This is a genomic window from Klebsiella sp. GG_Kp173 (assembly GCF_040062415.1).
In the GTDB taxonomy this organism is placed as follows: domain Bacteria; phylum Pseudomonadota; class Gammaproteobacteria; order Enterobacterales; family Enterobacteriaceae; genus Klebsiella; species Klebsiella quasipneumoniae.
The window spans coordinates 56292-108389 of sequence record NZ_JBEAFZ010000084.1; the positions used below are offsets into that span (position 1 = coordinate 56292).

51 protein-coding genes and 2 pseudogenes are annotated in these 52098 nt (G+C 59.4%); 34 read left to right on the top strand and 19 right to left on the bottom strand.

Annotated features, from left to right (window positions below; all coding sequences use genetic code 11):
* Nucleotides 1–124 precede the first annotated feature (124 nt).
* Together ABLU50_RS20025 and ABLU50_RS20030 are read left to right on the top strand one after the other, a co-directional pair.
* Nucleotides 125–1246 carry an FAD-dependent oxidoreductase gene (locus ABLU50_RS20025; RefSeq protein WP_106479224.1) on the top strand — a complete coding sequence of 374 codons (1122 nt, stop codon included), beginning with the start codon at nucleotides 125–127 and terminating at the stop codon, nucleotides 1244–1246.
* A gap of 198 nt (nucleotides 1247–1444) precedes the next feature.
* Nucleotides 1445–2068 carry a hypothetical protein gene (locus tag ABLU50_RS20030; protein WP_043521359.1) on the top strand — a complete coding sequence of 208 codons (624 nt, stop codon included), beginning with the start codon at nucleotides 1445–1447 and terminating at the stop codon, nucleotides 2066–2068.
* A gap of 195 nt (nucleotides 2069–2263) precedes the next feature.
* On the opposite strand, the gene ABLU50_RS20035 is transcribed toward ABLU50_RS20030, so the two are convergent.
* Nucleotides 2264–3175, bottom strand: a complete 912-nt coding sequence (locus tag ABLU50_RS20035; protein ID WP_004205760.1) for a LysR family transcriptional regulator — start codon at nucleotides 3173–3175, stop codon at nucleotides 2264–2266.
* A gap of 115 nt (nucleotides 3176–3290) precedes the next feature.
* Between ABLU50_RS20035 and speB the strand changes: the two genes are divergently transcribed.
* The 9 genes from speB (at nucleotide 3291) to ABLU50_RS20080 (ending at nucleotide 11851) form a co-directional block, all read left to right on the top strand.
* Nucleotides 3291–4241 carry an agmatinase gene (gene speB, locus ABLU50_RS20040; RefSeq protein WP_004145693.1) on the top strand — a complete coding sequence of 317 codons (951 nt, stop codon included), beginning with the start codon at nucleotides 3291–3293 and terminating at the stop codon, nucleotides 4239–4241.
* 10 nt (nucleotides 4242–4251) lie between these two features.
* On the top strand, nucleotides 4252–5115 hold the full coding sequence (locus ABLU50_RS20045; protein ID WP_087832476.1) for a TIM barrel protein: 864 nt from the start codon (nucleotides 4252–4254) through the stop codon (nucleotides 5113–5115).
* Nucleotides 5112–6179: a 2-oxoglutarate and iron-dependent oxygenase domain-containing protein gene (locus ABLU50_RS20050; RefSeq protein WP_023318953.1), complete on the top strand. Its 1068-nt coding sequence runs from the start codon at nucleotides 5112–5114 to the stop codon at nucleotides 6177–6179. The genes ABLU50_RS20045 and ABLU50_RS20050 overlap by 4 nt, the downstream gene beginning before the upstream one ends.
* A 19-nt stretch (nucleotides 6180–6198) precedes the next feature.
* Nucleotides 6199–7002, top strand: a complete 804-nt coding sequence (locus ABLU50_RS20055; RefSeq protein WP_023318954.1) for an ABC transporter substrate-binding protein — start codon at nucleotides 6199–6201, stop codon at nucleotides 7000–7002.
* A 30-nt stretch (nucleotides 7003–7032) separates the two neighbouring features.
* The gene (locus tag ABLU50_RS20060) at nucleotides 7033–8553 is read left to right on the top strand and encodes an amino acid ABC transporter permease/ATP-binding protein (RefSeq protein WP_087832477.1); all 1521 of its coding nucleotides are present in this window, start codon (nucleotides 7033–7035) and stop codon (nucleotides 8551–8553) included.
* Nucleotides 8554–9282: a class II aldolase/adducin family protein gene (locus ABLU50_RS20065; RefSeq protein ID WP_087832478.1), complete on the top strand. Its 729-nt coding sequence runs from the start codon at nucleotides 8554–8556 to the stop codon at nucleotides 9280–9282.
* Between the two features lie 5 nt (nucleotides 9283–9287).
* Nucleotides 9288–10220 (top strand): glyoxylate/hydroxypyruvate reductase A, encoded by a 933-nt coding sequence (locus ABLU50_RS20070; protein WP_043521346.1) that lies wholly within the window; start codon nucleotides 9288–9290, stop codon nucleotides 10218–10220.
* Nucleotides 10221–10280: 60 nt separating this feature from the next.
* Nucleotides 10281–11075, top strand: a complete 795-nt coding sequence (locus tag ABLU50_RS20075) for an SDR family NAD(P)-dependent oxidoreductase (protein WP_043521343.1) — start codon at nucleotides 10281–10283, stop codon at nucleotides 11073–11075.
* A gap of 155 nt (nucleotides 11076–11230) precedes the next feature.
* Nucleotides 11231–11851 (top strand): transporter, encoded by a 621-nt coding sequence (locus tag ABLU50_RS20080; protein WP_106479225.1) that lies wholly within the window; start codon nucleotides 11231–11233, stop codon nucleotides 11849–11851.
* A gap of 54 nt (nucleotides 11852–11905) precedes the next feature.
* On the opposite strand, the pseudogene ABLU50_RS20085 reads toward ABLU50_RS20080, so the two are convergent.
* Nucleotides 11906–12758, bottom strand: a pseudogene (locus ABLU50_RS20085) (transporter substrate-binding domain-containing protein).
* A 459-nt stretch (nucleotides 12759–13217) separates the two neighbouring features.
* Here ABLU50_RS20085 and ABLU50_RS20090 point away from each other — a divergent pair.
* Complete coding sequence (locus ABLU50_RS20090) at nucleotides 13218–13769, top strand: fimbrial protein (protein ID WP_087832479.1); 552 nt, start codon at nucleotides 13218–13220, stop codon at nucleotides 13767–13769.
* A 42-nt stretch (nucleotides 13770–13811) separates the two neighbouring features.
* A complete protein-coding gene (locus ABLU50_RS20095) occupies nucleotides 13812–14501 on the top strand; it encodes a molecular chaperone (protein WP_087832480.1) in 690 nt (229 codons plus the stop codon).
* On the opposite strand, the gene ABLU50_RS20100 is transcribed toward ABLU50_RS20095, so the two are convergent.
* From ABLU50_RS20100 to ABLU50_RS20120, 5 genes are all read right to left on the bottom strand, one after another.
* Nucleotides 14498–15592 carry a fimbrial protein gene (locus ABLU50_RS20100; protein ID WP_043521336.1) on the bottom strand — a complete coding sequence of 365 codons (1095 nt, stop codon included), beginning with the start codon at nucleotides 15590–15592 and terminating at the stop codon, nucleotides 14498–14500. The genes ABLU50_RS20095 and ABLU50_RS20100 overlap by 4 nt on opposite strands.
* A gap of 7 nt (nucleotides 15593–15599) precedes the next feature.
* Nucleotides 15600–18155, bottom strand: coding sequence for a fimbria/pilus outer membrane usher protein (locus tag ABLU50_RS20105; protein WP_087832492.1), 2556 nt, complete (start codon nucleotides 18153–18155; stop codon nucleotides 15600–15602).
* 36 nt (nucleotides 18156–18191) lie between these two features.
* Complete coding sequence (locus tag ABLU50_RS20110) at nucleotides 18192–18854, bottom strand: molecular chaperone (RefSeq protein WP_023318964.1); 663 nt, start codon at nucleotides 18852–18854, stop codon at nucleotides 18192–18194.
* Between the two features lie 194 nt (nucleotides 18855–19048).
* A complete protein-coding gene (locus ABLU50_RS20115; protein WP_004205729.1) occupies nucleotides 19049–19633 on the bottom strand; it encodes a fimbrial protein in 585 nt (194 codons plus the stop codon).
* A 700-nt stretch (nucleotides 19634–20333) separates the two neighbouring features.
* A complete protein-coding gene (locus ABLU50_RS20120) occupies nucleotides 20334–21854 on the bottom strand; it encodes an aldehyde dehydrogenase family protein (protein WP_004205728.1) in 1521 nt (506 codons plus the stop codon).
* A gap of 263 nt (nucleotides 21855–22117) precedes the next feature.
* Between ABLU50_RS20120 and ABLU50_RS20125 the strand changes: the two genes are divergently transcribed.
* On the top strand, nucleotides 22118–23905 hold the full coding sequence (locus ABLU50_RS20125; RefSeq protein WP_087832481.1) for a sigma-54-dependent Fis family transcriptional regulator: 1788 nt from the start codon (nucleotides 22118–22120) through the stop codon (nucleotides 23903–23905).
* Between the two features lie 2 nt (nucleotides 23906–23907).
* Here the strand turns inward: ABLU50_RS20125 and ABLU50_RS20130 are convergent, their stop codons facing one another.
* On the bottom strand, nucleotides 23908–24504 hold the full coding sequence (locus ABLU50_RS20130; RefSeq protein ID WP_087832482.1) for an undecaprenyl-diphosphatase: 597 nt from the start codon (nucleotides 24502–24504) through the stop codon (nucleotides 23908–23910).
* A gap of 59 nt (nucleotides 24505–24563) precedes the next feature.
* Complete coding sequence (locus ABLU50_RS20135; RefSeq protein ID WP_087832483.1) at nucleotides 24564–25481, bottom strand: LysR family transcriptional regulator; 918 nt, start codon at nucleotides 25479–25481, stop codon at nucleotides 24564–24566.
* Nucleotides 25482–25584: 103 nt separating this feature from the next.
* Between ABLU50_RS20135 and ABLU50_RS20140 the strand changes: the two genes are divergently transcribed.
* The 3 genes and pseudogenes from ABLU50_RS20140 to ABLU50_RS20150 all read left to right on the top strand — a co-directional run bounded on the left by ABLU50_RS20140 (nucleotide 25585) and on the right by ABLU50_RS20150 (nucleotide 27120).
* Complete coding sequence (locus ABLU50_RS20140) at nucleotides 25585–26190, top strand: NAD(P)H-dependent oxidoreductase (RefSeq protein ID WP_069602552.1); 606 nt, start codon at nucleotides 25585–25587, stop codon at nucleotides 26188–26190.
* A gap of 76 nt (nucleotides 26191–26266) precedes the next feature.
* Nucleotides 26267–26566 carry a metalloregulator ArsR/SmtB family transcription factor gene (locus ABLU50_RS20145; protein WP_002914277.1) on the top strand — a complete coding sequence of 100 codons (300 nt, stop codon included), beginning with the start codon at nucleotides 26267–26269 and terminating at the stop codon, nucleotides 26564–26566.
* 7 nt (nucleotides 26567–26573) lie between these two features.
* Nucleotides 26574–27120, top strand: a pseudogene (locus ABLU50_RS20150) (rhodanese family protein).
* Here the strand turns inward: ABLU50_RS20150 and lpxO are convergent.
* Nucleotides 27101–28003 (bottom strand): lipid A hydroxylase LpxO, encoded by a 903-nt coding sequence (gene lpxO / locus ABLU50_RS20155; RefSeq protein ID WP_004205722.1) that lies wholly within the window; start codon nucleotides 28001–28003, stop codon nucleotides 27101–27103. The pseudogene ABLU50_RS20150 and the gene lpxO overlap by 20 nt on opposite strands.
* Nucleotides 28004–28208: 205 nt before the next feature.
* Between lpxO and ABLU50_RS20160 the strand changes: the two genes are divergently transcribed.
* Nucleotides 28209–28388: a hypothetical protein gene (locus ABLU50_RS20160; RefSeq protein WP_004205721.1), complete on the top strand. Its 180-nt coding sequence runs from the start codon at nucleotides 28209–28211 to the stop codon at nucleotides 28386–28388.
* Nucleotides 28389–28465: 77 nt separating this feature from the next.
* On the opposite strand, the gene stpA is transcribed toward ABLU50_RS20160, so the two are convergent.
* Nucleotides 28466–28867: a DNA-binding protein StpA gene (gene stpA / locus ABLU50_RS20165; RefSeq protein ID WP_023290746.1), complete on the bottom strand. Its 402-nt coding sequence runs from the start codon at nucleotides 28865–28867 to the stop codon at nucleotides 28466–28468.
* A gap of 728 nt (nucleotides 28868–29595) precedes the next feature.
* Between stpA and alaE the strand changes: the two genes are divergently transcribed.
* Nucleotides 29596–30045 (top strand): L-alanine exporter AlaE, encoded by a 450-nt coding sequence (gene alaE, locus ABLU50_RS20170; RefSeq protein ID WP_004205719.1) that lies wholly within the window; start codon nucleotides 29596–29598, stop codon nucleotides 30043–30045.
* 78 nt (nucleotides 30046–30123) lie between these two features.
* On the opposite strand, the gene ABLU50_RS20175 is transcribed toward alaE, so the two are convergent.
* Nucleotides 30124–30486, bottom strand: a complete 363-nt coding sequence (locus ABLU50_RS20175) for a DUF2002 family protein (protein WP_004205718.1) — start codon at nucleotides 30484–30486, stop codon at nucleotides 30124–30126.
* Nucleotides 30487–30635: 149 nt separating this feature from the next.
* Here ABLU50_RS20175 and ABLU50_RS20180 point away from each other — a divergent pair, with 149 nt between their 5' ends.
* Nucleotides 30636–30983 carry a DUF883 family protein gene (locus ABLU50_RS20180; protein ID WP_004205716.1) on the top strand — a complete coding sequence of 116 codons (348 nt, stop codon included), beginning with the start codon at nucleotides 30636–30638 and terminating at the stop codon, nucleotides 30981–30983.
* A gap of 119 nt (nucleotides 30984–31102) precedes the next feature.
* Here the strand turns inward: ABLU50_RS20180 and ABLU50_RS20185 are convergent, their stop codons facing one another.
* Entirely contained in the window at nucleotides 31103–32476 is a 1374-nt protein-coding gene (locus ABLU50_RS20185) for a PLP-dependent aminotransferase family protein (RefSeq protein WP_087832485.1), read from the bottom strand.
* 88 nt (nucleotides 32477–32564) lie between these two features.
* On the opposite strand from ABLU50_RS20185, the gene ABLU50_RS20190 reads away from it, so the two are divergent.
* The 14 genes from ABLU50_RS20190 to leuA all read left to right on the top strand — a co-directional run bounded on the left by ABLU50_RS20190 (nucleotide 32565) and on the right by leuA (nucleotide 47155).
* Complete coding sequence (locus ABLU50_RS20190; protein WP_004205714.1) at nucleotides 32565–32996, top strand: carboxymuconolactone decarboxylase family protein; 432 nt, start codon at nucleotides 32565–32567, stop codon at nucleotides 32994–32996.
* Nucleotides 32997–33179: 183 nt separating this feature from the next.
* On the top strand, nucleotides 33180–33425 hold the full coding sequence (gene nrdH, locus ABLU50_RS20195) for a glutaredoxin-like protein NrdH (protein WP_004205709.1): 246 nt from the start codon (nucleotides 33180–33182) through the stop codon (nucleotides 33423–33425).
* Entirely contained in the window at nucleotides 33422–33832 is a 411-nt protein-coding gene (gene nrdI, locus ABLU50_RS20200; RefSeq protein ID WP_087832486.1) for a class Ib ribonucleoside-diphosphate reductase assembly flavoprotein NrdI, read from the top strand. The genes nrdH and nrdI overlap by 4 nt, the downstream gene beginning before the upstream one ends.
* Entirely contained in the window at nucleotides 33805–35946 is a 2142-nt protein-coding gene (gene nrdE, locus ABLU50_RS20205; protein ID WP_087832487.1) for a class 1b ribonucleoside-diphosphate reductase subunit alpha, read from the top strand. The genes nrdI and nrdE overlap by 28 nt, the downstream gene beginning before the upstream one ends.
* 10 nt (nucleotides 35947–35956) lie before the next feature.
* Nucleotides 35957–36919 carry a class 1b ribonucleoside-diphosphate reductase subunit beta gene (gene nrdF / locus ABLU50_RS20210; protein WP_004205704.1) on the top strand — a complete coding sequence of 321 codons (963 nt, stop codon included), beginning with the start codon at nucleotides 35957–35959 and terminating at the stop codon, nucleotides 36917–36919.
* A gap of 357 nt (nucleotides 36920–37276) precedes the next feature.
* The gene (gene proV, locus ABLU50_RS20215; protein ID WP_002914328.1) at nucleotides 37277–38479 is read left to right on the top strand and encodes a glycine betaine/L-proline ABC transporter ATP-binding protein ProV; all 1203 of its coding nucleotides are present in this window, start codon (nucleotides 37277–37279) and stop codon (nucleotides 38477–38479) included.
* Nucleotides 38472–39539, top strand: coding sequence for a glycine betaine/L-proline ABC transporter permease ProW (proW, locus tag ABLU50_RS20220; RefSeq protein ID WP_087832488.1), 1068 nt, complete (start codon nucleotides 38472–38474; stop codon nucleotides 39537–39539). Before proV ends, proW begins: the two co-directional genes overlap by 8 nt.
* Nucleotides 39540–39617: 78 nt before the next feature.
* Nucleotides 39618–40616 (top strand): glycine betaine/L-proline ABC transporter substrate-binding protein ProX, encoded by a 999-nt coding sequence (proX, locus tag ABLU50_RS20225; protein ID WP_023290755.1) that lies wholly within the window; start codon nucleotides 39618–39620, stop codon nucleotides 40614–40616.
* A 181-nt stretch (nucleotides 40617–40797) separates the two neighbouring features.
* Nucleotides 40798–41544 carry an AzlC family ABC transporter permease gene (locus ABLU50_RS20230; protein ID WP_004205700.1) on the top strand — a complete coding sequence of 249 codons (747 nt, stop codon included), beginning with the start codon at nucleotides 40798–40800 and terminating at the stop codon, nucleotides 41542–41544.
* On the top strand, nucleotides 41534–41869 hold the full coding sequence (gene ygaH, locus ABLU50_RS20235) for an L-valine transporter subunit YgaH (protein ID WP_004205699.1): 336 nt from the start codon (nucleotides 41534–41536) through the stop codon (nucleotides 41867–41869). Before ABLU50_RS20230 ends, ygaH begins: the two co-directional genes overlap by 11 nt.
* A gap of 90 nt (nucleotides 41870–41959) precedes the next feature.
* The gene (gene mprA, locus ABLU50_RS20240; protein WP_002914337.1) at nucleotides 41960–42490 is read left to right on the top strand and encodes a transcriptional repressor MprA; all 531 of its coding nucleotides are present in this window, start codon (nucleotides 41960–41962) and stop codon (nucleotides 42488–42490) included.
* A gap of 125 nt (nucleotides 42491–42615) precedes the next feature.
* On the top strand, nucleotides 42616–43788 hold the full coding sequence (emrA, locus tag ABLU50_RS20245; RefSeq protein ID WP_004205697.1) for a multidrug efflux MFS transporter periplasmic adaptor subunit EmrA: 1173 nt from the start codon (nucleotides 42616–42618) through the stop codon (nucleotides 43786–43788).
* Between the two features lie 15 nt (nucleotides 43789–43803).
* Nucleotides 43804–45342, top strand: a complete 1539-nt coding sequence (gene emrB / locus ABLU50_RS20250; protein WP_002914342.1) for a multidrug efflux MFS transporter permease subunit EmrB — start codon at nucleotides 43804–43806, stop codon at nucleotides 45340–45342.
* 136 nt (nucleotides 45343–45478) lie between these two features.
* Nucleotides 45479–47155, top strand: coding sequence for a 2-isopropylmalate synthase (gene leuA, locus ABLU50_RS20255; protein WP_087832489.1), 1677 nt, complete (start codon nucleotides 45479–45481; stop codon nucleotides 47153–47155).
* Here leuA and ABLU50_RS20260 read toward each other — a convergent pair.
* From ABLU50_RS20260 to ABLU50_RS20285, 6 genes are all read right to left on the bottom strand, one after another.
* Nucleotides 47134–47901, bottom strand: a complete 768-nt coding sequence (locus ABLU50_RS20260; protein WP_060656665.1) for a helix-turn-helix transcriptional regulator — start codon at nucleotides 47899–47901, stop codon at nucleotides 47134–47136. The two genes, leuA and ABLU50_RS20260, sit on opposite strands and share 22 nt — an antisense overlap.
* 52 nt (nucleotides 47902–47953) lie before the next feature.
* Nucleotides 47954–48469: an S-ribosylhomocysteine lyase gene (gene luxS / locus ABLU50_RS20265; protein WP_004205694.1), complete on the bottom strand. Its 516-nt coding sequence runs from the start codon at nucleotides 48467–48469 to the stop codon at nucleotides 47954–47956.
* Between the two features lie 165 nt (nucleotides 48470–48634).
* Nucleotides 48635–50191: a glutamate--cysteine ligase gene (gene gshA / locus ABLU50_RS20270; RefSeq protein WP_004205693.1), complete on the bottom strand. Its 1557-nt coding sequence runs from the start codon at nucleotides 50189–50191 to the stop codon at nucleotides 48635–48637.
* 66 nt (nucleotides 50192–50257) lie between these two features.
* Nucleotides 50258–50686 (bottom strand): YqaA family protein, encoded by a 429-nt coding sequence (locus ABLU50_RS20275; protein WP_023318976.1) that lies wholly within the window; start codon nucleotides 50684–50686, stop codon nucleotides 50258–50260.
* Nucleotides 50683–51249 carry a fructose-1-phosphate/6-phosphogluconate phosphatase gene (yqaB, locus tag ABLU50_RS20280; protein WP_004205690.1) on the bottom strand — a complete coding sequence of 189 codons (567 nt, stop codon included), beginning with the start codon at nucleotides 51247–51249 and terminating at the stop codon, nucleotides 50683–50685. The genes ABLU50_RS20275 and yqaB overlap by 4 nt, the downstream gene beginning before the upstream one ends.
* Nucleotides 51250–51374: 125 nt before the next feature.
* On the bottom strand, nucleotides 51375–51689 hold the full coding sequence (locus ABLU50_RS20285) for a BON domain-containing protein (RefSeq protein WP_004205689.1): 315 nt from the start codon (nucleotides 51687–51689) through the stop codon (nucleotides 51375–51377).
* Nucleotides 51690–52098 lie beyond the last annotated feature (409 nt).

Below are 52098 nucleotides of genomic sequence, written 5' to 3' on the forward strand. Positions count from 1 at the left end.
TTTGTTTTCAATTTCCACGGCGATATCGTTTTTTGCGATAGCGATCATTCTTTATCGCGATTAGTCAGCGCGCCGCTGGCCTGGTTAACGTCCTCTACTCTGTACCCTGGAGAAAACAGCTACGATGAACATCAATAACGTATTAATCGTTGGCGGCGGCATCGGCGGTCTGTGTACCGCCATCGCCCTCCGCCAGGCCGGCGTCGCCGTCGATGTCGTAGAGATCCAACCGCAGTGGCGGGTCTACGGCGTCGGTATCATTCAGCAGAACAATGTCGTGCGCGAAATGCAGCGGCTTGGGGTGCTGGAACGCTATCTGGACGCCGCCTGGCCGTTTGACAGCGTCTCAGTGCACACCATGAGCGGCCAGCAGCTAGCCAGCTTTCCCGGCCAGCGGCTGGCCGGTGAACAGTTCCCGGCCAACGTCGGCATCTCCCGCCTGGCCCTGCACAACGTACTCTGTTCCACCGCCCGGGAGCTGGGGGTCCGACTGACCACCGGCGAGAGCATTGACGCCTTCCGTCAGGTTGACGATGCGGTTGAGGTGAGCTTCAGCCGTGGCGGTCAGGGGCGCTACGATCTGCTGGTGGGTGCCGATGGGATCTACTCCCGGGTGCGTGGCATGCTGTACGGCGAGCGCTATCGCCCCCGCTTTACCGGTCAGGGCGTATGGCGCTACAACTTTCCGCGACCGCCGGAGGTGGACCATCTGATGTGCTTTATGGGCGAGAGCTGCAACTGCGGGCTGGTGCCGCTGGGGGACGATCTGATGTATCTGTTTATCACCTCCCACGAAGCGGATAACCCCCGCTACGCCCGCGATCAGCTGGCGGCGGAGATGCGCCGCCGTCTGCCGCCCGGCGCGGGGTTGCCGGGCAGCCTGCACGAGCATATCGTTAACAACGACGAGGTCGTCTATAAGCCGCTGGAAGAGCTGTTCGTCGACGATCCCTGGTATCAGGGACGCATCGTGCTGGTGGGCGACGCGGTTCACGCTACCACTCCGCATCTCGGTCAGGGGGCGGGCATGGCGATTGAGGATGCCATCGTGCTGCGCGAAGCGCTGCAGCAGACCGACAGCGTCGCGGCCGCGCTGGCGCACTTTGACGCCCGCCGCCGGCCGCGCTGTCAGCAGATCTGGGCCGCCTCGCTGCAGGTGGGCGAGAGCGAGATCCACCGCGATCGCCATTTTGACCGCCAGCGGGCGATCGGCGATATGATGACCCTGACGGCGAAGCCGATATAAGCCCTGCCCGGCGCCCTCCGCCGGCCACGCTGGCGGATTATTCCCCTGTTCATTGGCCGGCACTCCCCTTTCACCCGCCGCTAATCCCTTGTCAACGACGATATTCTTCTCGCGCAGTATCATATTTGACACCCCTGCGCTCCCATGGCTAAGGTATATTTCAGCGCTCCCCTTCATCATGGAAAGGAATATACGGATATGAATATTCTCTCGGCAGAGTTTTTCAAATACGCGATCGCGATCATCACGTTGATTATTCAGATTGTCGCCGTGCGTTCAGGTTGGGTATTTCCCAAAGATAAGATATTTACCTCGCGCAAAAATATCAGTGAATTCGCCGCCGCGCTGTACAAAAATAGTAACGACCCCGAGCTGCAACGGATCGCATACGAATATGGTATCGCCGCGCTGACCAAAGATAAAAACCTGACCATGGCGCAAAGAAAGATATTATTGAAATGCAAAAATCCGGTCAGCGATATTGATAACTACAGCAAATGCCAGCATCTGATTTCGGTCAACGATGAGAAACGCATATTCAAATGGAAGAAATGGGGTTACCGCTTCTGGTTATACCGTAAGGCTGTCGAAGTCTTCAGTCTGGTGTTCTATTTTATTGGCGGCTTCTTAACAGCCCTGCCTTTCCTGTATGAAGGTCTCGCCAGCCCGGCGGTGATTGACAGAATCAATCATTTATCCCGTCTGCAAAAATTGAGTATGGCGAGTTATCTGTTTGCCTGCGGGATTTGTCTGGCGCTGATCTGCCTGCACAAAGTCTCCACCATCGCGATCGCGGAAAAAACCATTAAAGCGAATCGCTAACGACCGCGCCGCCAGGCGACCTGTCCACACCTGCGGCGCCTAACCCTGTGGATAACCTGGAGGCAGTTGCCTGGCAGCCGCAGCCCGGGCGGGCTACCGGCTGCCGTTCGTTTTTTGAACAGGGAAACCGCCCCCGCCGGGCAGCGCGCTTAGGGCGAAAACCGCCACCACGGCGGAGGGAAGCGCCCGCCCCGCTTAATAATTCCACTTCGGCCGCGCCACCGTGTTCTTCTTCAGCAGATCGCGGAACGCTTTCAGGTAGGGCTCATTGCTGCGCCCGCGCTTACAGATAGCCGAGAACGGCGACTGAAAGCCAAACTCGTTGGGCAGCAGCACCCGCAGGCGGTTCTCTTTGATCCACGGCCAGGCGTAATGCTCCGGCAGATAGCCAATATATTTTCCCGAGAGGATCAGCAGCAGCTGGGCGTCGACGGTCTCAACGGTGGCGCTGCCTTTGCTGAAGCCCCGGCGGCGGAGATCGCTGGTGTTCCAGTAGCTGCGGGTCACCAGCGGGCACTGGCTGATCTGCTCTTTATCGAGCTGGCGGCTGAAGAACATCGGGTGCAGATCGCTGCAGTAGAGCCAGTGCTGCTCGCGGTACAGCGGCTCGCTGATGATGTTATGCACCTGCGAGTTGTAGCTGCCGATGGCCAGGTCGATATGGTTGTTCAGCACCCCGTTCAGTTGCTCCGCCGGGGTGCGAATAATCAGTTTGATATGCACATGGGGAAATTTGTCGCTGAAGCTGCGCAGAACCACCGGCAGCGAGAGCGCCGTTTCGGTCTCGATGGAGTCGAGCGTCGAGATGCACAGGGTGCCGCTGTGCTCCCCTTTAAGCAGGGCCGACTGCCGCTCCAGCTCATTGAGTTCGCTCAGCACGCGGATCGCCTGCTGTAAAAACTGCTGACCTTTTTCCGTTAAGGAAAAGCCGCCGCGCCCGCGCTGACAGAGGGTGAAGCCGAGCTGTCCCTCCAGTTGCGACATCGCATTGCTGATGGCGGAGACCGAAATGCCCAGCTCCTGCTGGGCCCGGCTGTAGCTCTCCAGGCGCGCCACCGCCTCGAAAACCTGCAGCTGGCGAATATTGAGGCTGGCGTCATTATGCATCGTATTTAGTTCACCAATAAATGAACTGAGTATTTACGCCAGACGATGTAAAGTCCAGCGCGGGTTGCGCACTATCTCTCCTGTTACGTTTCATCCGTCAGATTCAGGAGCAGACATGGATAACCTCTTTCACCAACCGCAGGGTGGCAATGAGATGCCACGCTTCGCCGGCCGCGCCACGATGATGCGCCTGCCGTTTATCGAAGATTTACAGGGACTTGATGCGGCGTTTGTCGGCATTCCGCTGGATATCGGCACCTCGCAGCGCTCAGGTACGCGCTACGGACCACGCTATATTCGCGCCGAATCGGTGATGATCCGTCCGTACAATATGGCGACCGGCGCCGCGCCGTTCGACTCGCTGTCGGTGGCCGACATCGGCGATGTGCCGATCAATACCTACAGTTTGCTCAAATCGGTGCAAATTATCGAAGATTACTACACCGGTTTGAATAGTTATCCGCTGATCCCCCTCACCCTCGGCGGGGACCATACCATTACCCTGCCGATCCTGCGGGCGCTGACCAAAAAACATGGGCCGGTGGGGCTCATCCATGTCGACGCCCATACCGACACCAATGATGAGATGTTCGGTGAGAAAATCGCCCACGGCACCACCTTCCGCCGCGCCGTTGAGGAGGGACTGCTCGACCTCAAACGGGTGGTGCAGATTGGCCAGCGCGCCCAGGGCTACGCCGCCGGCGACTTCCAGTGGGGCGTTGACCAGGGCTTTCGCCTGGTGCAGGCGGAGCAGTGCTGGCATACCTCGCTGGCGCCGCTGATGGCCGAAGTCCGCCAGCAGATGGGCGACGGGCCGGTGTATCTCAGCTTTGATATCGACAGCCTCGATCCTATCTGGGCTCCGGGAACCGGGACGCCGGAAGTTGGCGGTCTGACCTCCATTCAGGCGCTGGAGATCGTCCGCGGCTGCCGCGGCCTGAACCTGATCGGCGCCGATCTGGTGGAGGTCTCGCCCCCCTACGACGTGAGCGGTAATACCTCCCAGCTGGCGGCCAACCTGCTGTACGAGATGCTCTGCGTCCTGCCCGGCGTGAAGTACGCCTGAGGAAGCCGCCATGGAGCTGAAATGCTTTCGCACCCTCTGGGGAGTGACGACCCCCTGGCCGCAAACGCTGGATGAACTGCAGCGCGTCGGCTGCTGCGGTATCGAAGCCCGCGTGCCGTTAACGGTGGCCGAACGGCGCCAGCTCGCCGACCGCCTGCAGGCGTCGGGGCTGGAGTATATCGCCATTCTTTTCAGCGGCGGCGGAGTGCTCCCCGCCCAGCATGAAACGCCGGAACAGCATCTGGCGCGCCTGCAGACCCGCTTAGCCGAGGCCAGCAGCCTCAACCCGCGTTTTGTCAACCTGCTGGCGGGCAACGATCGCTGGCCGCTGGCGCAGCAGGTCGATTTTCTCGGCAAGGCGCACGAGCTGGCCGCCGGGTTTGGGTTGACCTGCAGCTTTGAAACCCATCGCGCCACCTCGCTGTACAGCCCGTGGCTCACCCTGGAGATCGTTCAGCAACTTCCCCAGCTGCGCTTTACCGCCGACATCAGCCACTGGGTGGTGGTTAGCGAGCGCCTGCTGGATGACCCCTGCGATGACTTCAGCGCCTTTATCGACCGCGTGCATCACGTGCAGGCCCGGGTGGGCTACGACCAGGGGCCGCAGGTGCCGCACCCGGCGGCGCCGGAGTATCAGCCGGCGCTGGCCTTTGCCGAGCGCTTCTGGGAGCAAATCTGGCATTCACAGCGCCGGCGCGGCTATCAGCAAACTACCCTGACGCCGGAGTTTGGCGCCGACGGCTATCTGCACCACCTGCCGTTCACCAACGTTCCGGTGGCCGATCTCTGGTCGCTCAACGCCTGGATGGCCGCGCGCCAGCAGGCCCACTTTCAGCAGTTTTTAACGCTCACTGAACAGGAACCGCAGCCATGACCGCCGTGAAGCACGCTTTTACTGAACTCCCGACCATCGATATCCGCGATCTGGCCGGCGACGATCTCGCCAGGCGCCAGGCGGTGGCCGACGCCATCGGCCGCGCGGCGCGCGAGGTGGGCTTTTTCTACATCACCGGCCACGGCATCGACCCGGCGCTGATCGCCGGCGTCCGCGCGGCGGCGAAGCAGATCTTCGCCCTGCCGATGGAGGAGAAGATGAACTACTACATCGGCCGCTCCAAAAGCCATAAGGGCTACGTCCCGGAAGGAGAAGAGATCTACGGCGCCGGCAAGCCGGACCATAAAGAGGCGTTCGATATCGGCTTCCAGGCGGCGGACGACCATCCGCTGGTGCTCGCCGGTACACCGCTGATCGGCGCCAACGAGTGGCCCGATCTGCCGGATTTCCGCGCGCGGGTGCTGGCCTACTACGATGCGGTCTTCGCCCTCGGCCACCGCCTGTTCGACGCTTTCGCCCTCGCGCTCGGCCTGCCGGAAGGGTATTTCAAACCGATGGTGACCTGCCCGCCGGCTAAGCTGCGGCTAATCCATTACCCGTTCGACGCCAGCGTCGAAGATGTTCCCGGAATTGGTGCACACACCGACTATGAGTGCTTCACCCTGCTGCTCGCCGACCAGCCCGGGCTTGAAGTCCTCAATGAAGAAAGCGTGTGGATCGACGCGCCTCCCGTCACGAACGCCGCCGGAGAAGAGGCGTTCGTGATCAATATCGGCGACATGCTGGAAGTGCTCAGCGCTGGCACATTTGTTGCTACAGCCCACCGGGTGCGCAAAGTGCCGCAGGAGCGGTACTCCTTCCCGCTGTTTTTCGCCTGCGATTACCACACGCTGATCCGCCCGCTACCGACCTTTCTGGCCGCCGGCGAAGCCAGCGAATATCAGGAGCTGAGCATCGGAGAGCATATGTGGAGCCAGGCGCTGCAAACCTATCGCTATCTGCGCGAGAAGGTCAATCGCGGCGAGCTCCAGCTGCCGGAGCGCGCGCGCGGCACCAATACCTTTGGCCATTTGAAAAAACAGGCACAGCAAAAAAACCCCTAACCCCCCGTGAGGAACCATGATGACTAGCACCCTGAAAAAAATCTCGCGCCGCGTCGCACTTACCCTCGCCGTCAGCGCCTGTTTCTCCTCTGTCACCCAGGCGGCGGAACTGCTGACCGAGGGCGTCTTTAAGGTGGGGATGGAGGTTACCTACCCGCCGTTTGAGTCCTATGACAGCAATAACAACATCGTCGGTCTCGACCCGGAGTTCGCGACGCTGATCGCCGAGCATCTGCAGGCCAAACCGCAGCTGATCGACACCAAGTTCACCAGCCTGATCCTCGGCATCGGCAAGAAATATGACGCGGTGATCTCCGGGATGTACGTGACGCCGGAACGCCAGAAGCAGGCCGACGCCATCCCTTACGCCCTCTCCGGCGCGTCGATCATCGCCCTGAAGGGCGGCGCGGTGCAGCCGAAAACCGAAGATGAGCTGTGCGGCGTGAAGGTCGGTCTGCAGGCAGGCACCACCTGGGTGACCAGCCTGAAAAAACACTCCGATGAGTGGTGCCTGAAAAACGGTAAACCGGCCATCACCATTCAGGAGTTCCCGACGGCGCCGGAAGCCTCCCAGGCGCTGCTGTCGAAGAATATCGACGCCCAGCTCGAGATCGCCCCGGCGGCGCAGATTATCGTCGACAAGAGCCGCGGTCGCCTGGCGATAAGCTCGACGCGCCTGGTCTACCCGCTGCCGCTGGGGATCTACGTCGCCAAAGGCAACACTGAGCTGGCGGAGGCGATTAAGGCCACCCTCGCCACGCTGAAAGCCAACGGCAAATATGCCGCGCTGATCAAAAAATACAACTTAGAAAGCATCGATTAAGACAATAAGCACTGCGCAACAGGAGTCGGTATGGCGTTCGATTGGGGATACTTTTTTTCATTGTTTAGCATTGGGGCATTCTGGCAGGCGTGCGTGACCGTGATCGTGGTCAGCACCTTGTCCTGGGGGATCGGCCTGGTGGTCGGTTTTCTACTAGCCTGCGCGAAGCTCTCGGCGCCGCGCTGGATCAAGATCCCCGTCGAACTCTATATTTGGTTTTTCCGCAGCGTGCCGCTGATGGTGCTGCTGGTGTTTGTCTACAACCTGCCGCAGCTGTTTCCGGTGACCCAGCCGCTGCTCGGGGTGCCGTTTATCGCCGGGCTGGTGTCGATGACCGTCACCGAAGCGGCCTATATGGCGGAGATCCACCGCGGCGGGCTGTTGTCGGTGGCCAAAGGGCAAAGCGAGGCGGGCCATGCGCTGAGCTTCAGCTTTATCGGCATCCAGCGGCTAATTATTATTCCTCAGGCGTTTCGCATCTCGCTGCCGACGCTGATCAATGAATACATCACCATCATTAAGCTGAGCTCGATTCTGTCGGTGGTCTCCTTACCCGAGCTGCTGCTCACCGGCCAGCGCTTGTACGCGCAAAATTTCCTCGTGATGGAGACGCTGCTGGCGGTGGCGGTGTACTACGTCATGGTGGTTACCGTCTTCACCTGGCTGTTCCGGGGGCTGGAGAATAGCCTCGATATTCAGCGCAAGCGTCCGCAAACCCTCAGCGAGGCGGAATGCCAGGCGCTGCGCCAGAGCCTGCCGGCGCTGACGGAGGAGCTCAAAACTCCGGCCGTCAACGGCGCGCCGCCAGCGCTCGATCTGCGGGGCATCCGCAAATCCTGGGGTCAGCATGAGGTGCTGAAAGGCATCGATCTGCAGGTGGAGAACGGGGAGGTGATCAGCATCATCGGCCCGTCCGGCTCCGGCAAAACCACCCTGATCCGCACCATCAACGCCCTCGAAAGCCTTGATGGCGGGGAGATCATTCTCTACGGCGAGGACTATCTGAAAGGCGGAGCCATCGTCGATAAACGCCAGATGCGCGCCGGGGTGCGGCGCATCGGCATGGTCTTCCAGAGCTTCAACCTGTTCCCCCACCGCACGGTGCTCGACAACGTGATGCTGGCCCCGCGCTATCACCAGCTGCTGGATCAGCCGGTCGCCCGCGAGCAGGCCCTGGCGCTGCTCGACCGCGTCGGCCTGCTGGCCCATGCCCACAAATACCCCTGGCAGCTCTCCGGCGGCCAGCAGCAGCGCGTGGCGATCGCCCGGGCGCTGGCGCTGAAGCCGGACATTATGCTGTTTGACGAGCCAACCTCGGCGCTGGATCCGGAGCTGGTAGGCGAAGTGCTGAAGGTCATTCAGTCACTGGCCCGCGAAGGCATGACCATGCTGATTGTCACCCACGAGATGGATTTTGCCCTGTCGATTTCCGACCGCGTGGTGCTGATGGAGAACGGCGTGGTGCAGGCCGACATCGCCCCGCAGGTGATCCGCAGCCCGCTGGAGGCCCCTTCTCTGCAACGAATCCGTGAATTTATGGGAGTACACTAAATGGCAACTGAGCAACACCTGCGCCAGCAGCTGGCGGCCGCCTACCGTCTGGCGGCGCTGTTCGGCTGGGAGGATACCCTCTACACCCACTTCTCCGTGCGCCTGCCCGGCGACGGCGAGCCACGTTTTTTAATTAACCCCTTCGGCATGATGTTTGACGAAGTCACCGCCAGCAACCTGATCGTGGTGGATATGCAGGGCAAAGTCGTTGAGGGCGACTCGCCGGCTAACTCGGCGGGCTTCACCATCCACAGCGCGGTGCATATGGCCCGGGAAGACGCCCACTGCGTGATCCACACCCACACCCTGCCGGGGATGGCGGTGGCCGCCTGCGAGGACGGCCTGCTGCAGCTCAATCAGATTAGCACCGAGTTTTACCAGCGCGTCGGCTACCACCCCTATGAAGGGGTGGCCTTTGACCTTGACGAACGGGCGCGCATTCAGCGCTCGCTGGGGAATAATATCGCCATGATCCTGCAGAGCCATGGCCTGCTGTCGGTGGGCCGCACCGTGGCTGACGCCTTTTACATCATGTACTACCTCAACCGCGCCTGCGAGATCCAGATGGCCGCCGCCCAGCTGGCGGCCCTCAGCCCGATCCACACCATCGCCCCGCATCTCAGCCAGCACGCCTGCGAGCAGCTGATGGGCGTGGAGCATGAACGTCAACAGGTCTGGCAGGCGTGGTTGCGCCGTCTTGACCGTCTCGATACCTCTTACCAAGACTAACGCCTATGTCTGATATCACTATCGTGGTGGATTGTAACGACGCGGATTTCGCCCGCGATATCTGCGCCGCCCTGCAGCAGTTTCCCGACGTCACCGCGCTCCTGCCCCATCACCAGGCGGCGCGCGATGCCCAGTACGCCAGCTGCTGGTTCCCGAACCCGCAGCTGTTGACCCGCTCGCCGGGGCTGAAGCTGATCCAGGCCGCCTCCGCCGGGGTCGATCATCTGCCGCCCGCGCTGTTCGCCAGCGATATCCCGCTGTGCCGGGTGATCGATGAGGACTTTCGTCACGGCATGTTCGAATATGCCCTGTGGAGCGTCCTGTGGTTTCAGCGCCATTTCGACCGGGCTCTGGCCCACCAGCGGACCCAAACCTGGAAGCTCTATCCCCAGCGCGCCGCCGCCGACTTCCATATCGGCATTATGGGCCTCGGCGAAATTGGCGGCTATATCGCCGACCAGCTGGCCCGCCTTGGCTATCGGGTCTCCGGCTGGTCGCGCAGTGAAAAGCAGCTGGCTGGCGTCACCTGCTATCGCGGCGCGGAGGCGCTCGACAGCTTCCTCGGGTCGCTTGACGGACTGATTAACCTCCTGCCGCTAACCGCGCAGACCCGGGGTATTCTCGCCGCGCCGCTGTTCAGCCGGCTTCCCGCCGGAGCGGTATTAATCAACTGCGGGCGCGGAGAGCATATGGTCAATGAGGATGTGCTGGCGGCGCTGGAGAGCGGCCAGCTCGCCGGCGCGGTGCTCGACGTCTTCCCGCAGGAGCCACTGCCGGCTGACGATCCGCTGTGGCGCCATCCGCAGGTGGTGATCACCCCGCATATGGCCTCTGCGGCCCCTGCCGAGGTGATCGCCCGCCAGCTGCTGGAGAACATTCAGCGCCAGCGTCGCGGGCTGCCGCTCAAAAACCTGGTCAATAAGCACGCCGGTTACTGATCCCCACCGATACCGTCGCTGCTACGCTTAATGGGTGATTCACAACCAGAAGGCAGGAACATGAAGATTGATTTATCGGGGAAAGTCGCGCTGGTCACCGCCTCCACGGCGGGTATTGGCTTTGCTATCGCCAAAGGCCTGGCGGAGAGCGGCGCAGAGATCATCATTAACGGGCGCAGCGAGCAGAGCGTGAACGCCGCCATCGCTCGTCTGCAAAATGAGGTGTCGGGCGCGAAGGTGCGACCCGCCATCGCCGACCTCAGCGGCGCCGACGGCGCAGCCCAGCTGCTGCGGGCGGTGACCGGCGTCGATATCCTGGTCAATAACGCCGGGATCTATGGCCCGCAGGATTTCTACGCCACCGACGACGCGACATGGGACAACTACTGGCAGACCAACGTCATGTCCGGCGTACGCCTGTCGCGGGGGCTGCTGCCGGCGATGGTCAGCAAAGGCTGGGGACGGGTGGTGTTTATCTCCTCGGAATCGGCGCGCAATATCCCGGCGGATATGATCCACTATGGCGTCACCAAGACCGCCCAGTTGTCGCTGGCCCGCGGCCTGGCGAAATATGTCGCCGGCAGTGGAGTGACCGTTAACAGCGTTCTGCCGGGGCCGACGATTTCCGACGGCTTTGCCGAAATGCTGAAAGACGAAGTGGCGAGAACCGGCCAGTCGCTGGAGGAACTGGCGAAAGCGTTTGTCATGACCCACCGTCCGAGTTCGGTGATCCAGCGGGCGGCCTCGGTGGAAGAGGTCGCCAATATGGTGGTCTACGTCTGCTCGCCGCAGGCGTCGGCCACCTCCGGCGCCGCGCTGCGCGTCGACGGCGGCGTGGTGGATGATATTCTCTGACGCCTCTCATTCAGGGGAGTCCCCCTCCCCTGTCGCCTTTCCCGGCGCTAAAAAGCGCAAAATGTTAAAAAACAGCCGCAAAGTCGCACAAAGTGAACAGGAACATGCATTCCCAAAACTTATGATATTTGTTTTAACTATAAGTTGTGGTGTTAATGTCTCTGTTACGAAGCTTGCTTTTCTTTCTCGGCGCGGCGGTCGCAGCCGCTCTCGCGGTACTCTGCCTGTGGGTGGATATTCGGGTATTTGGCAACGACATCCCGGAGGTGTCGCTGACTGAAGTGGTGCAGGAGAGCGTGCTGGCCGTCATCGTACTGGTTCACTTCCTGCTGGCGCGCAACTATTCCCACTTACGCTACAGCAATATCCTCATCGGCGGCTTCTTCCTCGCCATGCTGATCCGTGAGCTGGATGGCCTGTTTGATTTACTTTCCCATGGCAGCTGGGTGTGGTTTGCCCTGCTGGCCACCGCGGGGTCGCTGCTGGCGCCGCTGCGACATCTGCGTCAGACCCTGTCGCAGCTGGCGGCTTATACCCGCACGCCCTATTACGGCATGATGATCAGCGGCCTGCTGGCGATTCTGGTCTTCTCGCGGCTGTTCGGCATGCACGGCCTGTGGTACGCCGTACTGAATGAGAACTTCGCCCGGGTGGTGAAAAATACGGTGGAGGAAGGCAGCGAGTCGTTTGGCTATATGCTGTGCCTGACCGCCACCCTCGGCTACGCCTGCTACTTCCGCGGTCTGGCGCGACAGGCGCTGTCGCCGCAGGGCTGACTGCGGCCGATAACCACCGCCGGACGCGCCCGCCGGCGGTGACGCGCCGCCGCGTTAACCGCGAATTTTCCACTTCCGTTTGAGAACCTCTTTGTCCTGGCTATCCAGCCACTGGTTCACTTTCTCCAGCAGCGCCGGATTATCTTTACTCATCATATACACCTTATCGCTGGCGGTGCCGGCGAACGGCGTCTCGTTGGCGACGCAGAACACACCGGGTTCTTTGCTCTGGTAATAGTCGCCTTCGATCAGATCGGTCACCATCATATCGGCCGTTTTCTGCCGCAGCGCCTCCAGATTATCGACGTTGTTCTGTACGCGAATAATCTGCGCCTGCTTAATATGCTCATCGACAAAGCTCTGGTTTGTGCCGCCAGGGTTGACGACCACCTTCACCTCCGGACGGTCAATCTTCTCCAGCGCTCCAAGCCGTGGCGCAGCCTGACAGTTGGCTAAGGCGATTTTACCGTTCGCCACCACCGGGTGGCTGAGGGCGAAGTCCTTCGCCCGCGCCGGCGTCTGCGTCACGCCGCCCATCGCAATATCGTATTTGTCCGCCTGCAGATCGGCGGCGAGCGCGGGCCAGCTGGTGTAGACGAAGCTCACCTTCAGCCCCAGCGTGCGCCCGAGATCGCGGGCCATGTCGACGTCATAGCCCTGCAGCTCGCCGGCGGCATTGCGAAACGCCAGCGGGGCGTAGTCGCCCGGCACGCCGACCTTCAGTTCACCGCTGCGCTCGATGGTTTGCATATCGCGCGCCTGGGCGCCGCAGGTCATTATCGCCAGCGTCAGCGCCAGCCCCACCGTCAGTTTCATCTCGCCATCCTTATTGTTATCGGGTTTGCGCGCCGGGGTGGTCGGCCGCTTCTCAGTCAGCACCCTCCGCCGCGCGTAACAGGGAATTCATCCTATTTTTAAATTCCGGGACATACAACCCGGCGTGGCGGTTGCCGATCGCAAATCTGACAACGAAACAGGGCTATCGCCCGGTGAATGATTTCTCATCCGCCGGGCGTAGCCTTACGCCAGCGATCGTATTTTCCAGCCTGACGTGATGTCGAAATTAGGTTCAAAAACAGCAGCAGGAAAAATCTAACTCATTGTATTAAAATAACAAAACATTTTATCTCGCGATATTACCCCTTCCACTCTGGTCATTGTCCGTCTTATTTACTCCGCTATTTCCCCACGCTAATATCCCGGTAAAGCGATAATAAATAACATGCGCAGATTATTTCCAGACGTAAATAAATTGGTAAGTTAAATAAATTAATTAAAAACATATCCAGTGCAAATAATTCCCCCCTGACGCGGCAGAATTCATGCTCTGGCGATCTGTTTTATCGGCAATACAGAAGGAAAGAAAATGAAATTAATCTCGCTGTGTCTGGCGACATTGGTTGCCGGACTGGTTGCCGGCCCGGTTGGCGCGGCAGACGGCACGCTGAACTTTATCGGTAAGGTTGTGAACGGGGCATGCAAGCTTGAGGGAGCGGGCGACAACGGGGTCATCAACGTCAGCATGGGCGACATACCGCTGTCGCGGCTGAAAAACAGTCAGTCTGGCACCGGGCCGGCGATAGGTGTCGATATTCGCGTCAAAGATTGCGAGAAAGGCACCTACTATATTGTGGTGGATGGCCCCACCCCCATCGGCATGCCTGAACATCGCGTACTGGCCCTCGACGGCCGCGGCAAGCCGGCCGGCAACGTAGGAATTCTGCTCACCGACCGTACAGGCACTCCGCTCAGCCTCGATGAACGCATCGATCCGCAACACGATCCCCGCATTGAGATCCCGGTGGACGGCGGCTCCGGCACCTTCAGGCTGAAAGCCTTCTACTACACCTGGGATAAAGCCCACATGGATCCTGGCGACGGCAACGCGACGGCCCGGTTTACCATTATGCAGGAATAGCTTTCCGGTCAGGGATGAAACGTCGACGTAAAGGAAGCGATCATGAAAACTCAGGTGGCTGTTTTGCTCAGCGCATTGGCCTTTCAGGCCTGCGCCGGGATAACCATTAATGCCTCACGGGTGATCTATTCAGGAAAAGACAAAGTCGCCAGCCTGAATATCAATAACCGCAGCAGCACCCCCTATAAAGTGCAGATCTGGCTGGACGCCGGGCTCAATGCCTCGCGCGTCGGCCTGCCGATGGTGGCGACGCCGCCGCTGGTCTATTTATCACCGCAGCAATTCGCCCAACTGCGCTTTATCTATCTCGGCAGCGGGCTGCCCGACGATCGGGAAAGCCTGTTCTGGGTCAATATCCAGGAGACGCCGCCGACCGCCGGCGGCAATCATACGCTGCAATTTGTCGTCCGCACCCGTCTGAAGCTGTTTTATCGTCCACCCACCATCGCCACCACCCTCGTCAAAGAGGTGCAAAAGCTGCAGTGGCAGCAGAGCGGCAATAACCTGCGCTTGACGAACTCAGGCCCACTGCATATCACCCTGGTCAACGGGGCGCTGATCGATAATAAAGGCCACCTCTCGCCGATGAGAAACGTGATGCTCCGGCCCTACAGCAGCCACACCGTAATGACCACCGACAACGCTCGCCTGTACCAGTTGAACTATATCGACGACTACGGCGCGGTAGTGCCGATCCCGCTGCAGGGCAGTCTGCCCACGGGGCCAGGCTAGTTATACTCCAGGGCGAAGGTCACCATGCTGTTGGCCGTGCCCGCCGCCACGGTGGCGTCGGTTTGCACATACTGCGCGTTAAAATTGATAGCCTCGGCGGTCCCGGCGCTGGCGCCGGTTACCCTTTTCAGGATCGGCAGATTGCTGGCCTCATTGATCTTAACGCTGGTGCCGTCGGGCACCGCCGCGCCGGGGTTATTGCCGTAGGTCAGCTTCACGCCGACGCCGCTGGCGCTGTTGCTGACCTGGCTCAGCGCCAGGGTATCGCTCTCCACGCTCACGCCGAAAAAGCCGATGCGCACGTCGGTCGGCGTCGGACAGAACACCGGGATCGAAAAGCGCTTCGCCTGGCCGCCGGTGCTCCCTTTACCGTGAAACTCCGCCCGGTTTACCGTGCCCAGAGAGACCTGGATCGACGACGTCGTCACCTGACAGCTACCGCTGCTGCCGATGTCCACGTTCAGGGCAGCCATATCGATACTGACCGGCGCGCTGGCGACATAGCTGGCGCTGCCGCTGGCCTGCTGCTCAATGGTCATCTCCCCCACCTGTGGCAGCGACGGCGAGTTGGTATGCGTCCCGTCCGCCAGCTGCACCGTCCCGGTTTTATAGAAGGTCACCGCGATCCTGACCGTGGTTTGCTGCTGCGTCATCAGCGCCGGGAGCATCGCGCTGTCGCACACCACCACCGACTCGCCGCCCGCGGAGTGGCTGCCGTCGATAGCGCGCATCGGGCCGCCGGCGCACTGAAAGCTGAGCGAATATCCGATGCCGTCGATGGCGCTGGGGTAGACGTGCTGTCCATTAATCACCACCGGCGCGCCGCCGGTTTTCAGCTGCTTATAGACGATGCGTTTGGCGCTCGCCGTCGGCAGCTGCAGGTCGCAGGAAAAGGGGATCCCGCTGCCGTTATCCGCCATCGCGCTGGTCATCTGGGTATTGACCGGCAGCGTGGGTAAATACTTGATATTGGGAATATTGACCGTGGTCTGGCCGATATTCGCGCGGCAGGTTTCCGCCCGCACGCCGGGAAGATAACCGCTCAGCGTCAGCAGAAAGAGGAAAGGAAGTAGACGAAAAACAGATTTCATAGCCGCCTCAGCGTGTCTGGCACAGTCCGGAGACGGTTTTCACCGTGTTCAGACTCTGCTGTGGGTTATCCGGAAGATGAAAATGCAGCCTGCAGCTCTGCGACTGGTTGTTCACGACCCAGCTCACCGCCAGGGTCCCCTCCTGCGGTACACCGCTGAGGTACACCTGGCCGCCGTCAGCCACCATGCCGCCCGGCGCATTGCCGCTCTCCTCCGCCGTGACCAATTGCGCGCTGGCGCCAAACGGTAACGGCCCCTGGGCATTGCGCAGGGTAAACAGCACCCGGTTGCCAATGTGGGTCCGGTAGTTGGCCATCACCACCGCGCCGCCGCTGGGGATCACCGTCTGCCCCTGCTGGTCGACGTCGGTATCATCCGCCATCGACTCCGTGTCGAGGGTAATGACATTTTTCCGATAGGCGGTGAGGGACGGCACCACGGCATAGCCGCGCCAGTCGGTGTGCACATTGTTGCCGTTTTGTACCGCCACCCCGGCGGCCCCCGGCGCGCGAACGATGGCGAAGCTCTCGCCCACCGTCTGGCCGAAAGTGACCCCGTGCGGATGCGCGACCACCGAGCCGGCGCCTCCCCAGGTCAGCTGGTTGCTGGCGGCGTCATGGCGATAGCCAAGCTGGGCGTTGCCGAAGCCGCCGTGGTAGTCGAGAGCAGCGCTGCTATTGCTGCCTCGTCCCTGATTGCCATAGCCCTGCTGAACCGAGTAGAACAGGTTCGGCCGCGACGGCACCGCGCCATACAGCGACACCTGCTGCGAGGTATAGCCATTGCTGTCCGAGGTGGTGTTGTAGCTCACCGCGCTGTCGGACAGCGGACCACCCAGCGGAATATTGATATTGAAAGACCAGGAGCGATCATTTTTTTGCTGACCGCTGGCGCGGGTGTAGTAATAGCCCACACCCCAGGAGATCCCTTTCCAGGCGCTGTAGAACCCGAGATGTACCGTCTCATCCCGGCTCTGCCGGTGCCAGTATTCCTGCGACCAGGCGGAAACCGCCAGACTCCCCAGATCGCCAAGGCTTTGTGACACCGAGATCTCTTCCCGTCGGCGCCGGTTGTCCACCTGCCCCTGCGCGCTTTCCAGGGCGCTGGCTTCGGCAAAATCGTAATAGCCGCTGGAGGAGTAGCGATAGCTGGCGAGGCTGAATGCGGTGCCCGAGCTGACAAAATTTTTCTGATACTGAGCGCGCAGCGAATGGCCCGCATAGCGCTTACCCGACGGGGTACGGGTGACGGCCTGGGTGACGTCGCCACCCAGCGATCCGAATTCGCCGAAGCCGCGGCCCAGGCCCAGCGCCCATGACTGATAGTCCTGGGCCAGCTGCGTGCCGCCGTAGAGGGTAAATCCTGCCGACAAACCATAGAACAGGGTGCCCTGCAGGAATTCCGGCGAGCGCACCGAATCCGCCCCGGAGTGGTAGCGGCCGGCGCTGAGGCTGAATTTGCCTCGCCCTTCGCGCAGCATATACGGCACGGCGGAATAGGGTTGGGTAAAGGTGCGCACCGAACCATTACTCTCGGTCACCTTCACCTCCAGATCGCCGCTCTGCGAGGTGGGATAAAGATCGCTGATGGCGAACGCCCCCGGCGATACAAAGGTTTCGTAAATCACATATCCGTGCTGGGAGACGGTCACTTTGGCATTGCTGTGCGCCACGCCGCGAATGGTGGGGGCAAAGCCACGCTGGCTGTCCGGGAGCATCTCATCGTCAGACATCAGCTGTACGCCGCGAAACGGGATGCTGTCAAACACGTCGCCGGTGGTGTAAGTATCGCCGATCCGCAGCAGACTCTTCAGCGAGCGGACGTCGCGCTGCAGCCAGGTACTCTGTGAATCCCAGTGTCGGCGCTGCTGGTCGTACTGCATTGAGGAGACGTTGCGCAGCCGCCAGGCGCCCAGGTTAACGCCGCTGCGTAAATTGAGATAGTTTGAGCGGCTGCTCTCCCCGTCATCGGCGTTCTTGATTTGCGCGCCGGAAAAGTAGTAATCGACAAACGCGGCCGGCACGCCATCGTCCCAACGCGAGGGATCGACATAGCCGCGGCTTTGCACGTTCATCGCCGCCTGGGGAATACTCAGCGTCAGGCGCTGGTTAGCGAAGGTGAAGCGGCTGCTGGCGTCGGGAATAAACTTCTCGATCCGGGTGAAGGTCTCACCCTCATGCAGCGTTTGAAAAGCCGGAAACGCGCTAACGTTAACCCCATACTCCGCCAGCTGCCCGGGCGTCAGCACCGGCTGCAGCTTCCCGCCATCGTCAACAAACGTAATATCGGCCTGGCCCAGCTCCTGGTCGTTAACCACCACGGTGACAGGGTAAGTCCCCGGCTGCTGTCCGCCGGGTTTGGCAAAGTAGTGCAGATCGGAGGTTTGCTGCTGCGGGTCGGCAAACTCCAGCGCCGCCGGGTCAAAATAGTCGTCAGCCAGCGCCCGGCACAGCGGGCTGAGACAACAGATCATCGTCGGCAGCGTCGCCAGCGCCAGCGCCCGTCCGGCGGTGACGGGCAACGCGGCATACTCCCGCACCCTGGCTGTTGTTATTCTTTTCATGCTGGCGCCGTCCGGTAAGCTCATTACAAAGGGGAATTACTGCTGGGCGAAATCGCTGACGCCGCCGTAGTCGTTAATCGCCCGCCATTTGACGGTGCCGTGCCCGCTCACCGACCACGTTTTCTGACCGAAGGGGGCCACCATGCCAGGGTCGTCGATTGACTGCCCGCCCACCGCGACGGAATAAAAAGAGACAAAATAGGGAGTGGGGTTTGCCACCGTCAGATGACCGCCGGACTGGCTAAACTTCAGCTGCTGCCAGGCTTTCGCCGGGTCGCCAGCCAGGCCGTTGGGGCGATAGAAGATTTTGAATTTCGACTTAATATTGACCTGCAGCTTGTTCACCTCGCCCTGGGGCGTCGGGGCGATACTTTTGACGTTCAGCCAGTAGACCGATTCACGGTCGCTGGGTAACGAGGCGCCAATAAAGTTAATGCGCAGGACGTTATTTTGCTCCGGATCGAGACGGAACAAGGGCGGTGTGACAATGAAGGGCACCCTGGCCTTATCGTTTTCCGCGTAATTTTCCACCCATGACTGCACCAGATAGGGCGTATGGGTATCGGCATTAGTGACTGAAATAGCAGCTTCACGCTTCCCTTCCTGATAAATCACACGGGTTCCACCCATGACAATACCGGCCTGCGCTGCCGTGGAGCACAGCAGAAAGGCCGCAACGGCAATTATTTTCTTCATCATGACTTACCATCAGGCAAAGGTTGAACAGACAATAAAATAAAGCAGTAAATAACAGAGCCAGTACCCGTCGGGATAATTAGCAAAAACAACTATACCGTCACGAATATATTTCATGACTTCATGACAATTATCTCTTTAGCTATCTGCAATTAATCAGGACGCAATGAACTGACTCTGAATAACGTGCAGTATGATTAGTTATAAATCATATTGAAATTAGCCGTACCGTCGGCTTTACCTGCCGTCACGGTCGCCGCGGTGGAGACATAGTCGGCGTAAAACTCGAGGTCGGCAGTGCCGGTGCCGCCGCTGGAACCCGGAGTGACCGTCTGTTTTGCGGTCGTTTTACCGAGGCTGACCGCCGTCGTCTGATCGTGCTCATACAGCTTAATGGCTACGCCTTTGGCGCCGCCGCCGTTGATGGCCAGCAGGGAGGTATCCGTCTGTTCACGCGCGCCGTCAAACAGCACGGCGACGGTAGTCACGCTGGCCGGGCAATCTTTCACTTTGATATGGAAAGGAGTTTTCGTGGTTTCGGCGCCGGTGCCGGTAAAATAGTTGCTGGCCCATTTGCCCAGATCCACAGGCTGGCCGGAAGAATTACTATCAACGTTGCAAGAGCTGTCGGTGATCGACCCATTGAAGGTGATCTGCCCGCCGGCGCCTTGCGCGCTGGTGCCCGAGTTTGGATTAATGGTATTGGCCGCAGTAGCCTGGAAGGCGACGCCAGAAAGCAGCGCCCCTATGAGAATGGTGATAAAGCGAGGTTGTTTTTTCATTATTTATCTCATCGTTAACGAATATATTTTCCATCATCGCCAATAGCTCCATAGCTATCGCGAAACGGCTCGTCAGCTCCTCCCTGTAAATGTTCATTGCGTTCCTTCCGCAGGATAGTAGGCACACGTTCTCTCCACTCTGCTTTATTTCGCCAACAGATGGCCATGAATGACAAGCAGAAGAAAAAAGAGTTATTTTGATGTGCGAAATAAATATATTACCCGAAGTATCAAAAGGCAACCTGAGTAAATGTTAATTGTAGGTTAACAACTGTATTCGCCATAAACTTAATTTTTGAAATGGCTTTTCAATGTTAATTTACATATCTATACAAAAGAAATTAAAATACCTTTAAACAACAACAGATCAATTCCATTAACAAATTTAAAGATAAGTGTTCAAAAAGTCGTCTTGTTTTATTGTGCGCTTGCCGGGCAGCACCAAAAAATTAGGAATTTTCCTGGTATTAATATTCATCATTTCTACACAAACGACGCAAAGACAGTCAGCCCCCATCCGATAATTTCTTGTTCTGGAAGTGTTTTTATTTTCAAGTGAAAGTAGTTATATCAGTGATGTGAATATATTGCCGTTGCCGCCGATACAAACCCATCGTTTGCATGGGGTTATTTTGAAGTAAAAAAAATCCGCAACCCGAATGGATTGCGGACTGGGGATCAATCAGAAATGAGATGGAGTTCAGAACAGGCCCAGCGGCGCGGTGCCGTAGCTCACCAGCAGGTTTTTGGTTTGCTGGTAGGCATCCAGCGCCATCTTGTGCGTTTCCCGGCCGACGCCGGACTGTTTATAGCCGCCGAACGCCGCGTGCGCCGGATAGACATGATAGCAGTTGGTCCATACGCGACCCGCTTTTATGCCGCGGCCCATGCGATAGGCGAGGTTGGTATCGCGCGTCCACACCCCAGCGCCGAGGCCAAACTGGGTCTCATTGGCGATAGCCAGCGCTTCCGCTTCGTCCTTAAAGGTGGTCACCCCGATCACCGGCCCAAAGATCTCCTCCTGGAAGGAGCGCATATCGTTGCGGCCTTTAATTAGCGTGGGCTGAATATAAAAACCATTATCCAGCGCCGGCGCGATAGCCGCCCGCTCGCCGCCTGTCAGGATTTGGCCGCCCTCTTCCCGGGCAATCTGAATATAGGAGAGGATCTTGTCGAACTGCTGGCGGGAAGCCTGGGCGCCGATCATGGTGTCGGTATCTAACGGATCGCCGCGGCGGATCTGCGCCACCTTCTCCATGACCCGCGCCATAAAGGGCTCATAGATGGATTCATGGATCAGCGCCCGCGACGGGCAGGTACAAACCTCACCCTGGTTGAAGAAGCCGAGCACCAGCCCCTCCACCGCCTTCTCAATAAACTCCTCTTCTCCCTCCATCACATCGGCGAAGTAGATATTGGGCGATTTGCCCCCCAGCTCGACGGTGCAGGGGATAATATTCTCCGCCGCGCAGGCGAGAATATGCCGCCCGACCGGCGTGGAGCCAGTAAATGCCAGCTTGGCGATACGTTTGCTGGTGGCCAGCGCCTCGCCCGCCTCTTTGCCGAAACCCTGCACCACGTTCAGCACCCCGGCCGGGAACAGATCGCCGATCAGCTCCAGCAGCAGAGTAATACTCAGCGGCGTCTGTTCCGCCGGCTTGAGCACCACGCAGTTACCCGCCGCCAGGGCCGGGGCCAGCTTCCACGCGGCCATCAGCAGCGGGAAGTTCCACGGGATAATCTGACCGACAACCCCCAGCGGTTCATGGAAATGGTAAGCTACCGTGGTTTCATCAATCTCGGCGGTACTCCCCTCCTGGGCGCGCAGGCAGCCGGCGAAGTAGCGAAAATGATCCACCGCCAGCGGCAGGTCGGCGTTCAGTGTTTCGCGGATCGGTTTCCCGTTGTCCCAGCTCTCCGCCACCGCCAGATATTCCAGATGCTGTTCAATACGATCGGCGACCTGCAGCAGCAGCCTGGAGCGCTGCTGCACTGAGGTTTTGCCCCACGCCGGCGCCGCACGGTGGGCGGCGTCGAGGGCGAAGTCAATGTCTCTGGCATCCGACCGGGGAAACTGCGCAATGTTGCTGCCGTCTACCGGGGAGGTATTCATAAAGAATTCACCGCTCAGCGGCTCGACAAATTTACCGTCAATAAAGTTGCCGTAAGCGGATTTAAATGAAACCAGGGCGCCGGGCTGGCCAGGGTGTGCATAACGCATCGCAAATCTCCTTCTGTAGGGTTGAGACGCAGCGGCATATTGATTTTTTAAACTTGCCGCCGAACGCTTCTCACTTTGCAGGGGTTATGCCAGTTTTTTATTTACTTTAAATCTTTTTATTTATTAATAGGTTGCCTTCACTAACTGGGCAGATGGTCAGCCACTGTTGCACGGGTTTCCACTTATGTGTTGCAAATCGCAACACCAAATAAACCAAATAGCTACAATATTGCAACACAGCAACATCGACCCAGAGGTGCCCTGTGCCAGGCAATCCCTTTCTTCTCGCACCAGAGGTTAACGCCAATCCCCTGCTGAGCGATTCATGGTCTCGCTGCCAGCGCTACGGTCTGGATCCCGCTACCGAGGATTTTCCCCGCCTCGACGCCGGCGAGCTGGCGGATCGACTCGCCAGCCACCGCAGCCTGCAGCAGTTGGCGCAGCCGGTGGTGGAAGCCCTGTCGCGCCAGGTGGCGGACCTGCAGTCGGTGGTGGTCCTCTCCGACCCCGGCGGTCTGGTGCTGCACACCGTCGGCGATACCCAGGCGATGCAAAAGGCGCAGCGCGTGGCGCTGGCGCCCGGCAATCTGTGGAGCGAAAGCGGGCGTGGGACCAACGCCATCGGCACCGCGCTGGCGATTGACGACGGCTGCGAAATCGATGGCCGTCAGCACTTTCTCACCCGCAACCAGAATCTGTACTGCGCGGCGATGCCGCTCCAGCGGCCGGACGGAAGTATCGCCGGCGTGCTGGATATCTCCGGCCCGGCGGATTTTCCCCACCAGCATACCTTTGGCTGGGTGAAAGCAGCGGCAAAGCAGATTGAGTATCTGTGGGTGAAGCAGAGCCTGCATCCTGAGCAGTGGCTGATGAGCCTGCACCGGCAGGTGGACAAGCTCGACAGCGTCGAGGAGCTGCTGCTGGTCTTTTCCGATAACGTCCTCACCGCCGGCAACCGGCTGGCGATGCGCGAGTTCGGCCTGAGCGCGGCGCAGTTTGGCCAGCTCACCTTTGCGTCGCTTTTTCCGACGCTGACGCAAACGGCGGTCAGCGTTCCTCTGCCGCTGACCACCCCGCAGGGTCGCTATCACTATCGCCTGCGCGAGCCCACCCGCCGCCGGGTGGCGGTGAGCGCCCCGCCGGCCATGCAGCTCCCCTTCACCAGCCCGCGGGAAGGCGAAAAGCTGCTCCGGCTGCTTAACGCCGGCATCGCGCTCTGTATTGAGGGGGAAACCGGCAGCGGCAAAGAGTATGTCAGCCGTACGCTGCACCAGCACAGCTGCTGGCGCAGCGGTAAATTCGTCGCCATTAACTGCGCCGCCATCCCGGAATCGCTGATCGAGTCCGAGCTTTTCGGCTACCAGCCGGGGGCGTTTACCGGCGCCAGTAAAAATGGCTATATCGGCAAAATCCGCGAAGCCGAGGGCGGGGTGCTGTTTCTTGATGAGATCGGCGATATGCCGCTGGCGCTGCAGACCCGCCTTCTGCGGGTACTGCAGGAGAAAGAGGTGGCGCCGCTGGGCGCCAGCCGCAGCGTGCCGGTGAACTTCGCCTTGATCTGCGCCACGCACCGCAACCTGACCCAGCGGGTCAGCGCCGGTGAATTCCGCGAAGATCTACTGTGGCGCCTGCGGGAGTATGCCCTGGCGCTGCCTCCGCTGCGCGAGTGGCCAGCGCTGGAAACCTTTATCGCCACCCTGTGGCGCGACCTGGGCGGCGCTTCGCGCCGGGTGACGCTGTCCACCGCGCTGCTGACCCACCTCAGCCAGCTGCCGTGGCCGGGAAACGTACGCCAGCTGCAGAGCGTCCTGAAGGTGATGCTGGCCCTCGCCGATGAGGGCGACACATTAACGCCCGATGCGCTGCCGGAGACATATCGCACCGCGCCTGCGCCGCTGCCGCGCGGGGGATTGCAGGCCCATGACGAGCAGTTGATTGTCGATACCCTCGCCAGAGTCAACGGCAACGTCAGCCGGGCGGCGCAGATGTTGGGCATCGCCCGCAGCACGTTATACCGTCGCGCCGCCCGTGCCGGACGGCCACGCCGCTGAGACTATGGCGTAAAGCGCGCCGGCAGCCAGGAGAACATCCGCCGGCTGACGGCCTCGCACAGCAGAACCAGTCGTGGGCCGACCGCCTGCCAGACTCGCTTCGCCACGATGACCCCACCGACGGCGACCAGGGCCGCGCCCACCATATCCAGCGGAAAATGCACCCCAAGATAGATCCGCGACCAGGCCACCGGCAGCGCGGCCAGCAGCATCAGCAGGCCAAGCGCCCGCAGGCGCAGCGACAGCAGCGCAAACGCAGCACTGAACATCACCGTACCGTGATCGCTGGGAAAGCTGTTATCCGCCGGATGGCTTATCCAGGTATGGCCGAGGGGGAGCATAAACGGCCGCGGATGGAACCAGAGCGTCCCGCACACCATCCCCAGCCCGAGGGAAATGATCACGGCCAGGGTCATAAACAGCGCCTGACGATGTCCCTCACGGCCACCGAGAAACCACAGGCCGAGCGCGATCGTCGGCATCATAAACACAATGCCATTGGCGCAAAAACTGGCCAGCGACAGCAGGCCATCCGCGGCGCCAGGCTGCGCGTTAAGCGCGAAAAAAACAGATTGATTCAGGGTTTCCAGGGCGTTCATGGCGATAGCTCTCAGTCGTCATCTTTCTGTCATTATCGCCCGGACGCCTTAAGATACCCTTAACCGCTGGGCGGTGTGCTTTTAGCAAGGCGCAGCCCTGCCCGCAGGGCATCGATCGCCACCCGCGTTTTTTGCGGCAGCCACGGCCCTTCCGGCCACACCGCGTGGATAGCGAAACGCACACGGTCGCTGGGCGCCAGAACCTGCTGCAGCGTCCCGTCGGCGAGCGCCTGCGCCACCAGCCAGTCCGGCAGCCAGGCGATGCCCATCCCCTGCTGCGCCGCGGCGGCGATGGCGGCAAAGTCATCCTGCACCAGCCACGCCTCCGGGGTGAAGCGCACTTCGCCCTGCTGCGGGTCGTAAAGTTGCCATTTTTGCAGCTGACCGTTATGCAGATAGCCGAGGGTGCGGTGCTCGCTCAGCCCGGCGATGGTCTGCGGCGCCGGCTGGCGGCGCAGGTACTCCGCCGCCGCGCACAGCACCATGCCATGCTCCCCCAGCGCCCGCGCCCGTAGCGACCCGGTATCGGCCAGGCTCCCGATACGCACCGCGAGATCAAACCCCTCTTCCAGCAAATTGACCTGCCGGTCGCTGTAGTGGAGCTCGAGCTTCAGCAGCGGATAGCGCTGACTCAGGCGGAACAGCAGCGGCGCCACGCAGCGCTGGCCAAACAGCACCGGCAGCGAAATCCGCAGCCGTCCCTGCACCTCGCCTTTGCCGCGCTGCAGCGCTTCTTCGGCCTCGCGGATGCGACCCAGCGCCTCCCGACACTGGTGATAAAATTGCTCTCCCTCTTCCGTCAGCAGTTGCCTGCGGGTGGTGCGCTGGAATAGCGCCACGCCGAGACGCGCCTCCAGCCGGGCAATGGTTTTCCCTACCGCCGATCGCGTGACGTGGAGGATCGTCGCCGCGCTGGCAAAGTTACCGCTCTCGACCACCGTGACAAACACCGGGATCGCGTTCAGATCGTCGCGCACAGATTGGTTCCTTATGGGATACAATAGCGGAAAATAATGTCACTCCAGAGAGAAAAAAGACAGTGTTAGTCTCTGCCTCTACCCTTTACCTGAGGCACTTATCATGGCTAACGTTCTGGTATTAAAATCCAGCATTAATGGCGAAACGTCCCTGACCAATCAGCTGATTAACGAATTTCTCGCGGCACGCCAGGCGGCGGGTCACCCCGATCGGATCCGCGAACACGATCTCAGCGCCATGGCGCTGCCGACGCTGGATGGCGCGCTGTTCGCCGCCCTGCGCGGGGCGGCGGATCCGCAGCCGGCCATCCGCGCGGCGGTTGCGCTCTCCGACCAGCTTATCGCCGAGTTAAAAGCCAGCGACCTGCTGGTGATCGGCGCCCCGATGTATAACCTCAACGTCCCGACCGATCTGAAGAAATGGTTCGACCTCGTGGCGCGGGCGCGGGAAACCTTTCGCTACACCGACAGCTGGCCGCAGGGGCTGGTCGAGGGCGTCCGGGCGGTGGTCGTCAGCAGCCGCGGCGGTATTCACCAGGGAGAAACCACCGACGCCGTCACCCCCTATCTGCGCGCGGTGCTGGGGCTGATGGGGATCCATGAGGTGGAATTTATCTATGCCGAAGGGCTGGATAACCGCCCGCACGGTCGCGACGCCGGGATCGCCAGCGCCCGGGCGCAGATAGCCGATCTCGCCGTTCCGGCCTGAGTCGCGGGGAAAAATGTGCTGGCGCTGGCGGCCTTTTTATTTTAGAGTTATCTAAATTTAGAAAAAGCTAAAATACATGACCACACCCGAAGATCTGCAGGCCCGCGCCGGAGAAGCCGCCGCGCTAATGAAAGCGATGAGCAATCCTCACCGATTGCTGATCCTGTGCATGCTGTGCGACGCGCCGCGGGCCAGCGCCGGTGAACTCGCCCGCGCCACCGGCCTGAGCCCTTCCGCCACCTCGCAGCATCTCGCGCGGATGCGTGACGAGGGGCTGATCGACAGCGAACGCGACGCTCAGCGTATCCACTATTTCATCACCCATCCTGCAGTACAGCAGGTGATCAACACGCTGAAAACGCTCTATTGCCCGTGAGGAGCCTATGACCATCGCCACCTTAACCCCTGCCGAAGCCCGGGCGCAGATTGCCCAGGGCGCGAGACTGATAGATATCCGCGATGCGGATGAATACGCGCGCGAACATATTCCCGATGCCGAGCTGGTGCCGCTCGCCACCCTGAACGGCGGCGCGACCCTAAACGCCCGGGCCGGCGAGCGCGTGATCTTCCACTGCCAGGCCGGCTCCCGGACGCAGAATAACGCCATTCGTCTGGCCGCCGCCGCCGCGCCGGCGCAGGTCAGCCTGCTGGCGGGTGGGATTCAGGCGTGGAAAGCCGCGGGGCTCCCGGTTGAGGAAGATAAATCGCAACCGCTGCCGCTGATGCGCCAGGTGCAAATTGCCGCTGGCGTTCTGATTTTACTGGGGGTGCTGCTGGGCTATACCGTGAACGGCGGCTTTTTCCTGCTCAGCGGCGCGGTCGGCGCCGGGCTCACTTTCGCCGGGGTGACCGGCTTTTGCGGCATGGCGCGCCTGCTGGCGATCATGCCGTGGAACCGGCGCCAGGGGAGTTAAAACGCACTCCAGATAAGCCAGGCAATGCCGCCGAAAAGCAGCCATTTGACGATGTAATAGACCGTCTTATTCCATTTTTTCAGCCGCTTGCCGACAATACGGATCTGGTAGATATAGCGAAATGCCCGGTTAATTCCGCCGGTGCGATCGCTGGCGTCGTTGGGCGCCGAGGCGGCGCTCATCAGATAGCGCCCCAGCCAGTGGTTGACCTTCTGCGCCCAGCGGTAGCGCATCGGCCGTTCAATATCGCAGAACAGAATCAGTCGATTCTCACCGCTGGTATTTTCTGCATAGTGGATATAGGTCTCGTCAAACAGCACGCCTTCCCCGTCGCGCCAGCTGTAGCGCTGACCATCCACCTCGATAAAGCAGCGGTCATCGTTCGGCGTCGCCAGGCCAAGATGAAAGCGCAGGGAACCGGCGTAGGGGTCGCGATGGCGCGGCAGACGGCTGCCGTCCGGCAGGGTGGCAAACATAGCCGCTTTTACCGACGGGATATCCCGCAGCAGCGCGGTAGTTTGCGGACAAAGCTGGCTGGCGGAAGGATGGGCATCCTCATACCATTTCAGATAAAAGCGTTTCCAGCCGGTTTTAAAAAATGAGTTAAATCCGGCGTCATTATATTTATCGGCCGCTTTAATCTGCTCCAGTTGCTGGAGGCGGATCCCTTCTTCGCGAATAACCAGCCAGTTCTGCTGCAATATCGCCAGCTCGGGAAACATCTCCGGGCGCAGATAAGGCGTATTCGGTACGCGGGAAAATAAATACATAAATCCATTCAGCGGCGCGGTAAATGTGGAATGGTCGGAGAGCTGTCGCCAGAAACGATAGCGCACCCGTCCGCGGTAATGGACATACAGTACAGCAATAACAATGATCAACAGAATGATATACTTCATGGTGTCTTTCCTGACCTGATTGGTGGTAACCCTACCCTCGCCGTCCCCCCTTCTCAGCAGCGGTATGGCGCCAGCAAAACATTAACAACTCTAATACATATACCTCCAAATTGTTTTAACAAAAAACAGCACACCCGGTGTTCAGTGAACGGGCGTTGAGCTATGGTTTAGGTTCATACGTAGTATTAACAGTGAGGAGTGAATGATGTTTTCTGTCGGCGATCTGGTGCAACCGCGTGCGGGCGGGCCAAAACTGAAAGTGATCGAAGTGCAGGGCGAGGATCTGGTGGTGGTTCAGGCCGCTCAGGAGCAGGGAGAACGCTATACGCTGAAGTCAGACGAGGTGACGCGATATCAGGAAGAGGGAGACTTCGGCGTCTGCTGAAGCTCCCTCGCTGCAGGTCATAAGGCCAGGCCGGGCGGTGGGTCTTCCCCGCCGTCGTGGCGCTGGCCGAATCGGTTTTAAATTAAAAAGCTGTCCAGCGATTTCCCCTCGGCGACCGCCTGGGCAATCGGCTTCGGCATTCTTCCCTGGCCGGTCCAGGTTTTCTCGGCGCCGGTATGATCGGTATAACGATATTTCGCCGGGCGCGGTTTCCGCTTTTTACCGCCCGCCATCGGCGGCTGAATATCGGCCACCAGCTCGTCAGGAGAAATACCGTCGGCGCGCATCAGCTCAAGCCAGGTATTCACTTTTTCCTGATATTCCGCTTGCTGCTGTGCCGCCAGCTGCTGTTGCGTACGTATTTCTTCAGTGACGATCCTGAGCTTTTCCAGCATCTCTTCAAGCACGTCAATGGAGAATTCACGGGACAGCGCGCGCAGTGAACGGATATTATTCAGTTTGTGTAACATTGAAGACATAAAATTAAAAAATTCCAAATAGCAAATTAAAAGACACAACGCGGCAAGTGTAATAGAAACGTTTATTTATTTCCAGCCTGCGGTTGTCCAGATAAATATATTATGCAGAGAGTAAATCTCTTCCGCCTGCCCTATATCGGAAAATCCCCGATTCTTTTTCGCCAGCGCGGGCCAACGAGACCATGAATAAATAAAAGCGGCGGATGGTGAGATAGGAAAATATATTCAGCAGGCGATATTACCTTTATGGTCAGCGGCTTATCCTCTTATCGTCGGCGGATGCGCAGGCCCTCTCCACACGGCCTAATGAATAGTTACCCAGCCAGGAAGAATAAAACGCCACACGTCACTTTAGAATTTTTCACCACAAAAACCGGCATAATGGCATAAAAACATCTAAATGAGACCCTCATCACAGGCTAACGCGATTTTGCGCCACGGCGAGTGCTCAGACGCCGCCTCCCTGGTCAAACACCATGGCAAAACATCACATAACCACCTGAAAATAAACACATTTAATGAAAGCAGCAATAAAAGTAGCGTAACGGGCAGAAAACCAACCTTCGCAGAGTATTTTATCGACAAAAAGGCAATAAATAAAAATTTATAGCTAGTTGCCACTTTTAATGCAGAGATATACTCTACGCACATCAAAACAGGCAGCCCAAAAACGCTATACCAACGCGCATTTTTCGGCGTTATTGACTTCATTTTCGAGGAGCACTCCGATGTTCTCTGCGCACTCCCGCTTGCGGCATGCGGTTGCAGACACCTTTGCGATGGTGGTTTACTGCACCGTCGTCAACATGATGATCGAAATTTTTCTCTCTGGTATGACGTTTGAGCAGTCGTTATCGTCGCGCCTGGTGGCGATCCCGGTCAACATTATTATTGCTGTTCCTTACGGGATTTATCGCGATTTCGCCATGCGTCAGGCCCGGCGCATCACTCCGGCCGGCTGGATGAAAAATATGGCCGACGTGCTGGCCTACGTGACCTTTCAGTCGCCGGTATATGTCGCCATTCTGTGGAGCGTGGGTGCGGACTGGCACCAGATTGTCGCTGCGGTGAGCTCGAACCTGGCGGTATCGATGATGATGGGCGCCGCTTACGGCTACTTCCTCGACTATTGCCGCCGCCTGTTCCGCGTGGCTCCCTACCAGCAGGCAAAAGCCTGACCGACACGTTAACAGCGACTGGCTCTGCCAGTCGCTTCCTCCCGCCAGCCGACTTCGCCCGGGCCTTTATCCAGCGAATTAATTCGTCGACATGGCCGGCTTAGCTTCGCCAAATAGCCCATTCAGAAAACGCTCAAGCGCCATGCGTGAGCTAAATCCGTGCGGAATTCCATAATGCTGCTGCGCATCCCCGGCTAAATACAGCGGAAACTGTTCATAATGGTCGCAGGTTTTGATATCTGAAGCCGGTTCAGCCAGCATATTGCTGCGCTCTTTTAACGCCGGATGAATAACTAACGCTGTTCGCCCCATGCGCGCTTCGCGGTTCACATAAACATAATTATCGCCGCGGCGATAGCCGTACGCTTTTTGCGTCACAACATCCATGGTGAAGCCGGCTTTTTCAAGAACACGCGCCACCTCATCGGGTCTTAAATACATACTGATTCCTCGTTATCTTTTACCGCACATTGACCTTACCTTATTCATTAAGGGCAGTGCTTTCGGAATATTCCAGAAACCACAGCAGTAAGCATAATTCAAAATCTTGTCCTACACTTACTCACTCGATGGAATTAAGGGAGATAACGATGGCTAACCATGTGAACCGCAACAATTTTGACGATAACGCCGAAGATATTCATAACGATGTCAGCCAATTAGCGGACACGCTGGAAGAGGTGCTGAAATCGTGGGGCAGTGACGCGAAAGAGGAAGCGGAAGCGGCGCGTGCCAAAGCGCAGTCGCTGTTAAAAGAGACCCGCGCCCGCATTAATGGCCACAACCGGGTGCAGCAGGCGGCGCTGGATGCGCGCCAGGCAGCATGTGATGCGCTGGGCTGCGCCGATACCTACGTGCGCAATAAACCGTGGCACAGCGTGGGCGCCGCCGCCGCCGTCGGGGTATTTATTGGCGTATTGCTCAATTTACGTCGATAATAGCTATAGCGTTTGCTGCCGCCGCGCGATCAGCGTGCGGAAGCCCGCCTGCTTCACGGAAAGCAATGAAGATAACAAATACGCGTCAGCCCCTGCGCGCCTCTGGCCGCAGGGGTTTTTTACGCACCATCGGGTGTGACGCCGACGCTGATCGCCTCCCCCAGCCGCCGGGCCAGCGCGCCAGCCATTGCCGGCGAGCGAATATTGGTAAAACTCATCAGTAATCCCCCCTCGCCGGTATGGCGCATCCGCCAGTCGCTCAACGCCTGTACCGCCAGCCCGGCCGCCACCGCCCGTTGGGCCAACAGGCGATCGTCGCCGCTAACCGGCATGACCAGCTGAATCCCCCCTTGCTGCGGCGTAACCTGAAAGCCCTGCGCCTGCAGAGCAGACTCCAGCCACTGCCTGCGCTGACTGTAGCTGGCGCGCATTTTTTTTAGATGACGCCAGAAATAGCCCTGCTGGATAAAATCCGCCAGCGTCTGCTGCCACAGGGTGGGAACCGTACAGGGCTGGCGCTCCACGGTCTGCTGAAAGCGCGCCGCCAGCGCGCTCGGCACCACCAGCCAGGCGGTGCGCAGCGCCGGAAACATCGACTTGCTGAAGGTGCCCGCGTAGATGACCCGCTGGGGCGCATCAAGGCTTTTCAGCGGCGGCAGCGGTTTGCCGCGATAGCGAAACTCGCTATCGTAATCGTCCTCAATGATCCATGCGTCACGCTCCGCGGCCCATGCCAACAGCTGGCGACGCCGGGGCAGCGACAGCGCCACGCCCAGCGGACTCTGATGCGCCGGGGTGAGCAGGGCAAACCGCGCCTGCGGATGATGGCGCTGGCCCCAGGCGATATCCATCCCCTCGTCGTCCACCGGGATCGCATCCACCACCAGTTGCCCGGCCTCGACCACCGGGCGGATAAAGGGATATCCCGGATCTTCCATCCACATATGCTGCCCCGGCTGTGCCAGAGTACGCAGGATCAGGTTCATAGCGGTGGCATAGTTGCCGGCGATCAGCACCTGCTCCGGCTGACAGTCGATACTGCGCGACAGGCGCAGATAGTCGACGATCGCCTGACGCAGAAGCGGGTCGCCGCCGGGATCGCCGGGCGCCAGATCGAACCGCGACTGCGTGCGCAGCCGGCGCCCCATCACCCGCGCCCACAGCCCGCGCGGAAAGAGATCCAGCGCCGGGAGCCCCATCTGAAACGGCAACGGCTCCGCCGGCGCGGCAGGTTGCGCTGGCATTACCGGCGCCAGCTGGCGCGGACTGAGCCGTTCGCTGACAAAGGTTCCCGCCTGCCCGCGTCGCTCGAGCCAGCCCTGAGCGACCAGTTCGCCCCAGGCGTTTTCGATGGTCGCCCGGGAGACGCCCTGCTCCTGGGCAAACACCCGGCTGGCGGGCAGACGGCTGCCAGGAGCCAGTTCGCCCCGTTCAATGGCGGATTTCAGCTGGCGGGCAATACGCTGATAGAGAGGGAGGTGGCTGGCTTCCATTATGGTCTGCTTTTTTCATCACAATATGGCTATCTTTTGCAGTCCATTATAGTGCTATTTTGGCTGCCGTCTTAGAGAGGAGAACACCATGAGCCAATTACGTCAGCCATTCAGTGAACTAAGCCCGGAAGTCTATAAAGGGCTGGTGCAGGCCAGCCTCGCGCTGGAGAAAAGCGAGCTGGGCAGCGCCCTGGTGGAGCTGGTCTATTTACGCGTGTCGCAGATCAACGGCTGCGCCTTCTGCCTTGAGAAGCACAGCCAGGCGCTGCGCAAGGGCGGCATGGCGCAGAGCAAGCTGGATGCCCTGGCCGGCTGGCGGGTGAGCGACCATTTTACCCCTGCCGAACGCGCGGCACTGGCGTGGGCCGAGTCGGTCACCGACATCGCCGCCAGCCATGCGGAAGATGAGGTTTACCTGCCGCTGCGCGAACATTTTACCCCGCGTCAGATAAGCGATCTCACCTTCGCTATCAGCCTGATGAACGCCTTTAACCGCCTCGCCGTCGCCATGCGTCTGTAGTTTCGCGCAACCTTCCCCCTCCTCCGCCTGGCCATCCCGGCGGGGGAATTCTTTGCTAAAAACGCTATATATTGAGTGGTTGAAGTTTTAAATAACTACATCTAGTATTTCCTTATCGAATGGCCCACAACGTTCGACGCTACGTTTAGCGCCGTGCTGTTATCTTAAATGGAAATACGAATCATGCGCATTATTATTTACACTCGAAATGACTGCGTGCAGTGCCATGCCACCCGGCGAGCCATGGAGAGCCGGGGACTGGCCTTTGAAATGGTCAACGTCGACCAACAGCCGGATGCCGCCGACATCCTGCGCGAGCAGGGATTTCGCCAGCTGCCGGTGGTGATCGCCGGCGACCTGCGCTGGAGCGGCTTCCGCCCGGATATGATCAATCGCCTGCGTCCCTCCGTCGCGGCGGCCAGCGCATGAGCCTCATCGTCTACTTCTCCAGCCGTTCGGAGAACACCCATCGCTTTGTGCAGCGCCTGGGGCTGCCGGCGGTGCGCATCCCGCTAAACGAGCGTGAACATCTGCAGGTAGACGAGCCCTACATTCTCATCGTTCCCAGTTATGGCGGCGGCGGCAACGCCGGCGCCGTGCCGCGTCAGGCGATCCGCTTTTTAAACGACGTACATAACCGTCGACTGATCCGCGGGGTGATTGCCGCCGGCAATCGCAACTTTGGCGACGCCTGGGGGCGCGCCGGGGATGTCATCGCGCAGAAGTGCGCCGTGCCCTATCTCTACCGCTTCGAGCTGATGGGAACCCCCGACGATATCGATAACGTACGCAAAGGAGTCAGCGAATTTTGGCAACGACAACCGCAGAACGTATAACCGCCGCCGTGGATTTTCACGCCCTCAATGCGATGCTGAACTTATACGACAGCGAGGGCCGCATCCCGTTTGAGAAAGATCGCCAGGCGGTTGAGGCCTTTATGGCGACCCAGGTTCAGCCCAACACCCTCGCCTTTGCCAGCCAGGAGGATAAACTCAGCTGGCTCGTCCGCGAGGGCTATTACGATCCGCAAGTGCTGGCCGGCTATGACCGCGGGTTTGTGTTGGCGTTGTTCGACCATGCCCGGCGCGCCGCGTTTCGCTTCCAGACCTTCCTCGGGGCCTGGAAGTTCTACACCAGCTACGCGCTGAAGAGCTTTGATGGCAAACATTACCTCGAGGATTTCGCCGAACGCAGCGTAATGGTGGCCCTAACGCTGGCCCGGGGCGATGAACAGCAGGCGCGGCAGCTGACGGAGGAGATACTCAGCGGCCGCTTCCAGCCGGCTACCCCCACCTTCCTCAACGCCGGTAAACAGCAGCGCGGGGAGCTGATCTCCTGCTTCCTGCTGCGCATTGAGGATAATATGGAGTCCATCGGCCGGGCGGTGAACTCGGCGCTGCAGCTGTCGAAGCGCGGCGGCGGCGTGGCCTTTTTACTCTCTAACCTGCGCGAGGCCGGGGCGCCGATCAAGCGCATCGAAAACCAGTCCTCCGGCGTGGTGCCGGTGATGAAGATGCTGGAGGATGCCTTCTCCTATGCCAACCAGCTCGGTGCCCGCCAGGGGGCGGGGGCGGTCTGGCTGCACGCGCACCATCCGGATATTTTGCGCTTCCTTGATACCCGGCGTGAAAATGCCGATGAGAAAATCCGCATCAAAACCTTGTCGCTGGGGGTGGTGATCCCTGATATCACTTTCCAGCTGGCGAAAGAAGACGCGCAGATGGCGCTGTTCTCGCCGTATGATGTCGAACGGCTCTACGGCAAACCCTTCGCCGACTGCGCCATCGGCGACCTCTATCCGCAGCTGGTGGCCGACGAGCGGGTGGGCAAACGCTGGATCCGCGCCCGCGACCTGTTCCAGCGCCTGGCGGAGATCCAGTTTGAATCCGGCTACCCGTACATCATGTTTGAAGACACCGTGAACCGCGCCAGTCCAGTGGCCGGGCGGGTCACCATGAGCAATCTGTGTTCCGAGATCCTGCAGGTCAGTACGCCGTCCGCCTATAATGAAGACCTCAGCTATGCCCATATCGGGGATGATATCTCCTGCAACCTCGGCTCGCTGAATATCGCCCATACCATGGACTCGCCGGATTTCGGCCGCACAATCGCCACCGCGGTGCGCGCCCTGACCGCCGTGTCCGACATGAGCCACATTCAGTCGGTCCCTTCCGTGGCGGCCGGCAACGCGGCCTCCCACGCCATCGGCCTGGGGCAGATGAATCTGCACGGTTACCTGGCGCGGGAAGGCATTGCCTACGGCAGCCCGGAGGGGCTGGACTTCACCAATATCTACTTTTACACCGTGACCTGGCACGCGCTGCACACCTCGATGCTGTTGGCTCGCGAGCGCGGTCAGCGCTTCGCCGGCTTCGAGCAGTCGCGCTACGCCAGCGGGGAGTACTTCGACAAATATCTACATGAGGAGTGGCAGCCGAAAACCGCACGGGTCCGCGCGCTGTTCGCCCGCGCCGGCATCTCCCTGCCCGACCGGGAAAGCTGGCGCCAGCTGCGCGACGACGTCATGCGCTATGGCATTTACAACCGCTATCTGCAGGCGGTGCCGCCCACCGGCTCGATCTCGTACATCAACCATGCCACCTCCAGCATTCACCCGATCGTCTCGAAGATTGAGATCCGCAAAGAGGGGAAAACCGGACGGGTGTACTACCCCGCGCCGTTTATGAATAACGACAATCTGGCCCTCTATCAGGATGCCTACGAGATAGGGCCCCAGAAAATCATCGACACCTACGCCGAGGCGACGCGCCACGTCGATCAGGGGCTGTCGCTGACCCTGTTCTTCCCCGATACCGCCACCACCCGCGATATCAACAAGGCGCAGATCTACGCCTGGAAGAAAGGCATTAAGACGCTCTACTACATCCGACTGCGCCAGCTGGCGCTGGAAGGCACTGAAATTGAAGGCTGCGTGTCCTGCGCGCTGTAAGGAGATCAGGATGACCCATTTAACGCGCGTCAGCGCGATCAACTGGAACCGCATCGATGACGATAAAGATCTGGAGGTGTGGAACCGTCTCACCAGCAACTTCTGGCTGCCGGAGAAAGTGCCGCTGTCGAACGACATTCCCGCCTGGCAAACCCTCAGCGCGGCGGAGCAGCAGTTGACCATTCGCGTTTTTACCGGGCTGACCCTGCTCGACACCATTCAGAACACCATCGGCGCGCCGGCGCTGATGGCGGACGCCCTGACCCCGCATGAGGAGGCGGTGCTGTCGAACATCAGCTTTATGGAAGCGGTTCATGCTCGCTCTTACAGCTCCATCTTTTCCACGCTGTGCCACAGCAAGGAGGTGGATGCCGCCTTCGCCTGGAGCGAAAGCTGTGAGCCCCTGCAGCGCAAGGCGCAGCTGATGCTGGGCTACTATCAGGCCGACGAGCCGCTGAAGAAAAAAATCGCCAGCGTGTTCCTCGAATCCTTTCTCTTCTACTCCGGCTTCTGGCTGCCGATGTACTTCTCCAGCCGGGGAAAACTGACCAACACCGCGGATCTGATCCGCCTGATCATTCGCGATGAAGCGGTGCATGGCTATTACATCGGCTACAAATATCAGAAAGGACTGGAGATCGTCAGCCCCGGCAAGCGCGAAGAATTGAAAAATTTCGCCCTCGATCTGCTGATGGATCTTTACGACAACGAGCTGGCCTACAGCCGGGAACTGTACGGCGAGAGCGGCTGGTTCGACGACGTTAGCGCTTTCCTGTGCTACAACGCCAACAAAGCGCTGATGAACCTCGGCTACGAGGCGCTGTTCCCGGCGGAGATGGCGGCGGTTAATCCAGCGATCCTCGCGGCGCTGTCGCCCAACGCCGATGAAAACCACGACTTTTTCTCCGGTTCTGGCTCCTCCTACGTGATAGGAAAAATGGAAGAGACCGCCGACGACGACTGGGACTTTTAACCGTACTTTCACCAGGAATATCGCGACCGAATTCCTGGTGATCTATTTCGCAGAAAAGTGGGTTCATCTGTCAAATATTCTCTCCATGGCCTAACCGTCATCATCCCGTCATATTTAGCAGAAAACTGGTCTATTTCAGTCGAATTATCCAGAGATAATCAAAAAATATTACCCACAACAAATTACCGCTCAGCCCTTATATCACGGGGGCTGCGCCGCCATGTCCCTCACTCCATTTTGCCGAGAGTTTGTCATTAAGGGTTGTCACAGAATCTGAGTATGTTAGGGTGTAAAAAGATCATAATCACCATTGGGTACCGTATCGCAATAAACAAATAACAGGAACTTCTCTATTGCATGGCAATTAAATTAGAAATTAAAAATCTTTATAAGATATTTGGCGAGCACCCTCACCGTGCTTTCAAATATATTGAGAAAGGACTCAACAAAGCGCAAATACTGGAAAAAACGGGGCTGTCGCTTGGCGTCAAAGACGCCAGTCTGGCCATTGAAGAAGGCGAGATATTCGTCATCATGGGGCTCTCTGGTTCGGGGAAATCCACCATGGTTCGCCTTCTCAATCGCCTGATTGAACCCACCCGCGGCCAGGTGCTGATTGACGGGGTCGATATCGCGAAAATGTCGGACGCCGAGCTGCGCGAGGTGCGTCGTAAAAAAATTGCGATGGTTTTTCAATCCTTTGCACTGATGCCGCACATGAGCGTGCTCGACAACACGGCGTTTGGCATGGCGCTTGCCGGCGTCCCGGCCGCTGAGCGAGAGCAAAAAGCGCGGGAAGCGCTGCGGCAGGTGGGGCTGGAGAATTATGCCCACGCCTGGCCGGATGAACTCTCCGGCGGGATGCGTCAGCGCGTCGGTTTAGCCCGCGCCCTGGCGATTAATCCCGATATTCTGTTAATGGATGAAGCCTTCTCCGCGCTCGATCCGCTCATTCGCACCGAAATGCAGGATGAGCTGATCAAATTACAGGCTAAGCATCAGCGTACCATTGTCTTTATTTCCCATGACCTTGATGAAGCCATGCGAATTGGCGATCGTATCGCCATTATGCAAAATGGCGAAGTGGTCCAGGTCGGTACTCCGGATGAAATATTGAATAATCCGGCCAATGATTATGTCCGCACCTTCTTCCGCGGCGTCGATATTAGCCAGGTCTTCAGCGCCAAAGATATTGCCCGTCGTAGTCCGGTCGGCCTGATTCGTAAAACGCCAGGTTTTGGCCCCCGCTCAGCGCTGAAATTATTACAGGATGAAGACCGGGAATATGGCTATGTCATCGAGCGTGGTAATCGCTTTGTCGGGATTGTGTCGATCGATTCTCTGAAAACCGCGCTCAGCGCCGGCCAGGGGATCGAGGCGGCGCTGATTGACGCCCCGCTGGCGGTGGAGGCGCAAACGCCGCTCAGCGATCTGCTCTCCCACGTCGGCCACGCCCCGTGCGCCGTCCCGGTGGTGGATGAAGAACAACAATATATTGGCATCATTTCCAAACGAATGTTGCTCCAGGCTTTAGATCGCGAGGGGGTGAATCATGGCTGATCAAACCAATCCGTGGGACAGCGCCCCGGCAACCGACGGCGCCGCCCAGGCTGCAGACGCCTGGGGTGGCGCTTCTACTGCCGCGCCGACCAATGGCGGTGGCGCCGACTGGCTGCACAGCGCCCCGGCGCCGCAGCCGGAACAGTTCAATATCATGGATCCGTTCCATAAGACCCTGATCCCGCTCGACAGCTGGGTGACTCACGCCATCGACTGGATCGTGCTGCACTTCCGCCCGTTGTTCCAGGGGATCCGCGTGCCGATCGACTACATTCTCAGCGCCTTTCAGCAGCTGCTGTTGGGAATGCCGGCGCCGGTGGCGATTATCGCCTTCGCGCTGATCGCCTGGCAGATCTCCAGCCTCGGCATGGGGGTCGCCACCCTGGTATCGCTGATTGCCATTGGCGCCATCGGCGCGTGGTCGCAGGCGATGGTCACCCTGGCGCTGGTCCTCACCGCCCTGCTGTTCTGCATGATCATCGGCCTGCCGCTGGGGATCTGGCTGGCGCGCAGTCCGCGGGCGGCGAAAATTATCCGCCCGCTGCTGGATGCCATGCAGACCACGCCGGCCTTCGTCTACCTGGTGCCGATCGTGATGCTGTTCGGCATCGGCAACGTGCCCGGCGTGGTGGTGACGATTATCTTCGCCCTGCCGCCCATCGTCCGTCTGACCATCCTCGGGATAAACCAGGTGCCTGCGGATCTGATCGAAGCGTCGCGCTCATTTGGCGCCAGCCCGCGCCAGCTGCTGTTTAAAGTTCAGCTGCCGCTGGCGATGCCCACCATTATGGCCGGGGTTAACCAGACGCTGATGCTGGCCCTGTCGATGGTGGTGATCGCCTCGATGATCGCCGTCGGCGGTCTTGGCCAGATGGTGCTGCGCGGCATTGGTCGCCTGGATATGGGCCTGGCCACCGTCGGCGGCGTCGGGATCGTGATCCTGGCGATTATTCTTGACCGCCTTACCCAGGCCGTCGGCCGCGACGCCCGCAGTCGCGGCAACCGCCGCTGGTATACCACCGGCCCGCTGGGGCTTCTCACTCGCCCTTTCTGTCGATAAGTCGATAACAGCGCCGCTCCCCAGCACCAGCCGATGCCGGGGGGCCGCCCTTCCCGTTAAACAATAAGAGGAACCACCATGCGACATAGCACGATGATGGCCACCGCCGCCTTTGCCACCCTGATCGCCACCAGCGCCTTCGCCGCCGACCTGCCGGGCAAAGGCATTACCGTCAAGCCGGCCCAGAGCACCATCTCCGAAGAGAGCTTCCAGACCCTGCTGGTCAGCCGCGCGCTGGAGAAGCTTGGCTACACCGTCGAGAAACCGAGCGAAGTGGACTATAACGTTGCCTATACCTCTATTGCCGCTGGGGATACCACCTTCATCGCCACCAACTGGCAGCCGCTGCACGATGACATGTACGCCGCGGCGGGCGGTGATAACAAATTCTACCGCAAGGGGGTATACGTCTCAGGCGCCGCCCAGGGCTATCTGATCGACAAAAAAACCGCCGAGCAGTACCACATCACCTCCATCGATCAGCTCAAAGATCCGCAGATCGCCAAACTGTTTGATACCAACAACGACGGTAAAGCGGACCTCACCGGCTGCACCCCTGGCTGGGGCTGCGAAGCGGTGATTAACCACCAGATTGACGCCTATGGCCTGAGCAAAACCGTCACCCATAACCAGGGCAACTACGCGGCGATGATGGCCGACACCATCGCCCGTTATAAAGAGGGTAAACCGGTGCTCTACTACACCTGGACGCCGTACTGGGTTAGCGACGTGCTGAAGCCTGGCAAAGACGTCGTCTGGCTGCAGGTGCCGTTCTCCTCCCTGCCGGGCGAGCAGAAAAACATCGATACCAAACTGGCCAATGGCGCCAACTATGGATTCCCGGTCAACACCATGCACATTGTCGCCAACAAAGCCTGGGCGGAGAAAAACCCGGCCGCCGCCACTCTGTTTAGCGTCATGAAGCTGCCGATCGCCGACATCAATGCCGAGAATGCGATGATGCACGAAGGCCATGCTTCTGAAGCCGACATTAACGGTCATGTTGATGGCTGGATCAAGGCCCACCAGCCGCTGTTCGACAGCTGGGTGAAAGCCGCCCTCGCCGCGCAGCAGTAACCCGCTCCCGGATAAGGCCCGACGCCTTATCCGGGCCCCCTTCCCCGCCTTTCATCCCGTCTGGGTCAGGGAAAAGCGGATTGCGGGCATTTTCATAGTGTTAAGGCGCGTCGCGCTCTGTTAAGGTGGGGACATCGGTCAATTTGCCACCTTCACATGGATCCAGCGATAAGTTATTCATATGGAAAACCCCGCGCCCTTAACCTGTGCCTTATCTGAACGTGTCGCCACCGTCGGCGAAGGCATTAAAGACAGTCTCCCCATCGTCATCAGCTACCTTCCGGTGGCATTCGCCTTCGGACTCAATGCCACCCGGCTGGGTTTCACCCCGCTGGAAAGCCTGTTTTTCTCCTGCATTATTTACGCCGGCGCCAGCCAGTTTGTGATCACCGCCATGCTGGCCGCCGGCAGTTCGCTGTGGGTCGCCGCCCTGACGGTGATGGCGATGGACGTACGCCACGTGCTGTATGGCCCCTCGCTGCGCAGCCGCATCCATACCGCGCTGAACAAAAAGAAAACCGCCCTCTGGGCCTTCGGCCTGACCGATGAGGTTTTCGCCGCCGCCACCGCCAGGCTGGTTCGCGACAACCGCCGCTGGAGCGAAAACTGGATGCTCGGTCTCGCGTTCACCTCGTGGGCATCCTGGGTGTGCGGCACGCTGGCCGGCGCCTGGTCCGGCAACGGTTTGCTGGTGGACTATCCGGCGGTGGAAGCCGCGCTCGGCTTTATGCTGCCGGCGCTGTTTATGAGCTTCCTGCTGGCCTCTTTCCAGCGCCAGCAATCCCTGTGCGTCACCGCGGCGCTGGCGGGCGCCCTGGGCGGCATTCTGTTATTTTCCATTCCGGCGGCGATTCTTGCCGGAATTGTCTGCGGGTGTCTGACGGCGCTGGTCCAGGCCATGCTGAAGGGGATGCCGGATGAACAGTGAGGTCCTTCTGCTCGGGGTGATTGTCGGCGGCGTGAACTATCTGTTTCGCTATCTTCCCCTGCGTCTGCGCGCGGGCCATGCCCGGCCTGCCCGCCGTGGCCCGGTCAGCGTGCTGCTGGATACCATCGGTATCGCCTCGATTTGCGCGCTGCTGGTGGTCTCCAGCGTGCCGGAGATCCTCGCCGATGCCCATCGTCTGGCGCCGACGCTGATCGGCTTCCTGGTGCTGGGGGGCGCCTTCTGGAAAACCCGCAGCATTATTATCCCGACCCTACTGTCGGCGTTGGCCTACGGTCTGGCCTGGAAAATCGCCAGCGGGCTCTAAGCTTTACGTATCAATTTTGGTCAATAATTCATTTGATTTATTTGTCACAATAGTTATTATATCGGCTGTAATTAATGAGGTCATACCCAAATGGATAGTTCGTTTACTCCCATTGAGCAAATGCTCAAGTTCCGCGCCAGCCGCCATGAAGATTTCCCGTTCCAGGAGATTCTGTTAACTCGTCTTTGCATGCATATGCAAGGTAAGCTGCTGGAAAATCGCAATAAAATGCTCAAAGCGCAGGGAATTAACGAGACATTATTTATGGCGCTGATTACGCTGGAGTCGCAGGAAAACCACAGCATTCAGCCGTCCGAGCTGAGCTGTGCGCTGGGCTCGTCGCGTACCAACGCCACCCGTATCGCTGATGAACTGGAAAAACGCGGCTGGATTGAACGCCGCGAGAGCGATAACGATCGTCGCTGTCTGCATCTGCAGCTGACCGAAAAGGGCCATCAGTTTTTGCGTGAAGTCCTGCCGCCGCAGCATAACTGCCTGCATCAGCTGTGGTCTTCACTCAGCACCAGCGAAAAAGATCAGCTCGAACATATTACCCGCAAACTCCTGAGCCGCCTTGACCAGATGGAAGAAGAAGGCGTGCTGGCGGACTCTCTACGCTAAGGGCGGCGTCGCTCAGCCCATTTTTACGTTGCAAGGAAAACAGCCAGGCCAGCAGATCTCTGCTGGCCTTTCTGATAAACAGGTCGGCTCAGCCGATGTGAAATAATAAGATCGTGGAGAATAACATGAGCGCAAATGCGGAGAGCCAAACCCCGCAGCAACCAGGCAGCAAAAAAGGGAAGCGTAAAGGCGCCCTTCTGTTGCTGACATTGCTCTTCATTATTATTGCCGTGGCATATGGGATTTACTGGTTTCTGGTACTGCGTCACTACGAAGAGACCGACGATGCCTACGTGGCAGGGAACCAGGTACAAATTATGGCCCAGGTCTCGGGCAGCGTGACCAAAGTCTGGGCTGACAACACGGACTACGTGCAGAAAGGCGATCCGCTGGTCACCCTCGATCAGACCGATGCCCAACAGGCGTTTGAGAAAGCCAAGACGCAGCTGGCCGCCAGCGTGCGTCAAACCCGTCAGCAGATGATCAACAGCAAGCAGCTGCAGGCGAATATTGACGTCAAAAAAACCGCCCTCGCCCAGGCGCAGGCTGACCTGAACCGCCGTATCCCGCTGGGCGCGGCGAACCTCATCGGCCGCGAAGAGCTGCAGCACGCCCGCGACACCGTCGCCAGCGCGCAGGCCGAGCTTGACGTGGCCATCCAGCAGTACAACGCCAACCAGGCGATCGTGCTGGGTACCAAACTCGAACAGCAGCCGGCGGTGCTGCAGGCGGCGACCGAAGTGCGTAACGCCTGGCTGGCCCTGCAGCGTACGCAGATCGTCAGCCCGATTAGCGGCTACGTTTCCCGTCGCTCGGTACAGCCTGGCGCGCAGATTGGCACCACCACGCCGCTGATGGCGGTGGTTCCGGCAACTAACCTGTGGATCGACGCTAACTTTAAAGAGACCCAGCTGGCGCATATGCGCATTGGCCAGCCGGCCACGGTGATCAGCGACATCTATGGCGATGACGTGAAATACACCGGCAAGGTGGTTGGTCTGGATATGGGGACCGGGAGCGCCTTCTCCCTGCTGCCGGCGCAGAACGCCACCGGTAACTGGATCAAAGTGGTACAGCGTCTGCCGGTCCGCATCGAACTGGATGAAAAACAGCTGGCGGAACACCCGCTGCGCATCGGCCTCTCGACGTTGGTAGAAGTTAACACCACCGATCGCGATGGCGAAATGCTGGCAAGCCAGGTGCGGAGCTCCCCGGTCTACGAGAGCAACGCCCGCGAAATCGCTCTCGATCCGGTCAATAAGCTGATAGACGAGATCATTCAGGCCAACGCCGGATAATTCGGGGTGAGTGTAATGCAACAGCAAAAACCGCTGGAAGGCGCGCAGCTGGTCATCATGACCATTGCGCTATCGCTCGCGACGTTCATGCAGGTGCTGGATTCCACTATCGCCAACGTGGCGATCCCGACCATCGCCGGTAACCTTGGCTCATCGCTGAGCCAGGGGACCTGGGTCATCACTTCGTTCGGGGTCGCTAACGCCATCTCCATTCCGATCACCGGATGGCTGGCCAAGCGCGTGGGCGAGGTGAAGCTGTTCCTGTGGTCCACCACCGCTTTCGCTATCGCCTCCTGGGCCTGCGGCGTCTCCAACAGCCTGACGATGCTGATCTTCTTCCGCGTCATTCAGGGTATTGTTGCCGGGCCGCTGATCCCGCTGTCGCAAAGTCTGTTGCTCAGCAACTATCCGCCGGCGAAACGCTCTATCGCCCTGGCGCTGTGGTCGATGACGGTGATCGTCGCTCCCATCTGCGGCCCGATCCTCGGCGGCTATATCAGCGATAACTACCACTGGGGATGGATCTTCTTTATCAACGTGCCCATTGGCGTGGCGGTGGTGCTGATGACCCTGCAGACCCTGCGCAACCGGGAAACCAAAACCGAACAGCGGCGTATCGACGGCGTCGGCCTGGCGCTGCTGATCATCGGTATCGGTAGTCTGCAGGTGATGCTGGACCGGGGCAAAGAGCTGGACTGGTTCTCCTCCAATGAAATTATCATTCTGACCATCGTGGCGGTGGTGGCGATAAGCTTCCTGATCGTCTGGGAGCTGACCGACGATAACCCGATTGTCGATCTGTCGCTGTTTAAGTCGCGCAACTTCACCATCGGCTGCCTCTGCATCAGCCTGGCCTACATGCTCTACTTCGGGGCCATCGTGCTGCTGCCGCAGCTGTTGCAGGAGGTATACGGCTACACTGCGACCTGGGCCGGCCTGGCGTCAGCGCCGGTGGGGGTGATCCCGGTCATTCTGTCGCCGATTATCGGCCGCTTTGCGCATAAGCTCGATATGCGGCGGCTGGTCACCTTCAGCTTTATCATGTACGCCGTCTGCTTCTACTGGCGCGCCTGGACCTTCGAACCGGGGATGGACTTTGGCGCCTCGGCGTGGCCGCAGTTTATCCAGGGCTTCGCGGTGGCCTGCTTCTTCATGCCGTTGACCACCATCACCCTTTCCGGCCTGCCGCCGGAGCGGCTGGCGGCGGCGTCGAGCTTGTCGAACTTCACCCGTACCCTTGCTGGCTCCATCGGGACCTCGATCACCACCACCCTGTGGACCAACCGCGAGGCGCTGCACCATGCGCAGCTCACCGAATCGGTGACGCCGTTCAACCCCAACGCGCAGCAGATCTACGATCAGCTGCAGGGGATGGGAATGACGCAGCAACAGGCGTCCGGCTGGATAGCACAGCAGATAACCAACCAGGGGCTGATTATCTCCGCCAACGAAATCTTCTGGATCTCAGCGGCCATTTTCATCCTGCTGTTGGGACTGGTGTGGTTCGCCAGACCCCCGTTCAGCGCCGGCGGCGGCGGCGGCGGCGCGCACTAAGCCTCACATTAAGGGACCTGCGGGTCCCTTTTTTACGCCTTCAGGTTGTCCAGTTCTCGCTAGTTTCTGTCTCGTTTGCGAAAGCCCGCCCGCCGGCGCTCGGGCAGGATAAAGGCTGACCATTAAGGAGAACACTATGCTGAGCCATCCTGCTGAAAAGTACCGACCCTATCCGCCGATCGCTCTTCCCGACCGCCGCTGGCCTGACCGGCAAATCAGCCACGCCCCACGCTGGCTGTCGACTGACCTGCGCGACGGCAACCAGGCGCTGGCCGAGCCCATGGACAGCGCCCGCAAACTGCAGTTCTGGGATCTGCTGCTGGAGTGCGGCTTTAAAGAGATTGAGGTCGCCTTCCCTTCCGCTTCACAAACCGACTTCAACTTTGTCCGCCAGCTGATTAACGAACAGCGCATCCCGGAGGATGTCACTATCCAGGTGCTGACCCAGGCGCGAGACCCGCTGATCCTGCGCACCTTTGAGGCGCTGCGCGGCGCCCGCCGGGCCACCGTCCACCTCTACAATGCCACCGCGCCGCTGTTCCGCGAGCTGGTTTTCGGCATGGACAAGGCCGAGGTGATCGCCCTCGCGACCCGCGCCACCCGGCTTATCCGTCAGCAGTGCGAACAGCAGCCGGAGACCCGCTGGCAATATGAATATTCGCCTGAAACCTTCTGCTTCACCGAGCCCGAGTTTGCGCTTGAGATTTGCGAAGCGGTGGCGGATGTCTGGCAGCCCTGCGCCGAGCGACCGATGATCGTCAATCTGCCGGCGACGGTGGAAGTCAACACCCCGAATGTCTATGCCGATCAGATCGAATATTTTTGCCGCCACTTCTCCCGCCGCGGCGAAGTCTGCATCAGCGTGCATCCGCACAATGACCGCGGCACCGGCGTCGCCAGCGCCGAGCTGGCGGTGATGGCCGGTGCCGACCGGGTGGAAGGCTGCCTGTTTGGCAACGGCGAACGCACCGGCAATGTCTGTCTGGTGACGCTGGCGATGAATCTCTACAGCCAGGGCATCGATCCTGAGCTTCGCTTCGAGCAGATGAACCGGGTGGTGGAAGTGGTGGAAAACTGCAATCAGATCCCCGTTCACCCGCGCCACCCGTGGGCGGGAAGTCTGGCTTACACCGCCTTCTCCGGCTCCCATCAGGATGCGATCAAAAAAGGATTTGATGCCCGTCAGCCTGGCGACCCGTGGCGGATGCCCTATCTGCCGATTGACCCGCAGGATATTGGCTGCAGCTATGAGGCGGTGATCCGCGTCAACAGCCAGTCGGGGAAAAGCGGCAGCGCCTGGCTTATCGAACAAAATCATGGCCTGAAGCTGCCCCGCGGGCTGCAGCAGGACTTCAGCCAGCACGTTCAGCAGGTCACCGATAGCGACGGCAAAGAGATGACCCACCATGCGCTGTGGCAGCTGTTCCGCACGCGCTACGGGCTGCAGACGCAGTCTGCGCTGACGCTGGTCGATTATCAGAGCGCCAGCCAGCAGAATGGCCAGCTTTCCCTGCAGGCAACGCTGCGTCACCACGGCGAAACCCGACGCCTGCAGGGCCAGGGCAACGGCCTGCTCTCCGCCGCAGCCAGCGGCCTCAGCGCGCTGTTTCGGCAACCGTTTATGATCAAGGACTATCATGAGCATACCCTCGGCGCGCGCAGCGACAGCCGGTCGGTGGCCTATATCCGCTGCGTTTTTCCGCAAGGAGAAAGCTACTGGGGCGTGGGTATCGATAATGACGTGGCGCGCGCCTCGCTGCAGGCGCTGTGCAATGCGCTCAGCGCCGCCGATCAGGCCGGGGGACGAAAATAGTCGCTGGGGGCGACGCCCATCACCCGACGAAACATGGCGCTGAAGGCGCTGTGGCTGCCGTAGCCCAGCTCCAGCGCCACCCGCAGCACGGAGTGGCCCTGCGCCAGGCGAATCAGCGCTTCCATTAGCTTCGCCCGGCGCACCCACTCGCGCCACGTCAGGCTAGTCTGCTGCTGAAAATGGCGGTTCAGGGTTCGCTCGCTCATGCTGCACGCCTTCGCCGCCTGGCTGCTGCTCCAGACCCCGCCCGGCGCCTCGCGCACCTGCTGGCACAGCCGGCGCAGCGTTTCGCTTTGCGGCTCCGGCAGGCCAAACGGCAGGATCGCCATCCCGCGGATCTCATCGAGGATCAGCTCATAAATCCGTTCGTCGCGGCTGGCGGGGGCATAACGCTCAGCCAGCGCCAGGGAGGAGACAATCAGTTCCCGCAGCAGGGGCGTGATCTGTACGATCTGGCAGCCCGCCGGAAGATCGGCGCGCGCCAGCGGATCGATAAACAGCGTTCGCGCCGCGACGTTACCGGTCATGCGCAGCGCGTGGGGCGTTCCCGCCGGCAGCCAGACGCCGCGCCCGGGCGGCACCACCCAGTAGCCTGCCGGCGTCGCCACCCGCACCACGCCGCTTAAAATATGCAGCAGCTGGGCGCAGTCATGCTGATGCCAGTCTTCCTGGTCACCGTGGGCATAATCATGGGCAAAGGGCACCAGCGGGCGGTGCTGAAAGGAGAAGGTGGTGGTCGTCGTCATGGCGGCGTCGGGAAAGCGGCCCGGCGACAGGCGTCGGGCCGCGGCGGAAGCACTAGATGTGCAGTTCCTGCAGTTTTTCTTTCGGCAACGCCAGTTCGTCGTTGCTGTTGATGCGCACATCGCGCTCGATGATATGACGAGCGATCTCCTGCGCCTCTTCCAGCGAGTGCATGGTGTAGGTCCCGCACTGGTAGACGTTCAGCTCCGGGATCTGGTTCTGATCTTTCACCTTCAGCACGTCGGCCATCGCCGCTTTCCAGGCGTCGGCGACGCGCTGCTCGTCCGGCGTACCAATCAGGCTCATATAGAACCCGGTGCGGCAGCCCATCGGCGAAATGTCGATAATTTCCACGCCATTCCCGTTAAGGTGATCGCGCATAAAGCCGGCGAACAGGTGCTCGAGGGTGTGGATACCGCGCTCCGGCATCACTTCCTGGTTCGGCACGCAGAAGCGCAGATCGAATACGGTGATTTCATCGCCATGCGGCGTGTTCATTTTCTTCGCGACACGCACCGCTGGGGCTTCCATTCGGGTATGGTCGACTGTGAAACTATCTAACAACGGCATTCGTCACCTCCGGGAGTGAATTTTTTTAAAATAAAATGAACTCTTTGTTCAGCCGCGAGTCTCAGTATATGAAAGACGCGCATTTATTATCATCATCATCCCTGAATCAGAGATGAAAGTTTGGCCACAGTGATGTGGCCTTTTTCTTTTCCAGCGCTTCGACCGCTACGCGTGCCGCGCCAACAGCGCCTCAAACGGCTCGCTGTCTTCCGCTTCGATTTTCTTCTGTCGCGCCACCGACGCGTCACGCTCGGCGATGAAATCTTCTTCGCTCAGGATCTCCAGCGGCTCTTCACGCAGCTGGGTCCGGTAACGATCGGCCAGCGCGCGGCCGGTTCCACCAATCCCTTCTTCAATCATAGAACGCAGAATGCGGGCTGAGAAGGTTAATTCCGGATCGTCAAAACAGGCCAGCAGCTCATCGCAGACCTGTTGATAGGCCTCGCCGCCGTGAATGCTGTCCAGCGTCTGCGCTACACGGCGTAAATCGCGGAACAGATCTTTACCCACCTGCGCTAGCGGGAACTGCGCGCTTTCGCAGCCGATGCCCAACGTTAAGCCCGGCTTCCGGCCTTCCAGAATCACCCGGTTCCAGTTGGTGCGGGTGCACAGCAGCTCATCGCTGCTCATCTCCGGCGCGTCGGCCAGCGCGCACCAAACCATAAACAGATCGAGGAAACGCACTTGCTGGGCGTCAACGCCGATCGGCGAGAACGGATTGATATCCAGCGAACGCACTTCAATGTACTCAATGCCGCCGCGCAGCAGCGCATCGGACGGGGTTTCGCCCCGACGAGTGACGCGTTTCGGGCGGATCGGCGCATAGAGTTCGTTTTCAATCTGCAGGATATTGCTGTTGATCTGCAGATACTTACCGTCTTTTTCCAGCCCGATTTTGGCGTACTCTTCCGACGGCGTTTTAATCGCGCGCTTCAATCCTGCCACATACTCGTGCAGATCGTTAAACGTAATTCCGAGATTGCTTTGCGACTTATTGGTATAACCAAGGTCGCTGAGGCGCAGCGAGGTGGCGTACGGCAAGTAATACATGCCGTTGCCCGTCTCCTCAAAGGGCAGCGTCGTCGGCTTTCCTTGCAGGAACGAAGCGCAAATCGCCGGCGAGGCGCCGAACAGATAGGGGATCACCCAGCCAAAGCGATAGTAGTTACGAATTGAGCGGAAATAGCCCGCCGAAATGGCCTCTTTACCACTCTCAGCGTCTTCCACACCACATTTAGCCTGCCAGAAGGCCATCGGTAGGGAGAAGTTATAGTGCACGCCGGAGATAGTCTGCATCAGCGCGCCATAGCGGTTCTTCAGCCCCTCGCGATATAGCGTTTTCAGGCGCCCCACGTTAGAGGTGCCGTACTGCGCCAGCTCAATATCCTGACCGGGGGCGATATAGCATGGCATACTCAGCGGCCACATCCGCTCGTCGCCAAGCTGACGCGCGGTATAGCGATGGACATCGCGCATAAAGGTCAGCATATGCTCAATATCGCCATCTACTGGCGTAATGAACTCAAGTAAAGCTTCGGCAAAATCGGTGGTAATCCATTTATGCGTCAGCGCTGAGCCTAACGCCGGAGGGTGACCGGTCGTTGCAAGGGTGCCGTCTGCGTTCACGCGCAGCGTTTCCCGCTCCAGACCACGTTGAATACCCTGCAGAGCCTGCGGATGTTTTTCCAGCCAGGCCAGCGCCTGTGATACGTCCGGGATCAATTTGACCTCCCGCCTGTCGAAATCGTTTGAATAAGCATAATTGTAATGGATGAACTGTCAGTCCAATTAGTGCCACCACGTCATGCCCTGAAGCGTCGCTGCCGCAATAGCGATATAGCGCAGCGCCTTACCAAGGCATAAGAAAAAGAGTACCGGTCCCCAGGAAATGCGCATCCATCCCGCCAGCAAACACAGTAAATCGCCGACAACCGGCGCCCAGCTCAGTAAGAGCGTGACCGCACCGTAGCGCTTAAGCCAGCCGGCCGCCCGCTCCTGCCAGCGCGAGGTTTTGCGCAGCGGAAACAGGCGCCCCAGAATAACGTTAGTTACCCCTCCAAGGCTATTGCCGATTGTTGCTATTAATACTAACCACCACGGATGACTGACCCCCGCAAGTAGCATAGCCACCAGCACAACCTCCGAATTGCCGGGAAGTAGCGTGGCGCTTAAAAAGCTACTGGCAAACAGCGAGAGGAGTGACAGCGCATCGCTCACAGCAAACGCACGTCTACAGCGTCCATTCCCGCGCGCTTCGCCGCCTGCAGACCAAAATCGGCATCTTCGAAGACCACGCATTTTTCCGGCGCGACGCCCATGCGCTCGGCGCACAGCAGGAAGGTATCGGGCGCGGGTTTATGGTTGACCACATGATCGGCCGCCACCACCGCGGAGAAGTAATGACGCAGGCCCAGGTGCGCCAGCAGCGCTTCGGCGACGGCGCTTTCGCTACCGGTGCCGACCGACATCGGGCGACGGCCGTGCCACGCCTTGACCACCTCGATCAGCGGCAATGGACGTACGCTATCCAGCAGCATCGCCTTAACGGCCAGGGTTTTTTCCTGCGCCAGGCGATGTGGATCGAGATCCGCCTGGTTGAGTTCAATAATCGCCTGGGCAATCCGCCAGGTCGGTGAGCCATTGAGGGCAACCATCGCCTGTTCGTCGAAACGCATACCGTAGCGGCCCAGCACCTCATTCCATGCCTGACGATGGGTCGGCTCGGTATCGAGGATAGTGCCATCCATATCAAAGATCAGTCCTGCGTAACCTTCGTACATCGTCTTCTCACCAACCGGTTAATGAATGGTTACTGTAACGCAAAAGCCGGTCGTTGTCGCGGCCAGCGGCGCAGACGACAAAGGCGCCCACAGGCGCCTTCAGGCATCAGACCGTATAGGCGGCCTTATTTAATACGCAGATCGTTTTCGACCATTCGCACGCCCTGCACCCGACGGGTGACTTCCACCGCCCGTTTAGCGCTTTCCGCGGAGGAGACAAATCCACTCAGTTGGACGCGGCCTTTAAAGGTCTGGACGCTGATTTCAGAGGACTTGATGTCTTTATCGTTAAAGAGCGCCGTTTTCACCTTGGTGGTCACCACGGTATCGTCAATATAGCCGCCCGTACTCTCCTTTGTAGCCGATCCCGCACAGCCAGCGAGGGCAGTCGCCACCAGCAGCGTTGCGCAAAAAGCAGGTATTGCTTTGAACCATTTCATGAATTTCTCTCCTTGCATTTATCTCAGCCTGATAACGCTGATATACAAGGATAAATTATAGTGGAAAGCGCGGCTTGCCAATAAAAAAGTCAGGATGAAACTGGCGATGGAAAACGCGGTTATCGGGATGGTGAGAGAAGAGTGAAGATGATGCATTCAGAACGGGTGCTGCGATAATTTCGCAGCCTATGTAACAACATCGTCGTTGTTACTGAGGAGAATATGGTACATCCGGGAGGATGATTCGGCTTCGCCTCACCCTTCGGGCCGTTGCTTACGCAACGTTATCCTCCCTGGTGCTGGCGATGATTTCGCAGACCATAAAACAACATCGTCGCTGTTATTAAGGAGAATATGGTGCATCCGGGAGGATTCGAACCTCCGACCGCTCGGTTCGTAGCCGAGTACT

What these genes read in the sequence shown, in the direction of transcription:
- ABLU50_RS20025 (WP_106479224.1), top strand. Translation starts at nt 125, where the DNA reads ATGAACATCAATAACGTATTAATCGTTGGCGGCGGCATCGGCGGTCTG.
- ABLU50_RS20030 (WP_043521359.1), top strand. Translation starts at nt 1,445, where the DNA reads ATGAATATTCTCTCGGCAGAGTTTTTCAAATACGCGATCGCGATCATC.
- ABLU50_RS20035 (WP_004205760.1), bottom strand. Translation starts at nt 3,175, where the DNA reads ATGCATAATGACGCCAGCCTCAATATTCGCCAGCTGCAGGTTTTCGAG.
- speB (WP_004145693.1), top strand. Translation starts at nt 3,291, where the DNA reads ATGGATAACCTCTTTCACCAACCGCAGGGTGGCAATGAGATGCCACGC.
- ABLU50_RS20045 (WP_087832476.1), top strand. Translation starts at nt 4,252, where the DNA reads ATGGAGCTGAAATGCTTTCGCACCCTCTGGGGAGTGACGACCCCCTGG.
- ABLU50_RS20050 (WP_023318953.1), top strand. Translation starts at nt 5,112, where the DNA reads ATGACCGCCGTGAAGCACGCTTTTACTGAACTCCCGACCATCGATATC.
- ABLU50_RS20055 (WP_023318954.1), top strand. Translation starts at nt 6,199, where the DNA reads ATGACTAGCACCCTGAAAAAAATCTCGCGCCGCGTCGCACTTACCCTC.
- ABLU50_RS20060 (WP_087832477.1), top strand. Translation starts at nt 7,033, where the DNA reads ATGGCGTTCGATTGGGGATACTTTTTTTCATTGTTTAGCATTGGGGCA.
- ABLU50_RS20065 (WP_087832478.1), top strand. Translation starts at nt 8,554, where the DNA reads ATGGCAACTGAGCAACACCTGCGCCAGCAGCTGGCGGCCGCCTACCGT.
- ABLU50_RS20070 (WP_043521346.1), top strand. Translation starts at nt 9,288, where the DNA reads ATGTCTGATATCACTATCGTGGTGGATTGTAACGACGCGGATTTCGCC.
- ABLU50_RS20075 (WP_043521343.1), top strand. Translation starts at nt 10,281, where the DNA reads ATGAAGATTGATTTATCGGGGAAAGTCGCGCTGGTCACCGCCTCCACG.
- ABLU50_RS20080 (WP_106479225.1), top strand. Translation starts at nt 11,231, where the DNA reads ATGTCTCTGTTACGAAGCTTGCTTTTCTTTCTCGGCGCGGCGGTCGCA.
- ABLU50_RS20090 (WP_087832479.1), top strand. Translation starts at nt 13,218, where the DNA reads ATGAAATTAATCTCGCTGTGTCTGGCGACATTGGTTGCCGGACTGGTT.
- ABLU50_RS20095 (WP_087832480.1), top strand. Translation starts at nt 13,812, where the DNA reads ATGAAAACTCAGGTGGCTGTTTTGCTCAGCGCATTGGCCTTTCAGGCC.
- ABLU50_RS20100 (WP_043521336.1), bottom strand. Translation starts at nt 15,592, where the DNA reads ATGAAATCTGTTTTTCGTCTACTTCCTTTCCTCTTTCTGCTGACGCTG.
- ABLU50_RS20105 (WP_087832492.1), bottom strand. Translation starts at nt 18,155, where the DNA reads ATGAAAAGAATAACAACAGCCAGGGTGCGGGAGTATGCCGCGTTGCCC.
- ABLU50_RS20110 (WP_023318964.1), bottom strand. Translation starts at nt 18,854, where the DNA reads ATGATGAAGAAAATAATTGCCGTTGCGGCCTTTCTGCTGTGCTCCACG.
- ABLU50_RS20115 (WP_004205729.1), bottom strand. Translation starts at nt 19,633, where the DNA reads ATGAAAAAACAACCTCGCTTTATCACCATTCTCATAGGGGCGCTGCTT.
- ABLU50_RS20120 (WP_004205728.1), bottom strand. Translation starts at nt 21,854, where the DNA reads ATGCGTTATGCACACCCTGGCCAGCCCGGCGCCCTGGTTTCATTTAAA.
- ABLU50_RS20130 (WP_087832482.1), bottom strand. Translation starts at nt 24,504, where the DNA reads ATGAACGCCCTGGAAACCCTGAATCAATCTGTTTTTTTCGCGCTTAAC.
- ABLU50_RS20140 (WP_069602552.1), top strand. Translation starts at nt 25,585, where the DNA reads ATGGCTAACGTTCTGGTATTAAAATCCAGCATTAATGGCGAAACGTCC.
- ABLU50_RS20145 (WP_002914277.1), top strand. Translation starts at nt 26,267, where the DNA reads ATGACCACACCCGAAGATCTGCAGGCCCGCGCCGGAGAAGCCGCCGCG.
- lpxO (WP_004205722.1), bottom strand. Translation starts at nt 28,003, where the DNA reads ATGAAGTATATCATTCTGTTGATCATTGTTATTGCTGTACTGTATGTC.
- ABLU50_RS20160 (WP_004205721.1), top strand. Translation starts at nt 28,209, where the DNA reads ATGTTTTCTGTCGGCGATCTGGTGCAACCGCGTGCGGGCGGGCCAAAA.
- stpA (WP_023290746.1), bottom strand. Translation starts at nt 28,867, where the DNA reads ATGTCTTCAATGTTACACAAACTGAATAATATCCGTTCACTGCGCGCG.
- alaE (WP_004205719.1), top strand. Translation starts at nt 29,596, where the DNA reads ATGTTCTCTGCGCACTCCCGCTTGCGGCATGCGGTTGCAGACACCTTT.
- ABLU50_RS20175 (WP_004205718.1), bottom strand. Translation starts at nt 30,486, where the DNA reads ATGTATTTAAGACCCGATGAGGTGGCGCGTGTTCTTGAAAAAGCCGGC.
- ABLU50_RS20180 (WP_004205716.1), top strand. Translation starts at nt 30,636, where the DNA reads ATGGCTAACCATGTGAACCGCAACAATTTTGACGATAACGCCGAAGAT.
- ABLU50_RS20185 (WP_087832485.1), bottom strand. Translation starts at nt 32,476, where the DNA reads ATGGAAGCCAGCCACCTCCCTCTCTATCAGCGTATTGCCCGCCAGCTG.
- ABLU50_RS20190 (WP_004205714.1), top strand. Translation starts at nt 32,565, where the DNA reads ATGAGCCAATTACGTCAGCCATTCAGTGAACTAAGCCCGGAAGTCTAT.
- nrdH (WP_004205709.1), top strand. Translation starts at nt 33,180, where the DNA reads ATGCGCATTATTATTTACACTCGAAATGACTGCGTGCAGTGCCATGCC.
- nrdI (WP_087832486.1), top strand. Translation starts at nt 33,422, where the DNA reads ATGAGCCTCATCGTCTACTTCTCCAGCCGTTCGGAGAACACCCATCGC.
- nrdF (WP_004205704.1), top strand. Translation starts at nt 35,957, where the DNA reads ATGACCCATTTAACGCGCGTCAGCGCGATCAACTGGAACCGCATCGAT.
- proV (WP_002914328.1), top strand. Translation starts at nt 37,277, where the DNA reads ATGGCAATTAAATTAGAAATTAAAAATCTTTATAAGATATTTGGCGAG.
- proW (WP_087832488.1), top strand. Translation starts at nt 38,472, where the DNA reads ATGGCTGATCAAACCAATCCGTGGGACAGCGCCCCGGCAACCGACGGC.
- proX (WP_023290755.1), top strand. Translation starts at nt 39,618, where the DNA reads ATGCGACATAGCACGATGATGGCCACCGCCGCCTTTGCCACCCTGATC.
- ABLU50_RS20230 (WP_004205700.1), top strand. Translation starts at nt 40,798, where the DNA reads ATGGAAAACCCCGCGCCCTTAACCTGTGCCTTATCTGAACGTGTCGCC.
- ygaH (WP_004205699.1), top strand. Translation starts at nt 41,534, where the DNA reads ATGAACAGTGAGGTCCTTCTGCTCGGGGTGATTGTCGGCGGCGTGAAC.
- mprA (WP_002914337.1), top strand. Translation starts at nt 41,960, where the DNA reads ATGGATAGTTCGTTTACTCCCATTGAGCAAATGCTCAAGTTCCGCGCC.
- emrA (WP_004205697.1), top strand. Translation starts at nt 42,616, where the DNA reads ATGAGCGCAAATGCGGAGAGCCAAACCCCGCAGCAACCAGGCAGCAAA.
- emrB (WP_002914342.1), top strand. Translation starts at nt 43,804, where the DNA reads ATGCAACAGCAAAAACCGCTGGAAGGCGCGCAGCTGGTCATCATGACC.
- leuA (WP_087832489.1), top strand. Translation starts at nt 45,479, where the DNA reads ATGCTGAGCCATCCTGCTGAAAAGTACCGACCCTATCCGCCGATCGCT.
- ABLU50_RS20260 (WP_060656665.1), bottom strand. Translation starts at nt 47,901, where the DNA reads ATGACGACGACCACCACCTTCTCCTTTCAGCACCGCCCGCTGGTGCCC.
- luxS (WP_004205694.1), bottom strand. Translation starts at nt 48,469, where the DNA reads ATGCCGTTGTTAGATAGTTTCACAGTCGACCATACCCGAATGGAAGCC.
- yqaB (WP_004205690.1), bottom strand. Translation starts at nt 51,249, where the DNA reads ATGTACGAAGGTTACGCAGGACTGATCTTTGATATGGATGGCACTATC.
- ABLU50_RS20285 (WP_004205689.1), bottom strand. Translation starts at nt 51,689, where the DNA reads ATGAAATGGTTCAAAGCAATACCTGCTTTTTGCGCAACGCTGCTGGTG.